At 48.6% G+C, this 44823-nt stretch carries 33 protein-coding genes, 2 tRNA genes, 2 rRNA genes and 2 pseudogenes (1 of these 39 cut by a window edge); 19 read left to right on the top strand and 20 right to left on the bottom strand.

Annotation, left to right across the window (positions count from 1 at the left end; all coding sequences use genetic code 11):
* A protein-coding gene (locus IY568_RS18165) for a PLP-dependent aminotransferase family protein (protein ID WP_171045096.1) crosses the window boundary here: on the bottom strand, positions 1–165 show its 5' portion. Its footprint begins 1284 nt before the window's first position; the window shows 165 of its 1449 coding nt (coding positions 1–165); its start codon is at positions 163–165; its stop codon lies beyond the left edge, outside the window.
* 96 nt (positions 166–261) lie between these two features.
* Here IY568_RS18165 and IY568_RS18170 point away from each other — a divergent pair, with 96 nt between their 5' ends.
* Positions 262–1182 carry a DMT family transporter gene (locus tag IY568_RS18170; protein ID WP_138538819.1) on the top strand — a complete coding sequence of 307 codons (921 nt, stop codon included), beginning with the start codon at positions 262–264 and terminating at the stop codon, positions 1180–1182.
* Here the strand turns inward: IY568_RS18170 and IY568_RS18175 are convergent.
* Positions 1148–2011: a diacylglycerol/lipid kinase family protein gene (locus tag IY568_RS18175; protein ID WP_228553438.1), complete on the bottom strand. Its 864-nt coding sequence runs from the start codon at positions 2009–2011 to the stop codon at positions 1148–1150. The genes IY568_RS18170 and IY568_RS18175 overlap by 35 nt on opposite strands.
* Before the next feature lie 296 nt (positions 2012–2307).
* Between IY568_RS18175 and IY568_RS18180 the strand changes: the two genes are divergently transcribed.
* The 7 genes from IY568_RS18180 (at position 2308) to IY568_RS18210 (ending at position 8604) form a co-directional block, all read left to right on the top strand.
* On the top strand, positions 2308–2457 hold the full coding sequence (locus tag IY568_RS18180) for a hypothetical protein (protein ID WP_155946211.1): 150 nt from the start codon (positions 2308–2310) through the stop codon (positions 2455–2457).
* A 199-nt stretch (positions 2458–2656) separates the two neighbouring features.
* A tRNA-Ser gene (locus IY568_RS18185) sits at positions 2657–2747 on the top strand.
* A gap of 18 nt (positions 2748–2765) precedes the next feature.
* A tRNA-Ser gene (locus tag IY568_RS18190) sits at positions 2766–2858 on the top strand.
* 475 nt (positions 2859–3333) lie between these two features.
* Positions 3334–3771 carry an adenosylmethionine decarboxylase gene (gene speD / locus IY568_RS18195; RefSeq protein ID WP_125564193.1) on the top strand — a complete coding sequence of 146 codons (438 nt, stop codon included), beginning with the start codon at positions 3334–3336 and terminating at the stop codon, positions 3769–3771.
* 19 nt (positions 3772–3790) lie between these two features.
* Positions 3791–4753 carry a polyamine aminopropyltransferase gene (gene speE, locus IY568_RS18200; protein WP_138538822.1) on the top strand — a complete coding sequence of 321 codons (963 nt, stop codon included), beginning with the start codon at positions 3791–3793 and terminating at the stop codon, positions 4751–4753.
* A 150-nt stretch (positions 4754–4903) separates the two neighbouring features.
* Complete coding sequence (locus IY568_RS18205) at positions 4904–6697, top strand: ABC transporter ATP-binding protein (protein WP_194868327.1); 1794 nt, start codon at positions 4904–4906, stop codon at positions 6695–6697.
* Between the two features lie 434 nt (positions 6698–7131).
* Positions 7132–8604, top strand: coding sequence for an FAD-binding protein (locus IY568_RS18210; RefSeq protein WP_194868328.1), 1473 nt, complete (start codon positions 7132–7134; stop codon positions 8602–8604).
* A 480-nt stretch (positions 8605–9084) separates the two neighbouring features.
* On the opposite strand, the gene IY568_RS18215 is transcribed toward IY568_RS18210, so the two are convergent.
* The 10 genes and pseudogenes from IY568_RS18215 to IY568_RS18260 all read right to left on the bottom strand — a co-directional run bounded on the left by IY568_RS18215 (position 9085) and on the right by IY568_RS18260 (position 16787).
* Complete coding sequence (locus IY568_RS18215) at positions 9085–9417, bottom strand: hypothetical protein (protein ID WP_138538825.1); 333 nt, start codon at positions 9415–9417, stop codon at positions 9085–9087.
* 168 nt (positions 9418–9585) lie between these two features.
* On the bottom strand, positions 9586–10236 hold the full coding sequence (locus IY568_RS18220) for a hypothetical protein (protein ID WP_194868329.1): 651 nt from the start codon (positions 10234–10236) through the stop codon (positions 9586–9588).
* Between the two features lie 221 nt (positions 10237–10457).
* Entirely contained in the window at positions 10458–10895 is a 438-nt protein-coding gene (locus IY568_RS18225; protein WP_138538827.1) for a hypothetical protein, read from the bottom strand.
* 232 nt (positions 10896–11127) lie between these two features.
* Positions 11128–11451 carry a hypothetical protein gene (locus IY568_RS18230; protein WP_194868330.1) on the bottom strand — a complete coding sequence of 108 codons (324 nt, stop codon included), beginning with the start codon at positions 11449–11451 and terminating at the stop codon, positions 11128–11130.
* Positions 11452–11595: 144 nt separating this feature from the next.
* Complete coding sequence (locus tag IY568_RS18235; RefSeq protein ID WP_194868331.1) at positions 11596–12063, bottom strand: hypothetical protein; 468 nt, start codon at positions 12061–12063, stop codon at positions 11596–11598.
* A 477-nt stretch (positions 12064–12540) separates the two neighbouring features.
* Entirely contained in the window at positions 12541–13512 is a 972-nt protein-coding gene (locus IY568_RS18240) for a transposase (protein WP_194868332.1), read from the bottom strand.
* Positions 13513–13798: 286 nt separating this feature from the next.
* A pseudogene (locus tag IY568_RS18245) lies at positions 13799–14101 on the bottom strand (transposase); the annotation flags it as partial.
* A 154-nt stretch (positions 14102–14255) separates the two neighbouring features.
* A complete protein-coding gene (locus tag IY568_RS18250) occupies positions 14256–14972 on the bottom strand; it encodes a hypothetical protein (protein ID WP_194868333.1) in 717 nt (238 codons plus the stop codon).
* Complete coding sequence (locus IY568_RS25340) at positions 14969–15613, bottom strand: putative toxin (protein ID WP_194868334.1); 645 nt, start codon at positions 15611–15613, stop codon at positions 14969–14971. The genes IY568_RS18250 and IY568_RS25340 overlap by 4 nt, the downstream gene beginning before the upstream one ends.
* Before the next feature lie 202 nt (positions 15614–15815).
* Positions 15816–16787, bottom strand: a complete 972-nt coding sequence (locus IY568_RS18260) for a transposase (RefSeq protein ID WP_194868335.1) — start codon at positions 16785–16787, stop codon at positions 15816–15818.
* 161 nt (positions 16788–16948) lie between these two features.
* Between IY568_RS18260 and IY568_RS18265 the strand changes: the two are divergent.
* A pseudogene (locus IY568_RS18265) lies at positions 16949–17767 on the top strand (IS110 family transposase); the annotation flags it as partial.
* A gap of 837 nt (positions 17768–18604) precedes the next feature.
* On the opposite strand, the gene IY568_RS18270 reads toward IY568_RS18265, so the two are convergent.
* Genes IY568_RS18270 through IY568_RS18275 form a run of 3 tightly spaced genes read right to left on the bottom strand, consistent with a single transcriptional unit; the run spans position 18605 to position 30997 of the window.
* Positions 18605–26224, bottom strand: a complete 7620-nt coding sequence (locus IY568_RS18270; RefSeq protein WP_323744761.1) for an RHS repeat-associated core domain-containing protein — start codon at positions 26222–26224, stop codon at positions 18605–18607.
* A 41-nt stretch (positions 26225–26265) separates the two neighbouring features.
* A complete protein-coding gene (locus IY568_RS24890) occupies positions 26266–29445 on the bottom strand; it encodes a hypothetical protein (protein WP_228553439.1) in 3180 nt (1059 codons plus the stop codon).
* Positions 29438–30997, bottom strand: coding sequence for a hypothetical protein (locus tag IY568_RS18275; protein ID WP_194868338.1), 1560 nt, complete (start codon positions 30995–30997; stop codon positions 29438–29440). Before IY568_RS18275 ends, IY568_RS24890 begins: the two co-directional genes overlap by 8 nt.
* A 286-nt stretch (positions 30998–31283) precedes the next feature.
* On the opposite strand from IY568_RS18275, the gene IY568_RS18280 reads away from it, so the two are divergent.
* Positions 31284–32048, top strand: a complete 765-nt coding sequence (locus tag IY568_RS18280) for an MBL fold metallo-hydrolase (RefSeq protein WP_194868339.1) — start codon at positions 31284–31286, stop codon at positions 32046–32048.
* Here the strand turns inward: IY568_RS18280 and IY568_RS18285 are convergent.
* Both IY568_RS18285 and IY568_RS18290 read right to left on the bottom strand, forming a co-directional pair.
* The gene (locus tag IY568_RS18285) at positions 32037–33152 is read right to left on the bottom strand and encodes an aminotransferase class V-fold PLP-dependent enzyme (protein ID WP_194868340.1); all 1116 of its coding nucleotides are present in this window, start codon (positions 33150–33152) and stop codon (positions 32037–32039) included. The genes IY568_RS18280 and IY568_RS18285 overlap by 12 nt on opposite strands.
* Positions 33152–34333: a PrnB family protein gene (locus IY568_RS18290; protein ID WP_194868341.1), complete on the bottom strand. Its 1182-nt coding sequence runs from the start codon at positions 34331–34333 to the stop codon at positions 33152–33154. Before IY568_RS18290 ends, IY568_RS18285 begins: the two co-directional genes overlap by 1 nt.
* A gap of 134 nt (positions 34334–34467) precedes the next feature.
* On the opposite strand from IY568_RS18290, the gene IY568_RS18295 reads away from it, so the two are divergent.
* Genes IY568_RS18295 through IY568_RS18310 form a run of 4 tightly spaced genes read left to right on the top strand, consistent with a single transcriptional unit; the run spans position 34468 to position 40091 of the window.
* Positions 34468–34929 (top strand): Lrp/AsnC family transcriptional regulator, encoded by a 462-nt coding sequence (locus tag IY568_RS18295; RefSeq protein ID WP_125564720.1) that lies wholly within the window; start codon positions 34468–34470, stop codon positions 34927–34929.
* A gap of 18 nt (positions 34930–34947) precedes the next feature.
* On the top strand, positions 34948–37668 hold the full coding sequence (locus tag IY568_RS18300) for an ATP-binding protein (protein ID WP_194868342.1): 2721 nt from the start codon (positions 34948–34950) through the stop codon (positions 37666–37668).
* On the top strand, positions 37641–38960 hold the full coding sequence (locus tag IY568_RS18305) for an alpha/beta hydrolase (protein WP_194868343.1): 1320 nt from the start codon (positions 37641–37643) through the stop codon (positions 38958–38960). Before IY568_RS18300 ends, IY568_RS18305 begins: the two co-directional genes overlap by 28 nt.
* 3 nt (positions 38961–38963) lie before the next feature.
* Positions 38964–40091: a GNAT family N-acetyltransferase gene (locus IY568_RS18310; protein WP_194868344.1), complete on the top strand. Its 1128-nt coding sequence runs from the start codon at positions 38964–38966 to the stop codon at positions 40089–40091.
* Here IY568_RS18310 and IY568_RS18315 read toward each other — a convergent pair.
* Complete coding sequence (locus IY568_RS18315; protein WP_194868345.1) at positions 40068–40661, bottom strand: DUF938 domain-containing protein; 594 nt, start codon at positions 40659–40661, stop codon at positions 40068–40070. The two genes, IY568_RS18310 and IY568_RS18315, sit on opposite strands and share 24 nt — an antisense overlap.
* Before the next feature lie 170 nt (positions 40662–40831).
* On the opposite strand from IY568_RS18315, the gene IY568_RS18320 reads away from it, so the two are divergent.
* The 5 genes from IY568_RS18320 to IY568_RS18340 all read left to right on the top strand — a co-directional run bounded on the left by IY568_RS18320 (position 40832) and on the right by IY568_RS18340 (position 43904).
* Positions 40832–41008, top strand: a complete 177-nt coding sequence (locus IY568_RS18320; RefSeq protein WP_194868346.1) for a hypothetical protein — start codon at positions 40832–40834, stop codon at positions 41006–41008.
* 92 nt (positions 41009–41100) lie between these two features.
* Complete coding sequence (locus IY568_RS18325) at positions 41101–41472, top strand: hypothetical protein (RefSeq protein ID WP_125564730.1); 372 nt, start codon at positions 41101–41103, stop codon at positions 41470–41472.
* An 8-nt stretch (positions 41473–41480) separates the two neighbouring features.
* The gene (locus IY568_RS18330) at positions 41481–42857 is read left to right on the top strand and encodes a class II fumarate hydratase (protein ID WP_194868347.1); all 1377 of its coding nucleotides are present in this window, start codon (positions 41481–41483) and stop codon (positions 42855–42857) included.
* A 90-nt stretch (positions 42858–42947) separates the two neighbouring features.
* Positions 42948–43517 (top strand): hypothetical protein, encoded by a 570-nt coding sequence (locus tag IY568_RS18335; RefSeq protein WP_194868348.1) that lies wholly within the window; start codon positions 42948–42950, stop codon positions 43515–43517.
* A gap of 9 nt (positions 43518–43526) precedes the next feature.
* Positions 43527–43904 (top strand): hypothetical protein, encoded by a 378-nt coding sequence (locus IY568_RS18340; RefSeq protein ID WP_125564736.1) that lies wholly within the window; start codon positions 43527–43529, stop codon positions 43902–43904.
* Positions 43905–44530: 626 nt separating this feature from the next.
* Here the strand turns inward: IY568_RS18340 and rrf are convergent.
* Both rrf and IY568_RS18350 read right to left on the bottom strand, forming a co-directional pair.
* Positions 44531–44645 (bottom strand): 5S ribosomal RNA (rrf, locus tag IY568_RS18345).
* A gap of 89 nt (positions 44646–44734) precedes the next feature.
* Positions 44735–44823 (bottom strand): 23S ribosomal RNA (locus IY568_RS18350); the annotation flags it as partial.

Consider the following 44823-nt stretch of genomic DNA (forward strand, 5'->3'; position numbering starts at 1 on the left):
GTAAGCCTGCTGAACGGTGGGAATACTGACCCGCAACCGGCTTGCCATGGCCCTTAGCGACGGTAATTTATCGCCCGGGTTGAGCAACCCCTGTTCGGCCATGTCACGTATTACGGTAATCACTTGCTGATATAAGTAACCAGGCTTTAAAGTCGTATGATTCATCTGTACAGGTATAAAAACACATTTTTTGTATCTAGCATATACAGAATATATCGCTAAACTGGCCACGCTGACTAGTCCTTCTTGTGAGTTAAAAGAATGAATAACGTTTTTCTGTATACGATTACCGTCCTGATCTGGGGCTCCACCTGGCTGGCGATCGAATTCCAGCTGGGTACGGTAGACGAAGTGGTCTCTTTGTTTTACCGCTTCGCAATCTCTGCTGCTTGCATGTGGTGTTATGTGCTGATCAAACGCCCGCCGATGCGATACTCACTCACGGATCATGGCTTCTTTATGCTGCTGGCACTGGGTAACTTTGGCTTAAATTACCTCTTCCTGTACTGGGCGCAAGGCAGCCTGACCTCCGCAATGGCTTCCATTGCCTTTTCACTATTACTGGTCGCTAATATCGTCAATACCCGATTGTTTTTTGCCAAGCCCATTGCGGGCCGCATCTACCTTGGTGCAGCACTGGGGCTCGGTGGCATCGTCAGCTTATTTTGGCAAGACTTGGTCAATGCCGATCTCAACAGCGACGCTTTCATCGGGTTGCTGCTGGCACTGGCTGGTATGTTTATCGCCTCGCTCGGTAACATGGTCAGTGTGCGTAATTCCAATCGCCAGATTGGGGTGTTGCAGGGGAATGCCTGGGGTATGCTGTATAGCGCGCTATTTTTAGGCGGCTATGTGGCGTTCAGCCCATTACAGTTTAGTATTGAGGCCGATGCGCAATATTGGGGCTCATTATTGTACCTGTCGGTGTTTGGCACAGTGATCGCGTTTGCCTGTTACTTCCACTTGCTAAAAAACATTGGTCCGGAAAAAGCCAGCTACCTGATTGTGCTATTTCCGCTGGTCGCAGTGACACTCAGTACCTGGTTTGAAGGGTTTGTCTGGCAACTCAACACCTTTATCGGATTCTCTTTGGTCCTGATTGGTAACGCCATCGTACTCACACCGTACCAGCGTATTCGCGCCTGGCTCAGCCCGACGACGCCGTCCCGGGCAAACTCCTGAGTTGTATGGCCCCAGGCAGGCTGCGGATCGTCACCGGCGTTGTTGCCACCAGGTCGCCGTCTGCCTCCACGGCCAGCCCCGGCGTCACAATATCCAGTTGGGTGCGCTTTTCCCGGTGCACCCAGGGTAAGCGCTGATGACATCCCACCAGCATCGCCGCAAACACAATCAGCCGCTGCCACCAGGTTTTGGCAGAAAACCACACACACTCCAACTGACCATCCTGCAACTGTGCTAAAGGTGCAGGTTGCAGCCCGGCAGCAAAAAAACGGCCATTGGCCAAAAGTAACATCATGCCCTGTGTTAAGCCCCTGCCCTGAGCCGTTTTGAGCTCAATGGTTGGCGCACAAAACAACTGTTTAAGGCCGCCCCAGACATAGCTCAGTGCCCCGCCATGCTTTTGTCCTCGCAGGCTTTGCACAACGTCGGCATTAAATCCCACTCCGGCAATATTTACAAAACAGCGCTCGCCTATTGCGCCCAGGTCTAATGCGATACTGTGCGATGAAAAGACCGTCTCACGCCATTGCTTTTCTGTGTAACCAAACTGACGGCAAAAATCATTGCCCGTGCCTGCTGGCAGACATGCCAGCTGAGCCGACTTTCCACACATCGCATTGACAACCAGGTTGATGGTCCCATCGCCCCCGACCACCACCACCGATGACTCAGTCTGGAGCAGCAAACGGATCGCCTCATTGTCCCGGCCATAAAATCCGGTTGTCTCATACCAGCTGAGGGTGATCTGGCGTTGCTCAGCCTGCGCGCGTAACCAACGTACATGGCGTTGCAATTTCCGCCCACTTCCCGGTTTATATACAACTAACAAACAACCCCCAAAATAACAAAATCAACTTATCTGAATAATTACCCACAACAACATCAACAAAAACAGAAATAAAACAACAAGACACTGTTTTAATGATAAAAAATACAAAACCAGCTATTCGAGCAAGTGAATAAAAAACCAATTTAAAGATTATCAAATGAATAGAAAACACATTTTACATTAGTTTTTCTAATCTCTCACCAGCAATTTTTATCGTTTTATTTTTAGCCACAATGCACGCAAAATAACCATGTCGATACAGACAAACATTACATTAAAATTTTGAGGAGTCAGACATGCTTAATTCAGCTGCAGCGTGCAGCAACACGCAAACCACCCTAAACACAGTCGAAGCGCCAGTTATCAAGCGTCGCTTTAAACTAACGGCTTGGTTAAATAACATGGGTAAACAACTGATGTTAAGTCAGGTGGTTATGTATAAGTAAGTCTGTCTCGAGCATGATCTCCCCAACCGATCATGCTCACTTCCCATCTCTGTACACCTATTTCAATATCATAAAACACACCGAATCGGCCACAAATCGGCCAAAGTCGTAAAAAACTGCACATATCCGCACAAAATTTAAGCAAACAATTCAAAAACTATTTACAGCGCTAAATTCGCTAAGTATTATCTTTGCCCATGGAGAGATGGCTGAGTGGTTGAAAGCACCGGTCTTGAAAACCGGCATACGTTAATAGCGTATCTAGGGTTCAAATCCCTATCTCTCCGCCATTTTTAAGTTTTTGCGCCGGAGAGGTGGCCGAGTGGCTGAAGGCGCTCCCCTGCTAAGGGAGTATAGGGTTTGTAGCCCTATCGAGGGTTCGAATCCCTCCTTCTCCGCCATTGCTTTTAAGAGAACCGTCCCATTGTGGACGGTTTTTTTATGCCCGAAAACGAATCCCTCACTCTTGTGCACACGCCATTAATAATGAAAAAACGCCTTTATTGGCGGTTTTTTTATGCCTGAAATAAAACGCTTCACGAATGAGAAGGTGGGTGAGAACCCTCGACCAGGGTTCGACAATTTTGTCTGGAACAAAATTGTCAGACTTATATTTAAACACCAAGTCAAAACAACGCGCCATTTTTCAGTGCTTGTCGCTTGTTTTTTGAAGTCTCAACCTGCTGAGCGCACTGTGTTTTTAATAAGAACTGTAATAACCACCTGCCGCATACTAACCCGTCTGCTTCAGCATGCATGCCTGACTCCACACTCGTTGCACATTTCAATGATGGAATGTCTGCATTCACAACATGCTTGTTTCACTGGCCAAAGCCTGGCCACTCAAGCGGCAATCACACAGCACTGAGGAAACATATGACTATCCCCTCACCAGAGTCACAGTCGGTTTACCCTTTGGGTCAGCACATTATTGTCGACCTGTTTGATGCTTCTAACCTGATAGGTGAAGCGCACATAGAAAAGATGATGATTGAGTGTGCGAACGCTGCAAACGCCACCATTTTGAAAACCCATTTACACCCATTTGAAACCAACGGCGGTGTGTCGGGCATGATCATTCTGGCCGAAAGCCATATTTCTATTCACACCTGGCCGGAGTACAACTTTGCTGCCATGGACATTTTTATGTGTGGTGAAGCGCAGCCTGAACTGTGTCTGCCAGTGATAGAGGCGTGTTTTCAGCCGGGCCGAATGGTCATTAATACCCTCACCCGGGGTGGCTCTGTGAGTCGCACCGGAGCATTTCAGCCCCTGTTAGATAACCAGTTACACGCAACCCTTAAAACCGCATAACAACGGAGTATTCACGCACATGACTAAGATTAATTGGCATTACGAGCAAATGACAAGTGGTGTTCACATTGCACTTCGTTCAGAGAAAGATTTGGTCGACGTAGAAACCGAGTTCCAGGATGTCAGCATCTTCGAAACCCGTCACCTGGGTAAAGTAATGCGCATAGACGACGGTATTCAGGTCACCACCAAGGGTGAGCACATTTATCATGAAATGATGGCGCATGTCCCAATCCTGTTTCACGGCAACATTAAAAACGTGCTAATTGTGGGTGGCGGAGACGGCGGCAGTGCTCGTGAAGTCTTAAAGCATAAGAGCGTCGAAAACGTTGTGATGGTAGACATTGATGAACAAATCATTCAGTTAAGCCGCGAGTTTTTACCCGAGATCAACAACGGCGCATTTGATGACCCCAGATTTGTATTGCGCATTGGGGATGGTGCAGAGATCATCTCTCAGTACAGTGATTGCTTTGATCTCATCATCCTGGATGCAGCAGATCCGGATGGCGGCGCATCAGAAACTCTGTTCACCCAATCTTTCTTTGGCAATTGCCTAACCGCACTTAAGGCGGACGGGATTTTGGTCGCACAAGGTGGCACACCGTACTTTGAACCCTACATGATGCAGTCTATGGTGTCGCGTTTGACCCAGGCGTTTAACAACCCTGCGGGCATTTATATGGGTGGCTGCTACGACTATTTTGGCGGCTCTCATGCATTTATCTGGGCAACACGCAATGGCACCATAGACACGCTATCACTTGAAGAGCTGGAATCACGCTTTACCCAGGCCGACATTCACACTAAATACTATTCACCTGAGGCCCACTTTGGTGCTTTCTTCCTGTCAAAAGACATGCGAAATTACGTTAATCAGGCTGTGAAATGTGAAAATGTAGATGAGCTGTCGATGCCAGAAGCCGGTGACTGGGATGACTACACCCCGGCAACGTCGAATCAGAGTGACGATGACGAGTAAGCCTTTCTCCTGCATGACATAAAGGTAAATTACCATCACACTCAGAGCCACTGTCACGACACCCTGTCATCGTGCCAGTGGCTTATTTGTGCCAGGTTCCGGCAACACAGCCAGAGCAAAACCCGATCCGCCCAGGTGCCACACAACACAATGAAGTCATTATTTAAGCTATTTGAAAAATTAGGTCACAAAGACACCTTTGACAGCCAGTTAACACCAGCAAAGCACAACCTGCCGTTTATTCGCCAGTGCGCCAAAGAGTTCTCTGGCTGGATAGCCATCGCCTTTGTTATTTCTTTGTTTGGCGGCCTGTTACAGATTGTGACGTTCGACTTTTTAGGCGACTTAGTCGACTGGCTGGATAGCGCAAGCGGCAGCGTACAGCTCAATGACAAAGGGCACACGCTGGCCCTCGTCGCGGTAGCCATCGCCGTGGTGATCCCCACCATCACCCTGATTAAAAACCTGGTGTTTCATCAGTTACTCGGACCAAACCTGCAAAAAAATACCATCATAAAACTGTATCGCACTCTGATTGCCTCACCCGCCAGTTACCACGAAGAAGATGACCCTGGCTCAACCGCCATTGTCATCGTGGATACCTCCGAGGCGATCATCGATGTGGTATTGCAGTTTTGTGGTTTTGCCGGGTTTTTACTGGCGTTTCTGGGGGCGCTGCTGTTTTACGTGGGCAACATTGACGGCTGGCTGGTACTGCCTTTCCTTGTCTGGACCGGTCTGTTTTTGGCGATGTTGCTGGGGCAATGGATCCCCAAAGCCAAAACCACCAACCGGCTCGAAGCAGAAAGTTGCGCGCAGATCACCGGAAAGTTCACCGAGCGTTTTGCACGTATCCGCACTGTAAAAATGCTCTCGAACGCCGACTATGAACAACAGTTTGCCGAGAAATGGGCCACTCGACACCGCAGAGTGGTGGCGAAGGAATTCCGTGTGTTCTCTAACTTTGCCTCTGTGGTTGGGCTCCTAAATGGCCTGTTAGTGGTCGGTACGGGTGCATTATGTTTGCAACTGTGGATGCAAGGCAGTATCTCAATTGGTGAGTTTTCCATGGTGCTTGCCCTGGTTTACCGGGTGATATCGCTGTCGGAATGGTGCCAGGACGAGTTTGATGCCTTCTTTGTCTCCTGGGGTCAGGTTACGGTGGGCAGAGAGGTCGTCAACGAATTTCTGGAAGATGTAGAACCCATAGAAGACGAAGGCAATTTTAATGTCCCGAACGGCAAAATCACCTTTAAACAGGTTGAGTTTGGCTATGAAAACAAAGCGCCGTTGTTCACCGATCTGTCTTTAAAAATCAAAGCCGGTGAAAAAGTCGGGATCATCGGCCCTTCCGGTGCGGGTAAATCGTCGCTCCTTAATATGCTTGCCGGCATTGACGAAATTGAAGAAGGCGCGATTTATATTGATGGTAAAAACATCGAAGACTACTCAACAGACAAAGTATGTAGTGAGATTAGCTTTTTGAACCAGGATATTGGCCTGTTTAATCAGAGCATTTATGAGAATGTGGCGTTTGGTTTGAATAACGTCAGCCGGGAAGCTGTAAAACAGGCACTGGCACAGGCCAATGCCCTGACATTTGTAGAAAACTACACTGACGCCCGGGGTCGCACAGGCTTATCGGCCTTTATTGGTGAAAATGGCGGGCAACTGTCTGGTGGCCAGCGACAGCGTCTGGCACTGGCCAGAGCAATACTCAGAAATAAAAAGATCCTCTTACTGGACGAAGCAACCAGCGCCCTGGACCCGGTGCTTAAAGCTGAGTTTATCACGTCTCTTAAAACACTAATGAAGGGTAAAACCGTGATTTCGGTTGCGCACTCTTATGACGTGCTCGCTATGATGGATCGCATTATTGAAATTAAAGACGGTAAAGTCACACAAGATGGCAGGCCAGAAGAAGTACTAGAGCCTGTGGTCTGATAAAGCTGTAACACCTATTCTACCTGCCTGGCGCCCTGATGCAATGCACAGGGCGTTAGCACAGACCGCTCCAGTCTCTCCCCATCCTTGCGCTATCAGCCCACCTTTTAGTTAAAAACTTGTAAACTTTATGTTTATATTGATATAGTGATATTGCGGCTGACGCGTTAAATAAACCCAGTCCGCTGCACATGGTCAGGTGAGTGCCGCTAATGCAGGACTTGCCTGATTTCAGACAGTTAATGGTACGGAACATATCCAATACACATATTTACCAAGCGCTGAGGCTCTGTGTCAGGAGTAAACACATGTAAGCAGCTGTCACTATACCAGGGTAGCAACCACTGAATGCGGGCCAGCATTAAGCGCGAGTTTCTCACTGCCAAATCGGATTTTAAGCATACCGTTTTGCGTCAGTAATATAAGGAGGATGTATGATTAAAGAGTCATCTCGCAGAGACTTTATTAAGAAAATAGGGGTAGGTAGCCTGGTTGTTGGGTTTAACTTGCAAAGTCAAAGCTGGGCAAATGAAACTGATTTACTCACCTTACCACCCGAGGTGTTTGCCAGTAACTTTCCGGTGTTCGAAGGGGAACTGATCACAGATGAAACCAGCCTCAGCGAAGCCGCCGACGATTTTGGCCACATTCATCACTATGTGTCTCGGGCGATTTTAAAACCAGCCAGCTATCAGGACATCATTGAGATGGTCCAATTTGCCAACCAGCATGATTTAACAGTAGCGGTAAAAGGGCAAGGCTATTCTACCAATGGAGAAACGCAAACCCAGGGCGGTGTTGTCATTGACATGGTGACATTATCGGATGTCTACGACGTTAATAATCAACAAATTACTGCCCAGGCTGGCGCTCGCTGGATTGATTTACTCAGCAAAACCGTACCGCTCAATTTGGGGTTACCGATAGTCACGGACTTTGTTGATTTGAGTGTTGGCGGAACCTTGGCCGTGGGCGGCCTGGGTGCGCAGTCTTTCAAACATGGCTGTATGGCCGATAATATCTGCCACCTCAAAGTCATTACCGGTGACGGGCGCTTACTCACCTGTTCGCCATACCAAAACAGCATGCTATTCCATTCAATGAAAGGTGGGCTGGGTCAGCTCGGTATCATTGTAGAGGCTGGCTTTGAGCTGGAGCCAGCCCCCAGCCAGGTCAGAGCCTACCAACTGGTTTATGATGATTTAGCGCATTACTTAAATGACAATCAACGCTTGCTGGACGAAGGGATTTTTGATGGTGTTCAGGGTGGCGCAGAGCCCGATCCAGCCGGTGGCTGGCGCTATGTCATGCAACTCGCTAAGTACTTTGAGCCGGATACCCCTCCCGTGGATGCCGAGCTACTCGATGGCTTAAACTTTGTGTATGGAGAAGAGGTGATCCAGGACCTCCCTTACTTTACGTTCCTGAACCGTTTGGCACCTGTGGTTGAACAGCTAAAAGCGGCCGGACTTTGGACATTGCCCCACCCCTGGTGCCCACTGCTGATCCCCGCATCAAAAGCCCAGGCATTTATCGAAGATACCCTGGCCAATACACCGCCTAATGACGTCGCAGGCCCGGTATTGATGTCGATGCAGCAAAGAGATGCGTTTGGCAGCTTGTTTTTCAGCGTCCCCGAAGAAGACAAGTTTGTTTACTTCTCCTTGATGCGCACCGCCATTCCACCCACACCCGAGCGGGTTGAACAACTCACCCAGGCCAACAGAAGCATTTATGAAGGCGCACGGGCGCTAGGCGGCTTCCAGTATCCGGTGGGTGCTATCCCCATGAGCTCAAAAGACTGGAAAAAGCATTACCACAGAAAGTGGTTTTTACTGAAAATACTGAAAAACTGGTTCGACCCGAATAACCTGTTAGGCCCGATGAGAGGGATTTTTAAGCGGTAGGTTAAGTTAGAACTAGCTGGGCGTTGTCTGACGCCCGGTTGTTTTTCCTGATGCTCATCTTTAAGGTTGTTGCAGCTGCCTTAGAGGTGGATGTTTGATACAAACTACTATTTAAACACAAGGGCTGCTATGCCTTGAACCTAATAGAATTAGGCTCAGTGCGCTTCAATTCAAAGTATTCCGAGTTACTAGTTATAACAATGAATATGAAAAATGCAGCGAAGAGTGAAACAATACCTTTTAACAGGAAGCCTCCTGTTAGCTCTTTCTTCCCCCAAAACCCGGTGAAAAAAAGCAACATACATTTTGCACCATACAAAAAAAATCCAACTGCAACAATTAAGAGAACAACTCCCAGAGGGTTCCCCATATTACCTCCTAGTAAACCGTTTATTTTCACAAACGCCCGTAAATTCACAGGCCAAATTGTGGGCAGTTTTAAGATCCATTTGGGCCGGGTGCTCCCAAAACTAACCTAAGTTACCTTAGATGCTCAATAAACTCTACGCCCTTTTCTTCCAAGCCTAATTTTACCTCTCCAGTTTTTGTATTTATGAAGAAATAACCCAATTCATCTTCATTTCTATCATTATGATCTGGATAGTCAGAAAAAATCCTTTTTCCAATAATAAAGTCACCCTTTATTTCTGTATAAACGACATCAGACCTTATCACTATGCTAGCCCCTTTTGTAATATAAGTATTACTCGAGTTAGTAGATGATAGATAATAATCATTCAGTAATTCTTGGGGAGCAGGATCTCCACACCCCAATAAGGTAAAAAAGACAAGTGAGCAAAGCGTTTTCTTCATTTATTTTTAACCTCTCGACTAAGGCAATGCCGTATTTTATGCCACACTCCAGCCGGACCAACAAGTCGATAGAGTTTTCAGGGACACCTACCCCTATTTTCTAGATTGAAGTACACCACTTTAGGGTAGATGGTCATGTAACTTTAATTTCTTATCTTTGTAACTCTTTTACTGCCAGTCAAAAAGTCTATTTTTTACAGCGACCTCTAAGGTTTTTTTCTTATATATCTCAATGAGCTCATCGGCCTTAGGCCAGTTCTCATTGGTCAATGCATTATAAAATTCACATATTTTTTCATGTGCAACATGCCTCTCATTTGAACTGCTGTATGCTGCTGAGATATATTTTTTAGCATTTTCTCTTTCGCCAATTGCATAACATAGAGTGGAAAAATTCGCTGCGTTAATTGGACTAGATAAATTTGACTCAAACTTATTCTCTAGCAAAAAGGCAAGCTCTCTTAAAGTAGATGTTTTATCCACGACTTCTCTATTTAAAAAAATAGTTTCCACAATTACATCTCTAATTTCTTCTTCGCTATATTTATCTTTGCTAATCAGAGATAGATCCCCTCTTTCAGGTCGTCCAGAATAAGGAATAAAGCCAAAGAACCCCATCAATTTATCACTATGCAACTGTATCATAGGGAAAAACCAGTACAATACGCTTACGCCTCGTGGGCTTTTATAAAGTTGAAACCCTTTCAACAAGTCCTCATTGGATTTTTCAAAGCCTAGAATAGGGCCTTTTTTTTCGTTCGCTATATATGCAACACCATTAACGCTTTTCTTTATGTAATTTAAAAAAGATTTCTTCACGTTTACTCCTCAGAGAGAGCTTTCAGGGACACCCAACCAGAAATCCGCACTGAATGTCAACGATATTGGGTGGATGTCCATTAAACCTACGGTGCGATATTGAGCACATTTCACTCCGTGTGTCACTAGAAACGGTCTAAGCTATCACAAAACCCACCGTAAAGTGACCTAGCTGAGTTAAACCGGCAGGGTCACTTTTGACTTTAATCTCTGTTGCTAACTTAGCTATTAATTATGTCGTGAAGGTTGTTTAACTTGGTCTGTAGTTCGATTTCTGCTTTACTTTTAGCGTCTTTTCTCTTGGCGACCTTTTCTTCTGCGTCTTTCACTGCCTTTACTAATGATGCCGATGGGATGTCTTCGCCAGACTCTAAATTATATTTGGCTAGCGACAACTCCAACTCTGCCAGTTTAAGATCTGAATTTGCACTTTCTAGTGCATTTCGGGCTTTGACAATAGCATCGGTTGCCTTTTGAACATCACTGTGTTTAGACACATCAGGGTTGCCCCTTTTCTGTGTAATCGGTGCAACTGATTCCTGAATAATGTCTAGTACTCGCGACAGGTCCTCTGGTGTGCCTGCCTGAGAGGCGTTTTCCTGGACATGAGGTTTTACTGTGTTATCGAATGAACGGAGGTTTCCCTTTTGGGAAGTCATACTAAATTCCTCTTGGTATTGCTGTTTGGTAATGGTGATTTTTGGCAATATACGGTGGTTTTCAGGAGACACCCACCCGTAAATTCACAAGGCGACTGTGTAGTGGTTGTAGTGGTGAGCTAACGCCGATTTAGGCGCGTCCACCTCACCCCCCATCCCAAAGCCCAGACTGAATGTCTAAGGTTTTGGGTGGGTGTCCATTCAATCCATTACTGTACCTCTAACCTTAATATCACTTGCCAAATATCGTATCTTTAACTTTTCTCGTTTTAACATCTACGATAAATTGAGCCCCCCCGCCACGTATGCCTTTTGCTCCGGGAGAAAGGTAGATAGAGTACGCATTTCTCACTTCCTTGCATTCCACATCTTTATATAATTTTGACGTTGGTACTGGAAGCCTCTCTAGGTTAATTTTTTCCAGCTCGTTTAAAGCGACCTGTACCGCAATCGCGCAATTAAGTGAAAGTTTATGAGCAACTCCCCCATCCTCTTCAGATTTTGAAGAAGCAGAAAACCCAACAAAAAGCCACAAAGACAATAACAAAACTTTCATTTTACTTCCTCCTAATCCCCCCGATATAATTTAGGGTTTTAGAATATTTACTTTACTATATTCGACATACTTGTAGCCCTATAAAAATACGCCTTACACGAAGGGGTCATCAAAGAATTGGGGCGCACTTGCACTCATCGAAAGTTAATTTTTAATGGGTATCGCTTTAATAGCCCTGGCTAAGAAACTGAACTTACAATAATTACTTTGCTCCATGACCTTTCCGGATGCCATAACTTTACTCAATGGTATCCAGCCTTTATTTTCAATAACTTGCTCTTTAGAATAAGGACCTGAAGTTTGATGTGTATCTGTATCGATTGCGTAATATTGACAATGATCTTTACCAGTCACTGTCCTTACACCATTAGAATAATCATAGATTAACGCTCTTCTTGATAAATACAAGACTTCTTCAACCATAAAAAACTGAGTGACCATAGAGTCAATAATTACACCTTCTTTTCTTTCATTTCCTTCATAATAAATAATATTCTGATCTGCTCCCATGAAAGCGAAGTAGTATCCATTTTTAATGTGAGTCATTCCGTCTTTCAAACCTGGACCACAACCAGATAGTATTAAAACAAAAATTAAAATTAATAGTTTCAAGCACCCTTCCCTAATCACTTTCAAAAACATCTACCTGTAAATTTACATATCAATGGTCGGCAGGTCCAAACCTGAGTTGCAGGTGTTGGTTATCAGCGTGGCCCACTAACGCCGATTTAAAAACTCCCATTAAACTTTCAGGAGACACCCACCCGTAAATTCACAAGGCGACTATGTAGTGGTCAACTAACGCCGACTTAGGCGCGTCCATCTCATTCCCCATCCAAAAGCCCAGACTGAATGTCTAAGATTTTGGGTAGTTTTTCAAGAGACACCCACCCGTAAATTCACAGACCAATTGTGGGCAGTTTCAAAGTCGAAATGCAAGACTATCAAATTCAGCGCTTCCTATAAGCTCTGAGCAGTGAAAGTCATATGTTTAAACACGAAATCTTGAAGAGTAATCAGATTCGGACAATACGAATGCGCATCCAGGCCTGAACTTAGATAAGTTGAAATGGTGAAAAAGAAAAAGTGTTAACCCAGTAATCGCTCGCACTGAGCCAGGTTAGTGCGTCGCCTTTTGTGAAGGTGTTCACAGTAATCTGTCATCGCTTGCTTTCGCCCTACCGCGCCATGAAACACCTTTGTGAACTGCGTAGTTAGTTTGAGCCAGCTATCCGGCTCTATTTGCAATCGTGTCAGCAGTGGCTGACTATCACAGATGTAACCCCGCTTATCTGCACGCATGCATCGGCCTGTTAGCTCAACCAGCTGTATGTAATAAGTCAGCTCAAAGGGCAATCCTTTGGGCATGTGTTTTCTTGGGTTACCAGCAAAGCGTAGTAAGCTCTTAGGCTGCTTTCCTTGTCGTGCATACTCAATACGCTTTTTAATGCTGGTGTAGTCTGACGTTTCCGGTGTCTCTGCCATTTTGGCTCTGACTGGGTTCAGGTCAACATACGCCAGGCACGCTGCCAGTGCCGCTTCATCCAGTAAGGCCTGTGACTTAAATCGCCCTTCCCAAAACCGGCCTGTACAACCATCTTCTTTATTGGCCTTGCGGGCAATGTCTTCATTCAACACCCGCATGAACCAGCTGATGCTCGCAAGGCGTATTCTGAACTCTCTGATGTCTCCATCAAGCATATTGCGCTCTGACTCGCTCAGCGCATCACCATTGATGAATTTGTGCGTCAACCAGTTGCCCTTAAACAACTTATGCCAGCGAAGAACGATTGCTTTATCTGTTAACCTCTGCGCTTTCTTATCATCTACATACAGCACGATATGCGTGTGATTGCTCATCACCGCGTAGCCACACACATCAATGCAAAACACCTTCGTAAGGGTCAGCAATTTTTCCTCAACCCAATCTCTACGATGTTCAAAAGACTTGCCCGTTACGCGGTCTACGCCGCACAGAAATGCCCGGCGAACACACCGGGATATACAGTGGTAATATTTTGTATCTGATAAGCTGACCTGTCTCTTCCTTGCCATTGGCATAATCCAGCATCCTCAATCCATTGAGCATTACCTAAAGGTAGACGGCGTACCTTACATACGCCACTTTAGGGTGGGTGTCTTTATAACTAGGTGCTGCACACCGCGCTGGCGTGGTTGCACAGAAAAAAGGCGCTCACTGAGCGCCGATTTTGAATGGGTGTCACCCTAAATTATTATTAATCAGGGGGGCGCATTAACGCCGATTTAGAAGCGTCCACCACATAACCCACCCAAAAATCCAGACTGAAATGCCTACCATTTTGGGTGGGTGTCCATGTAACTTTTAACCCTTAAATAACTTATGCCAGCGAATCACTATCGCTTTATCTGATAACCTTTCCGCTTTCTTATCATCCACATAAAGCACAATATGTGTGTGATTGCTCATAACAGCGTAGCCGCACACCTCAATGCAGAACACCTTGGCCAGAGCCAACAGTTTTTCCTCTACCCAGTCTCGACGATGCTCATATGACTGACCCGTTAAGCGATCTCGGCCGCACAAAAATGCCCGGCGGACACATCGGGATATGCAGTGATAGTATTTGGTATCCGATAGGCTAACCTGGCGCTTCCTTGCTGTTGGCATAGTCCATTATCCTCATCCATTGAGTATTATCTAAAGGTAGACGCGCACATTCTGTACGCCAGTTTTGGGGTGGGTGTCTTCCTTAAATTTTCATATATGTCCATGTAACTTTCCTACATATATGTCCATTCAACCTATCCATTTGTAACTCCCTTTACTTCCATTGAGTAAGAACAGCGTTGAGCTCTAGGAAGTTCATTTCCTTTGAAACCGATTTTTCTACATCCTTAATGGTAAACACTCCATCAGAGAATTCACAGTAATCATCCAGTAGTTCTGCGTAATTCTGCCAACTCCGTGGGTCATCAAAGAAACGCATTAAAGTACCATTACAATTACCAACAAACTCTGCTGACCTGCTAATTAATTCAATATCAATGCCATGCAGCTCAATAATCTCATTTGAAACAAAGGTCAACCAATAGAAACCGGGTAAGTATTTACAAAGATCGCGACCAACCCAAGTTTCAATATTGTTATCTCCCTGAGTAATAAAATGACGATTTCTATGAGCATATTCTCCACAATCAGCGGCAAAGCCAAAGTCAATACCTAGCTGAGCAAAACCTTCCAAATAGTCAGTAAGAAAAATAAAAAGGGAGTCATCCGCTAACTCAATAAATACTGATGCTTTACCTAACTGAGGAAAAGAAAGGTCAAATAGCGCTTTTTCTGAATGCAGAAAAAAGCCAACCGTATTCTCTCTCCTAAATAAATCAAATTTTTTTTCATTAGAAACTAAGTTCCCTTTAGGTCTCTTTTCTTCATCTGCACTGTATATAACAGGCTTAAGTGGCTCTGGAAGATTCTGTAGTGCAGCTACTACAACATCTTTTATTGAGCTATCAAAAAATATTCCTGCGATAATCATTTTGGCCCTAAGTCACTCCTACGAATAATTTGATCAAAAGCCCTCTGGCAAGTACCGCTAACACAGGTGTTTTTCCCCGTAACTAGAATAGATTGCCGACCTGATGCCCTAGCTGCCTCGGTCTGAATACGCAACTGTCGCGTCAAGCTCACGCTCTGTGCATCCTTTACTTCTACTGACAGCGTATCTGTCAAAGCATCTGGAATAGAGTTGCCTTCCGCAGTTGAAACCTTTTTGGTGTTTTTAGTTAGCCCTAGATCATTCAGAACCCGAGCTTCTGATGCCCTACCTCTAGCGCTGTTTTCAACTATTTTATAAGCTTTCCTTGCCTTCGCAATGCCGGCTAATGGCGTGAAGTCAGCCATAGCCATAGCCCATTCAGCCGCACTACAACTCGCCGAAGCTCCCATACACATTGCCAGGTCATAACCCGGTGCAAACTCTAAAGCTAGCTGCCCATATTCCTGCGCTTTATCCCAGAACGAATTTCCGTTAAACGCCTGAGCAAAAGCAGCTGTGGCAGCTCCATTGGCAAATTTTCCACCAACCAGCTTCGAAATTGTACCACCAATTATACCTGCAACTATAGTACGGGCCACATTCATAGTTGTGCCAACACCAAGGTTTTTTTCAGAAGACACCCACCCGTAAATTCACAGACCAATTGTGGGCAGTTTCAAAGTCGAAATGCAAGACTATCAAATTCAGCGCTTCCTATAAGCTCTGAGCAGTGAAAGTCATATGTTTAAGCACGAAATCTTGAAGAATAATCAGATTCGGACAATGCGAATGCGCATCCAGGCCTGAACTTAGATAAGTTGAAATGGTGAAAAAGAAAAAGTGTTAACCCAGTAATCGCTCGCACTGAGTCAGGTTAGTGCGTCGCCTTTTGTGAAGGTGCTCACAATAATCTGTCATCGCTTGTTTTCGCCCTACCGCGCCATGAAACACCTTTGTGAACTGCGTAGTTAGTTTGAGCCAGCTACCCGGCTCTATTTGCAATCGTGTCAGCAGTGGCTGACTATCACAGATGTAACCTCGCTTGTCTGCACGCATGCATCGGCCTGTTAGCTCAACCAGCTGTATGTAATAAGTCAGCTCAAAGGGCAATCCTTTGGACATGTGTTTTCTTGGGTTACCAGCAAAGCGCAGTAAGCTCTTAGGTTGCTTTCCTTGTCGTGCATACTCAATACGCTTTTTAATGCTGGTATAATCAGACGTTTCCGGTGTCGCTGCCATTTTGGCTCTGACTGGGTTCAGGTCAACATAAGCCAGACACGCTGCCAGTGCTGCTTCATCCAGTAATGCCTGTGACTTAAATCGCCCTTCCCAAAACCGGCCTGTACAACCATCTTCTTTATTGGCCTTGCGGGCAATGTCTTCATTCAACACCCGCATGAACCAGCTGATGCTCGCAAGGCGTATTCTGAACTCTCTGATGTCTCCATCAAGCATATTGCGCTCTGACTCGCTCAGCGCATCACCATTGATGAATTTGTGCGTCAACCAGTTGCCCTTAAACAACTTATGCCAGCGAAGAACGATTGCTTTATCTGTTAACCTCTGCGCTTTCTTATCATCTACATACAGCACGATATGCGTGTGATTGCTCATCACCGCGTAGCCACACACATCAATGCAAAACACCTTCGCAAGGGTCAGCAATTTTTCCTCAACCCAATCTCTACGATGTTCAAAAGACTTGCCCGTTACGCGGTCTATGCCGCACAGAAATGCCCGGCGAACACACCGGGATATGCAGTGGTAGTATTTAGTGTCTGATAGGCTGACCTGCCTCTTCCTTGCCATTGGCATAATCTAGCATCCTCAATCCATTGAGCATTACCTAAAGGTAGACGGCGTACCTTACATACGCCACTTTAGGGTGGGTGTCCATGTATCTTGTACTACTCACCCCAAAAATCCAGACTGGATGCCTACGATTTTGGGTGGGTGTCCATGTAACTTTCTTGCACCTGGTGCCAGCACAACACGTCACCCCTTTTGTCAGAGGGAATAAAAATGATAAGAATGATTGTCTTGCCATTTATGAAGCCAGTCAGCGGCCTTACATTCGCTTTGTGCCTGTGAAATCAGAATCACAGCAAGCCGTCTTATTACTGCACCGGATGAGGGAAAGGTTAATGAAGGCGCGTACCGCATGCCTGAATCAGACCCGCAGTTTTCTGCTTGAATTTGGCATTGAAACACCTAAAAGTTATCGCGCTTTTTACAATCACATTCAGACCTTACTCGACCAACAACTGCAACCGGTCATTTTGTTGCTGATACACGAAACTTGCGCCGAGTTGAGAGCCTTTGAACGCCAGTTAAGGCAGCTCGATTCTTTGTTTAGAGGTGCAAACCAACGCAGTCCGGCTGCTGAAATCATGCAATCCCTGCCAGGTGTAGGCCCAATCATCGCGTCTGCTTTTAGTGCCAGCATAGATAAAGGCCAGGCATTTAATAGTGCCAAAGAGTTCGGTGTCTGGTTAGGGCTCACGCCCAGACAATATGCTTCCGCCGATAAAAGCGTTCTGAGCCATATCACCAAGCGAGGGGACAGGTATCTGCGCAAGCAATTAATCCACGGTGCTCGTACTGTGGTCACACATGCACATAAAAAAGACGATGATTTAAATCGCTGGGTTACCGCTTTGCGAGAGCGTGTTGGTGTCAATAAAACCATTGTGGCAACTGCCCACCGGCTGGCCAGGTTGATGTGGATATTACTACAGAAGAATGAACCTTATCAGCCGCAATATACACAATCGGGGGCGACACAATACATCTAGGGTTAGGTTGTCAGTTAAGCTCAAGGAAGACAAGGGTCACTGAACCCGTGTGGGTGTAGTGAGCCACTGACAACCGCTTATCTGTTTGCCAAAGTACGATGAAAAAAGGTCCAACCCTGCCTGCGCAAAACCCGACAAAGGCACGGTCGTTACAGACCGAGTGGGTGTATTAATTTTAGGGTGTGCAGGCTCGGAACTCATTAGGGGCGCTGGATAACCAGTTAAGCCCGGATATATGTCAGAGCAACACATTTATAGCGGACTGGACCAAGCATCAGGCATGGCAACACAGGTAACATAACGAACGGGATAACGAAAACTCGCTACCCCGCAGGCCTACTCGGCTTGACATCGCTGGAGCGTCCATATATGTCTTTATAACTTTTATTAGGGTGGGTGTCCTTATAACTTTACATCGCTGGAGCGTCCATATATGTCCTTGTAACTTGCCCTTGTAACTCAAATCCTTATCCAATAACTCCACTTTCAACTAGATAAAATAACACGGCGGTACAAAATAAAAACATCAATAGTCGCTTATCTTTTCTCTTGTTTTTAATGCGATAGTCTTCTTTAGATATAAATATTAAAGGAGAAAACTTAACATCCATAAAAAAAGAAAAACAGCCTAAAAAAAGCACTCCCGAAACCATAAAAAAAGCGTCAACAATATAAATCACTAACAACAGTGGAGAGAATAGTAGCGAAAAAAAAGACACCCAACTTAAAGCTCTATACTTTCTGTAATAAATAAAACCACAATTCCTACACTTTAAGGGAAAGAATTCACATGCAAAAAAAGCATTAAACTTAAGTTTCGCATTACAATTCGTACAGTTATTCACCATATACTCCAATCCCATTTTGAATTAAATGCTCTACTGTCAAATTATTACCATATACTTGGGACGCCCTCAGCATCCCTCCAACCAAAGCCAAAGAGGCAACAGCTCCTCCTGCATGATATTTCACACCTATTGATGCTGAGATGCGTCCTGTTAAGTAAGCCTGTGATACATCACTCTGTGCGGTAACATCATATAAATCATATAACCCCTTATTGACCTCAGATTGAGTACTAGGGTCATGTAAATACTCATATATCGCACCGCCTATTCTAGCAGAGTCATTATATAGTATATCAAAATTTGCCGTACAGCTTTGTGCTCCTGTTGCCAATGAACATGCACCATAATAATAAAATTTACCTGCATGTTTTGTTACATGCCATGCATCTGATACAACTGATACAGCCCCATCAACCACTAACTCCGGTAGAGACTTTTCTTCATTAGTGGCTCGTTTAGTTATTTCTGTACGAAGCATTTCCCTACCCTCAGCATTCAACAAGTGCATCATAGCAGCTGTTCGTGCGCCATTTGAGAACTTACCACCGGTAATAGCACTCGCTGTACCACCAACAATAGCAGCCACAGCCGTTCTACCTGCAATTGCCGTCCATGCGCGGTTATTCATATTAAACCCGGCATTGCCCATGGCCATTTTAGTAAAGCCAGCCGCAATAAATCCATGTCCGAATTTGCCACCTGACAGGACACTAGTGACGCCACCCACAAGTGCATGACTTCCAGCCCATTGCAATTGTTGGCCAAGTTCCAAGTCTGCGAATGATAAGTTTGAACCTGGCTTGATACCGAACTTAGCTTTAAAGTGCTTACCTATCTGCTGAAAAGCATAAGCAGAGGCCGCCGATATGGCACCACTCTTTAAAGATGCACCAAAGTCCCCCGTCACAGCATAAGTTTGCGCCGCATTATAAGCCCCCAAACAAGCTGGGGCTCCGGGACCACAAACTATCCCAATCCCAATCTGAGCAGCCGCATTAAGGACCGGCACTTTAGAAATTGCACGTAGCGCATTTCCTATCGTCCCCTGCCAGTACTTTTTATACAAGCTGCCAAGCTTATTAAACAAATACCCACTAGGATCCGTATACGAAAGCGGATTATTCAGCACGTATGTATAGGCGTTATAATTCTGCAGATTACTCGGCGCCTGCACCACCGGATCCGCCTGCATAAACCGGCCGGTGTCTGCATCGTAGATCCGACCATTCATATGAATGATGCGGTTATCGCCGCCCAGCGTAATGGGCTCATGGCCCGTATAACTGCGGCTGTTCGCAGGCACCCGGGTAAAGATCCCCATTGTAGCTGCGGACCATTGAGTGTAGCTGGTATCACTGCTGGGCGGTCTGACTACCTCGCTTTGTTTACCAAATACGTCATAGCTAAAGCGTTTGAGGAACTTACCGGCATAATCGGTAATGGCCACCACTGAGCCCTGATGGTCCGTAAACAGCCATTGCAGGCTGGCCTGCCCATTCGGGTGATACGTCTGCACCGCATCGCCGTTAATGCTGCGACGCACATAATGCTGATTGGCAAATTCACCACTGGCGCCTTCATCCACAATCTCCAGCGCGCCAACATAGTAGATGGTTTTGCTGCCTTCTGTGCGCTTATAACGGCGGTTATTAGCGTCGTACTCAAAGTTTATCACCTCGCCATTTTGGCTGATTTGGGTGACCTTGTTACGGGCGCTGTAGGTCAGCGTACGTTCCTGCGACATCCCACTGAGCAAGACCGTTGCACCTGTCTGATTGCCATTGGCATCGTAACGGAAGGTTTCGGTCTGTGACCCTTTAACCCGCTCATAGATGGCATGTAAAGGTTCACCTGCCTTGCCATACTTTTGCGTCCAGCCATCTTTGCTGGTGAGGTCACCGTTTGCATCGTAGCCATAACGAACCTCACCGTTCACCGTCGTCACCCGATTCAGTGCATCGTAGCCAAAGGTGGTCGCTGTTTCTGCCGCAGTCAGGGCGCGACTGGTCAGATTCCCCAGCGCATCAAAGGTGTAACTGTGCTGCTGAATGTGACTGTAAGCACTGTGCTCATCTACGCCCAGCGTCTTCAGGTTGCCACGGCTGTCATAGCCCACCACCATGCTGAAGTGACCTTTTTTATAGCCAATCACACGTCCGGCACTGTCTTCAGATTCGGCAACATAGTAAAGTTGTCCGGCATCCCCCTCGCGCGCTTCCTGCTTCTGATACACCTGGCCTGCGCTGTAATACAAGCGCTGGCCCCGGGCCTCTACAAAGCGGCCGCGATCCCGGGTACGACGATAGTCATCAAACTGCTGGAACACCCGGCCATATTCATCAAAGGTGGTCAGCTGTACAACACATTTAGCATCATGCACTGAGGCCAGTGCGTCGGTTATCCGCACATCTTTGGTGGCAGGCTCATAGCTGACTTCATCTTTACAGCTCAGTGCGCTTTCCAGATCGGTGACCGATGCGACCTGACGCCCCAGCGGATCGTACAGGTATGACCGTGCCCAGCTGCCGCGTTGCTCGCTGTCCAGACGCCAGGGCTGGCTGGGGTGATAGTGCCACTGGCTATCAACCGCATCGTTAATGTTGAGCTGTGTTTTACGGCCAAGGTCGTCATACACAAAGCTCTGCTTATCGCCATTGGCATCAGTTTGTGTCAGCAGTTCGCCCAGTGCATTATAGGTGTACTGCCAGTTGCCCCGGTCAACATCTTCAGTGCCCTCTTTACGGCCTGTGATCAGATTGTAGGTGTTGGTGATAAGAGCAGTATTACCCTCGGCAGAGGACTTCACCGTTTCCAGCAAACCGAGCCGGTTGTAGCTGTAGGTCAGCACCTGACCGGTCTGATCCGTTACTGTGTGCTTCTCGCCATGCACATTGTGTGTGGTGATGGTCGTTTGGGCTCCTCCCGGAATATCACTGCCATTTGTGGCCGTCACTTGCGCGGTGAGTGTTCGATCTTCCACCCGCTGAGTAGTCGTTAAGTCCAGCTGATGGTCATCCACCTGGATCACGCGATCCAGCACATCATAATAGGTGTGCGTTGATGCATGGCCTGCCGGCGTGACAACCACAGCCCGACCAAACTTATCATAATGGGTGGTATCCTGGAGCCACTGCCCTTTAGGCGTCAGGCGCGCCTTAGCTAACACTCGGCCAAGGCGATCATAGTAAGTGCGTGCGACCAGTTCAGTATTCACATAAGTTGCACTGGCAAATGCACAGTAGGCTGGCGCACCAATCAGGCAGTCCGTCATCAGGGTGCGTTGCTGTGCCCCGCTGGGTGAATGGCTGCCAATCTCACCGCCAAACGCATCATAGTAAGTGTACTGCGACACCCCATCGGCATTGCGGGCCTCTGTCACCTGGCCATACTTATTCCGCGATATCACCTGCGCAGATGTGAATATTCCATTGTGCTGCGACACCACATAGCGCCCTTCACCGTCATAGGTCGTGGTGCTGGTTCGGTTGATAGAGTCTGAACAACCGTCTTTACTTTGCACCTGCTTGCTGATGAGGTTACCAAAGTCATCATAGCCATTCGTGGTTTTCAGGTAGGCATCGCAAGCTCCATTGGGCTCCACGATTTCGGTTTCCAGCAACCCTGCCAGCGCACCACTTTGTATGTAAGTGAAGTGACTGGTACGACTGATATAGCCCTGTCCTGCACGGGCATGTATCACAACCGCATCGCGCAAACGACCCAGCGCCTGCTCTTCTGGGGTGCCATAGTAATTGGATGTCGTCACACCAGATACCACAGTAACAGGCTCTTGCAGAACCAGATCTCCCAAAGTACTTTTATCATGCGGGTACTTAGCAACCACCATCTTGGTCACGTTGCCATAGTCATCCTGGATTGTGGTGGTCTGGCTGCAATCATACCCGTCTGCCCAATATTTGTCGGTATTTACTCGGGCACTACAAGTACGGCTTTTCTGATTGTAAACCTGATAAAAGGTCCCTGTTAAGCCGGGCTTAGCAACCTCAGCGTAGTCATCATAGGCATCACTCAGCACCTGTGCCCTGCCATCCACATACAATGTTTTAGTGGTACGCTTTGGCATACCCGTGAGCGGGAAGGCCTGTTCGTACTCTGTGCGAGTAGCAATGTGCAGACCGTCTTTGGTGGTGTTGGTGGTCAGCGCCGAAAAGCCCAGCCAGCCACGACCACCAAATTGCACCCGCGCGCCTTCATATTCATAGGTCACGCTCAGCGTTGTGTCGCCCGTTTGCGTATCCAGAGCACTGGTTTGCACCTCACGGACCAGACTGGCTCCGGCTGCCAAATCGGTGACTTTGAGGTCACTGTCGGCTTGCATTTGTGCGCTAACCGCTTCATCCCCTTTGCGATAAACAGCAGGGTCGGACATGTCACCATAGTAAATCCTGGTCTGATTGCCCATCCCCTGTGTGATGGTACTCAGGCGCCCGGCCCCAAATTGCTGATATGTACGGCCATACTGGGTGATCTGATGATGGTTTTGCGCCACCAGCTCAGGGGTGCCGTCACCGTCCATGTCTGCAAAAAACACCATCGCGCCAGACGTTGGTGTCTGGTCAAGCCGATAAGCCACCTCCGTTGGCGTGTTAAAGGTTCGGGTGCCCGGCTCAAACTCGTAACGATACAAGCCAAACTCTCGCGGGCCAGTGGTCGATTTACCCGTCACATAAAGCTCTGATTGACCGTCGCCATTGAGATCGGCCAGCAGGGGGGCCCAGATAGCGACTTCCCTTGTAATGTTGACATTATCAGGGGGCGTGAGGGTCGTGATCGCATCCCGGTCAAAGAACAACCCTTCTCCATGTGCCGGGCGACCCAGTACGACTTCCCAGTCGTCATCCTGATTCTGATACATCAGGTCCAGCGTCCCGTCACCGTTGATGTCCATCGGTGTCAGGCTGCTATGTACAACAGGCTGAGATGAGTAAGTGCCCACTTCGAACTTATGTTTAAGATTGGCTGGATCATAGCGATTATAAAAGACAAACACATAGTCATACTTGCCAGGTTCACGACATCCGTCCTTTGCGCAGGTAGATGTCACCAGATCAGCCTTGCCGTCAAAGTCCATATCCATAAAGTAAAAGGGAGCATCGTTCTCCAGGTTACGTTGGATATCCTGATGATAACCTAATGAAATATCGCCATTCAGCACCAGGCGCGGCTGCTGATAGGCTGTTGTGTCGGTATACATTAAGTCGTCAAAGCCATCACCATTGGCATCGCCAATGCGGAGCGCCTTCATACTGCCACTCCCCGTGATAGAGCTGCTCTGCCAGGGGGTTTTATCAAACACAAAATATGTCCACTGGATGCTCACGTCGGCGCCATGAAGCGGCTTTTTGGTCTGGATCAACAGCCCCTGAGTTCCATCTCCTTCACGATCAAAGGGCATCATGCTGACACTGTCTTCGCGGTTATACGTGTCTATCACCTGACACTGGGTGGTACCATCACGCTTTATCAGGCACAATTCATGCTGGTAGGTGTCCTGCAGCTGGATCAGCGCCGCCAGCTCCGGCTCGCCATTGCCATTGCTGTCCAGAATACTGGTCGCAACGATTTTCTCATGCATACCCACACCAAGCAGATCCTGGCTGGCTGACATCTCCGGATAGGTTTTGGTTTGCTCATAGTCAAATGTCACTGGCTGTTTGCACGTTGCATCACCGTCTGACACAGGTCGGTCGCAATGGCGTACCTGCTTGAGTTGACGCACCCCATTAGCCCCACGCTCCGTCTGTAACTCATAGTAATGCAGTGGCGTTTGACCTTTGCTGACCCGGATGTCCGTCAATTCTGCCTGTGCCTGCATGGGCTGCGATACCGCCTCCAGGCTGTAGGCCAGATTACGCACGGGACCCGCCTGATAGTTAAAGGTCACGGTATATCCGCTATAATTAATGCTCGATAACACGGTCTCCAGCTGCCCCAGCGCGGAGTCCGGACGACCAGCTAAGCCGCCATGACGATAACGATACTGGATGACGTTTGCGGCAGGCTCGGTTGCAGCGCCCGCGGCGGCAACACTGTCCATGCTCTGTCGTATCAACCAGCTGGACGGGTACTGCTCCCCCCCAGCCTGACTATTGTCTGTGCCGCCATAAATACGTTTGCTGCCATCTTTACCATACACAACAAACTGCACCTTGTAGCTTTCTTCTCCTGGCTCAATCTCAATGCGCTGCTGGGAATCTATTTCAGTGCGATACTCTGCACCCACCTTACCGTGTTCTGCGTTGTTGATCAGTATGAGCCGCTGACCATCCAGGCAATAGCGATCTTCATTATCCAGACCAATAGAAACCGGTTTAAATGCGCCGTCCTGCGCCAGCGTCTGACGACAGCGCGTAATGGCCGAGCCTGCCGACAGTTGCCACCCCTGAGCCACTGACGATGCCGGTTGCTGACTGTTGTAATTGAGGCTCACCTCAGGTGTTACCCCAGCTATTCCCTGTGGTAATGCAATGGGAATGCTATACGTTGCCGCCCCTTGCTCGTTGACCCGGAAGCTGCCCGCTGTGAAGCTATACTTATAGTGGGTGTCCAGTGCACTGCTACTCGCCGCTTCAAAACTGGCGGTTGCCAGCGGTGGAGAATGCGGGGTTATCTGACCCTGCGCTAAGCTATCCAGCACAGTGGTGGTTTGCTCTGCCGACGGCGTAGAGCAGAATTCAGTTGTATTGTTCGGGTTAGCTGCATTCACTGCCACATCAATACAAGCCTGGGCATAAAAGCGGTGGCTGCCGTTGGGATAGACCAGCACTGCCTCTGCCTGACGATTTTCCGCCGCATGGCTGGTTGGTGCAGTATTGCTGGCCACATCCACCAGCTTAAACCTGGCCAGATCGCGGCCGTAGCTAAATTCGGCTTTAATACGGCCTGCGCCTTCGGGCGTTAATGTCAGGTCAGGGGCACTTAGTAAGCCATCACGGGGGTCGAGTTTATTGGTTCCCAGCACTGTTTCTGCCACGTCACTGACGTTGTCGCCATCCGAGTCAACCCAGTCGTTACACAGGGCATCCTTATAACAATGGCCATAGTAGTAATACAGCGTACTGACTACTGCCTGATTATAGGTAACGGCATAGCCCGACGACCACTGAACTTCGAGCAAGAACTGCGACCGCGACAGATCAGTCTTTAACCTGTTGATCCAGTAAGCTCTGTCGTAACCCGCCAGGCCATTGGCCGACAAGTGATACGTCAGATTAATCAGCTGGTCGTAAAACTGCGTCTCATCCAATGACGGAGCAAAGCGCTGTTGACCCTCTGTTGATGCCAACATTGCATCCGCAACTTCCAACAGCGTGACATTATGATGTATCACTGCATAAGCCAGAAAAGACAATTCATGACGGGTCAGATCCCGGCCTAAAACCAGATAGCCAAGACGCAGCAATGAATACAGCGCCTCGACATCCTCTCCAGGGGTCCAGCCTGCGGGAAACGCCTGTGTAAATGCATCCAGCAAAGGCGAGTTGTCCATGTCGCCCCAGCGCAGCGGTTGCAGACCTGCGGCATGACGGTCGAGCTTATGTAACTGACCGTCTTCGGTTACTGCCCAGATCTGATTGCCAACCACCATGGGCTTCTGGCTCACCTTAGCGCCAAGCTGGTATAAATAATCTATGGCACCGGTTGTGGCATTGAGCACATATAAAGCACCGTCTGCTGAACCATAAAATAACTGGCCGCTGAGCTGGTCGTCACCGACCACCAGACCTTCGGCCTCAACAGCGCACGCGTGGCTGTTTTCCATAACTGGGTGCCTATCTGGCTCCAGGCATAAATATGATGGTCCTGCGATCCGGCAAACACCACATCGCTGCCAATGCCCGACTGCGTTACTATCGGGCGAGAGCTGAGCTGCCCGCCCGTTTCGCGAAACCACTGGGTTTGGAGATCTTTCTCGGCGTAAAGCGCGTTACCTTTACCCAAATACTGCTGTCCATTAAAGCCAACGGTGGGCGTATAGTTCAGAGGGTCTGCCACGTCACCAGACGTACCATCTACATTGTAAGTTGAGTAACTGGCATTGGTTAACGCATTTTTGATGCCCACCACAAAGCCACCCTGCGTATAGGCTTGCTCTATCGGCTCAGGGACCTTCACCCTGAGCCTGGTGCTGTCGATATACCTAACGTCAGCTGCACCCAGCTGATGGCTGACTCCGGTGGTATTTTGTTGCACCGACACGATATTGCCCTGTGGGGCAAACGCCACACCGGTTACCACATATTCCCGCTCGCCACTGCCGGGAACAACCGAGACAATTTTTGCGTTCACGTGCTGCACAGAAAAAGTACTTTGTGCACTTTGAACACTCTGCGCACCATTGCGGTTAAATGCCGTCACCCGATATGTAACCGTCTGGTTGGCGGCGGGCCGTGTGATCGCATATTGTGCTTCAGGCGCGCTGGCACTGTAAGGTCGGGCTTCCAGTTGCTGGTTCAATACTTCCCAGTCACTATTGCCTGCCAATTTGCGCTCAAGTTTAAAATACAGCGCTAAATCAGCCTGGCTGGCATAATTCGACGCGGATTCAATGTTGAGTGTATAAGGGCCAAAATAATAGTCGTCGTTATCAAAATAAGCCGGTGGGGGCGCATCGCCCTGATTATGAATGGTCGTCTGAGCGCAGTATGACGTACTATATGTTTTAGGCCCCGTGTGATCTTCATTGGTAGCAACAGCGCAGTACACCGCGCGTTTGTTATGATCCACAGGCGGTTTTGTCACGGACTGCTGTAACGGCAGGTTGTCTGCACTGAGCGATGGCCCAGCGCGATGCCAGTTTGTCAGGTCATGATCCCATGCTTGATCTGCGGTGCCAACAAACTCGTAAAGCTCATACTGGTTGGCATGATCTGCTCCACTTCTTACTAGCGTAATCTTGATCACACCCGGAGATGCAGTGCCATCATGCTCCAGCACCACTTGTGGGTTCGTGGGGACCTCAGAATTCAGTGTAAATGAATAAGACGCGACACTGTCAAAGGCCCGCTCAGTAGAGGCACTGCACACACTGCCCTGTCGCAAATAGGCTCTGGCCTTTACGTTCAAGTTTTTTGGCAGGTATGACGAAGGTGACCAGGTGAGTTTTGCGACCAGGCTGTTATTGTCATCTTCCAGGTTGGGTAATGCCTGCTCTACGACTGCGCTGGCAATCTCTCCACCAGCTTCTTCACTGAACAAGGCTACGCGGCACAGATAACCAGGTTCAGAACTTAATGCACCAACCAGGATCTCTTCTTCGAACGCTGTGCCCCGCATTCGCTGCAACCCTTCGGACGGGTTAAGGTCATCCGAGTTCGGGACATGCAGCGCAACGCCCGCACTTTGGATAGTGGAAAAGGTCAGCGAAGAGCGCGCCTGAGCATCCGTTAACCCGGAGTTGTCATTCACCAGGACTAACAGGTGGTAACGCCCGGGCTGTGGCACTGAGAACTCTGCGGTATAGGTGTTATTTTGCCCCTGTACTAAAGCGCTGCTCACCGAAGTGGCCCCTTCGCAGCTGGTCAGCGTGGCAGACGACGCTGCGCGCGGCATGTAGCACACTGAAATTCGGTCTTTACTTACAGCCTGACTGTCATCAACCACGGAAAACGCCAGCTTAAGCGAGGTACCCGGCAAAACGACGTCGTCCCGGAGGGATACGTTGGTCAGGTTAGGCCGGGTTGCCACATTAATCGCAATCTCGTTGGATTCCCCTCCTCCGGCTAATGCCTTAAACCGAGTCGAGCTTGAGATACGAACTTGCCGATAACAGTACGTATCGCTTCTATTTACCGTTTCGTTGCCAGACTTGAAGCACTGCGCATTCAGCGACCCTGTGCTTAAAGTGAGAGAATTCGTGCGATTGATCAGGGCAACATTATTGGCATTCACTTTCAGCGTGGCTGAGCTGGGCCAGTTGGCCGAAGTTTCATCCTGGTCCTGAACATGCGCAACGGCTATGATATCTTGCTCACCAGACAGCATTACGTCATTTTCAAGCGGCTGGCCGTCCATGTTATACAGTGTCAGGGAGACGCTTGAGCTGGTGTTGTCTTCAGTGATAACTTCTGTTTGATGCTCACTGCTGGATGACACACCATATTTATCTGTGGCCGTTGCCCTGAACGTGAGACGCTGTCCATACTGCTGCTCATAAGACAAGGTGGCAGTAACCTCGCCACGATCATTAAAGCCACTGCATCGTCCTTGAGCATCGCTGGTACATGAAATCACCGGGTCACAACGCTCCTGAGATTCAATCAAACAGATTTTCAAAGATTCGATATCACGACCATCATCAGTCGCAGTAGCCTTCAGCGTAACCGTTTTACCCTGAGCACTGGTCGACTCTAGTGTGACCTCTGGAGGGGTCTCTTCGACAACGCCAATCTGAGGTCGGCATACCGCAGTCTCTACGTAGAGACCACCACTGACTTCTCCACCCCTTTTTCCTTTTAACGATTTATTATTTTCGGTATATAAGTATTCAACACGAAGGGAGTAGTATCCCAATTCAGATATCGTCCCTGTATAAGATGCAACAGTGGGTAAAATAGAAAAGTTACTGACCTGCTTGGTTGTGTGATTGGTTAGCTCAACTCTCGCATAATCCGCACCCATTGATTTCTTGTAAATATTGAACGTAACTTCCGTGGGGAATTGCTGACCCTTAGGCATCACGAAAGTGTCACCGGCACCTAAGCAATATTCTGTTTGCCTTCGCATAAGTTCTTCCGGAACAGAGACAGCAGCAAATGCTGTCTCACAAAATAACAGCATCCAAACCACAATTATGAATCGTTTACTCATTGCCCGCTCCTGTGTCTTGTGTCCATTCCACGGTGATCATGTTGTCGTTATAGGCGGCATTTTGAATGCTACGTGCCAGCTCGCGCTCTGACGGCAGGTTTAAGGGCACAGAAAAGTGATCGATTGGGCCACCGGGGTCTATCGGATCGGGATTGATCGGATCAGCGGGGTCTGTGGGTCCATTGTCATTAAAGGCGCTCGGGTCATCAATTGAAATCGCCGCCACACTGCGGTGACCATCACTGGCACTGATAAAAGGAAGGTAAAGGGTGCGTGTCAGCGCGTCCACCGACGGAGTAACCAGGTAGTCGCTTTGGCGCATATGGGCAGGCAAGTAAGCACTTTGATATAAGCCGCTCAATGCCGCATCGTACTCCATGACCAATCCCTTGCGGTCAATAAAGACGATGCTGGAATCAAAACCCGGTTGCGTAAAGTTCGTCCCCGATAACCGGTGGCTGGCACCCGAAGCACCACTGATGGGCACACCCGTCAACCCCTGCCGCTTGACCATCACGGCACCGGCAATGACACCGTCTGACGTCGTCCTGCAATTCACCCGGGTAGAGTATTGCACAGCGAGCCGACATACTTCTCCGCTGCCATCTAACCTGCTTACCCCGAAGTACAGATAACCATTGAACGACAAGGGTTGGTTAAGCACTTTGCCGCTGAGCTGCTGTGTCCAGACCACTTTGGCTTGTGCCTGACTATGATCTATTTTGTGCAGTGCATTACGCTTATCAGTCAAAAACAGGTATTTGTCATCTACGGCAATAACGGTACGAGGCACAGGATCAAGCCCGATGGATTGTAAACGCACAGAATAGACCCCCTGATGAACGGTGTCGGCATCTGCTACGTCATGGTAAATAAGCTGGAGTTGTTTTTCGACTGTTCGCTGGTTGTGGCCTTCAGCACGGAGTGTAAAGCGGGCACTCTGCCCCAGTTTGACAGTTTCACTGCCATGACCCGGTAAGCCGGTGCGATAGGGCTGACCATCTTTCAGTAAGCTGACATTATGCGCACCCGCCACTTTCCAGCTCAGTTTAGTCTGCTCCCAGGGGAGCACCGTCAAACTGTCGGTCTGGAATGACTCTATACTCAGATAATAGTGCTGCGCATCATATTGCTGCGCAACAAAGCCCGCTCCGCAGCCGACCTGATTACAGGGAATGATCAAATAACGGGCATCACTGAATGGCGCAGCTAATGTATAACTGCGACCATAACTTTGATAACGAGGTATAAAAACCTCGCTTGTGTTTGGTAAAGGGGCACTACCGGCATTCGCCTGGCTCAGTGGGTCTCTCTCGTTGCCCATAATCCCTGCGTCAATCGCCCTCTTATCGCGTGCCTGGTAAACCTCATAGCCGCGATAGGCTTCGATGTAATAGTAAGTTGCACCCGAAACGGCGACCCAGCTGAGCTGATCGCTGCTGCCTTTCAAATGTAACCCACTGGCATGGGGGGGTAATTGAGGCGTGTATTGATTAGACCCGGACGTTTGCTGGGCGTTGGCGGCCTGCACACCGACAAAAAATACTAACAAGAAAAAACATAAATTAAACCAACCCAAAACAACACCACTTGAATGTTAAATTATTTGGGCGCAAATGTACCAGCATCAGCGATTCACGAAAACCCGAAACAGAAACATATGACCAAAAAGCGAACAAAGCACAATAATTTATGATTATATTCATGGGTCACGCTAGAAAATGTATTTATTGTTAAGGAAAAATGACAAGCTGACGCCCCTGCCGACAATTTCATTTTGCCTATCTGGTCAGATGTGTTACCTATATGACATGAAATCGTGCGAATAAAATACACTCATGAAGATCCATACCCTCGAAGGCTATATTCAGAATATTTACCTGGTGGAGTATCCGGACAAGCTGCTCTTGCTGGATGGCTGCAGCCGTGCAGACGTGTTGCTGATCTGCCGGTTTATTACCGATGAATTACGTCGCCCTGTCGATCAGCTCAAGCTCATTGTGGTCACTCACATGCACCCGGATCATGCCGGTGGGGCGCATGCATTAAGAAAGCTAAGCGGCGCGCACATTGCCACGGCAAATTGTCCAGGTCAATGGTATCAGGGGATAGATGGCGTGCTGATGCATTTGTCGGACATCGCACTGGCCTTATGGGTTGCCGGACGCAAACGCAAGGCGCGCAAAAATCTCTGGTACGCCCGCACCCTCAAACCAGATGTCTACTTGCCCGATGGGGCCTCATTACCAGGCTTTGAAGACTGGCAGGTACTGCATACCCCAGGCCACACCGATCGGGATATCAGTCTCTACCACGCACAGCGCAGTACCGTGTATATTGCCGATGTGATGGTGCAGGTGCGCGGTAAGCTGATCCCACCCTATCCGGTGTTTTACCCCCGACTGTACCGTGCTACTTTGTTAAAACTACAACAGCTTGAACCTGACACTGTGATGCTGGCACACCACAGTGAAATTGCCTTTACCGACATAGATTTTGAGCAGCTGTTACAACGCGCGCCCACACAACCGGTGACTCACTGGCGCTCAGTCAAAACTAAGACCAGAAAAGCGCTGGGGCTGAGCCACACCTCATCCCGATAGTGCGCTTTTGAATACCCGGATAAAGACGTCAATGTCATCCACAGTAGTATAAATATGCGGAGAGACACGGATCCCCAGCTTACGGGCATCGACCGCGATACCGGCCTCCCGTAACGCCGCCAGCACCTTATCTTGTTTATCTCCCACATTAAGGATAGCCGTGCCTGAGCAGCGCTTTGCATCCGTCGGGGCAATGTACCAGGGTGCCAGTTCAGCCTGCAAACGCGCCAGCAATGCCAGATTGTGTGCCCGCACCTGTTCAACCCCCAGTTCAGCAAAATACTGGATGCTGTGTGCGGCAAAAATATAGGCTGCCACGGACGGTGTGCCTCCCCAAAACCTCAACGCAGTTTGATGGGGTGTAAAATGATGAATATCAAATTCCAAAGGATTTTGATGTGAGAACCAGCCGACATCTTTAGGCTGACACACCTCAAGAATGCTGGGATTAACCCAGATAAACCCGGCACCAGGCCCGCCACACAGCCATTTAACACAAGAACCCAGCACGCAATCCGCAGCACTGGCTGACAGGTCAATTGGGATCACGCCTGCTGCCTGAGCCACATCGACGATCACCCGACAGCCCTGTGCTTTGGCCAGCAGGGTAATGTCTTCAACCGGTGCTTGTTGTCCTGTATTGGAGTACACCTGACTCACAAACACCCAGTCAATATCATCATCCAGATGCTGCTGCCAGACGCTTAAGTCTGACATATCCAGCGCCGCGGGAATAAAGCGGATCTCAACATCCGGTACGGCTTGCTGCAACACAAAGCCCATGCTGGGAAAGTCACTTTCACTCATCAGCACTCGCACGGTTTGCTTGCCTGTTTCCGGCAGGCTCATTACCCACTTCGTCAAGCCGCTGGAAAGGTTACTTTGTGGACAAAAATACTCCGCCTGGCTATTGAATAACCGTGCCAGGGCTGCGGTAAATTGTTGTATGCCGTCAATCCATTGATACCAGGGCTCATGATTATCACCTGACCAGGGGTCAAAATAGCGCGTCATAAAGTCCTGCCTGGCCGTCTTCAGTGGCCGGCCTACCGAGTGGCTGAGTAAATAATGGCCCTTTGGTAACGAGAAATCGGCCTGTTTCATTATGTGTCCTTTGCTATGCTGCGACGCAGCGTATTTAAATCATCAAAGCGGGTAAAGACATCTTCACGTTTTGCCGCCGCCCGTTTGTCTCGTAGTAATGCCAGTTGGTTCAGCAACACAGGTAAAGGCGGCCCACTGGCGGTGACTTTGTCCAGATGCTGCGTATTCATATCGCCCGAAGGCTGTGCAATGTATTTTTCTACCAGCTGATTATGATGCTGAATAGCGGTATCGCCATGTAGTTTGCACACTTGTACAAAAGCACTCACCGCCTCCTGATACCAGCCACTGGTGTGATGCTGCGACGCTGCTGCCACAAACGCATCCATCAGATTGGGCAAGCGCATACATTCGCGCAAAGTGGCCTGATCCTCGGGCATCATATACAGGAACTTATCCACCAGCATCTGAGCGTAATTTACATCATTGGCCTGACATAACCCCAGCAGCATATCGATGACATTGATCCCGGCGAAGTCCCCGGCATTGGCGCCGCGATACACCTCCTTACCCACCCGGTAAGGTTTGTAATAAGGCCGCACCACGTAAAAGAAAGCATCGGTATCCAGCTGCTCAAACAAACACTGATTAGAACGGATCACATCTAACAGGCCTTCTTTGACCTGGGCCAGCAGCACAGGCGTCATGGGGTGCGAAATACCCAGCGGCTGGATCTTTAACAAACACTCTGCGGCACGTTTATAAGCCAAAATAGCACGGGTATTGTAATCAATGAATAGCTGCTCAGCCGGATGACTGGTAAAGCGTTTATACACCCCATCAACTGCACGATTATGTGTGGTCAGGTGTGCTGTAGCAAAGCGAGGGGTCACGCCAATCGACGCACCAATGTGCATGGCCAGCGCAGAGGCTTCCTTGAGTGGTGAATAGTGCTCCCGGCTGGGCTCGGTCAGTTCATGACGACGACATGCCGCCATGTACAGGCCAACATTGCCAAGCAGATCGAACGCATTATCGAAGCCTTCATCGGTATTGCCCTCTGCCAGCAAGGCCTGGATGTGTTGCTGACCTTCGTTTAATAGTTGTTGTTTTATCTGGTCTTCTACACCCACAACATTCGCCTTATCCTGCTGCTGCCAGTATGCAGCCTCCAGCGTGTCGTTGAGCGTAACAAAATCACTGCGGATCCAGTGATCAAATGCCTGTGTCAGCGTAGTCATGACAAACTCCTTAACTTCCGAGCTCTCAGGCTATCAAAACTCTTGCGCTAAAATTTGCTAAAATTCATGTAAACGCTAGACTGGGTTAGTAATAATTATAAATAAATCAACATCAGTTAGCAGAATCCACTACTATGGCGCACCTTGATAATAAAGACCGTATCCTACTTAGGGCATTGCAGCACAACGCCCGGCTGAGCAATGCGCAACTTGCGGAACAAGCCAGTTTATCAGACACCCCTTGCTTAAGGCGTGTCAAAAAGTTACAACAAGATGGTGTTATTCTCGGTTATCACGCCACTTTGGCACCACAGCCACTAGGCTATACTGTATTGGTCTATGCCTTTATTCGCCTGAGCGAGAACTCTGCGCAAGCGGCCACTCAGTTTGAATCTGATGTGGAACAACTGCAGCAGGTACTCAGCTGCTCTGTGGTATCCGGTGCACATGATTATTTACTCGAGATCATTGCCGAAGATTTGCCCAGCTATGAGCACTTTGTCAAACACCGCCTTGGCGCCATCGGCTGTATTGCAGGGATTGAGTCGACCATAGTATTGAAACAAACGTTTACCAAACGCCCCCTGCCAGTTTAACGAAAGGACAGGATCAACATGCAGTTCCAATTTCGCACAGCGTACCACCAATGGGCTGCCTATTTGCTCATGACAGTGAGCTACTTTGTGCTGGGAAAAATACTCACCGCTTTTGCGTTTCAGGATCAGGTGCTGCCCATCTGGCTGCCCGCAGGCGTCGGCCTGGTAGGTGTGCTGATCTGGGGCTGGCGCTTTCTACCCGGCTTATTTATCGCCTCGGCGCTGTTTAACTGGACCACAGCCCACGGCTATACATTTTCCGAGGCGACCTTATCGCAACAGCTGCAAGTCTCAATTATTGCGCTGGGCGCCTGCCTGCAGGGACTGGTCGGTGGCTCTATTCTGCGTCATTGGTTGGGCGATCCGCTGCGAATGCGAACCCGCAAACACATTGCCTACTACATCTTTTTGGTTGGCATATTTTGTAACCTGATCTCGGCCAACATTGGCGTCTTCTCACTTAGCCTGTTTAACCCTGAGTATCAGTTTAGCCACCACTGGCAGAATGTGGTGGCCTGGTGGCTGGGCGATAGCCTGGGCATACTGATCTTTACCCCGTTACTGCTGCTGATGCTGGATGCATGGGCATTCAAACAACACAGTTATCACCGCAGTCGCAATGTGTTTGCCACCAGCTTTGTACTGTTTTTATCTGTGGTGCTGACCACCTACTTATACAATCAAGGTAATGTTCAGGCCGCCAAACGAGAAGCGCAAAGAGAGCTCAGGTTAATAGAAAACCTGCTGTTACAACAGGTCAATCTCAGCATGCTGGCCGTGCAGGGCGTAGCTGCTAAGTTGCAGTCTCTGAGCGAGGTAAACGCTGACGAGTTTCACCAAATCGCCGAGCAACAGCGCGCTCGTTATCCATTTTTGCGAGCGATTTCCTGGAATGTCAGGCTGGATCAAACACAGGGGAATGCCCTTCAGGAAAAGTTTGATACGCTATACGATGGCCGGGTGAAACTCAAAGGGCTGCCCCTAACCCCAGATGATCCTCTGGTAGTGGTCACCTACATTTCACCGCAAACAGAAAACTTCAGTGCACTGGGCTTTAATGTGTATTCGCGTGAAAATCGCAAACAAGCGCTAGAAAACTCGATTATTGCCGTGCAACCACAGGCCACAGACATCATAGAATTAATTCAAAGTAATACGCCGGTACCAGCTTATTTGTTGTTCTCCCCGGTGTACCGACGCGGCGCAACCGACCCTCAAGCGGATATTCTTGGCTATGCCACCGCGGTGGTACAAACCGATACGCTGCTGGGTTCGGCACTGAAGCAGTCACAGGCCGGCAGCTATAATATTGCGGTGTATGATGGCAATGAGGCCGAGCCTTTCTATAGTAACCATGCGCTCTCAGCCGCAGAGGTGGCAGCAGAAAATCTGTTTGAAACCCGTATTCAATTTGGTGGCCAAGTCTGGCGGATCAAGCTGGAGCTCAGGGCTGATTTTGTTGCCAGCCTCAACCACCGACAAACCGTGTTGTTGTTGCTATTACAGCTCAGTATCACCGCCTTGATCATCTTTATCGTGCTACTTAACAACTATCAGCACTACGAACTCAATCATCTGGTTGAGCAGCGCACTCAGTCCCTGCGCCAGGCCGTTGAAGATGCCGAGCGTGCCAACCAGGCTAAAAGCCGCTTTCTGGCTAATATGAGCCACGAACTGCGTACCCCACTAAATGCGGTGGTGGGGTTTGCCTCTTTAATGAAGACGACCGACTCATTTGACACCCTTCAGTCTTATGCCAACCGGATTGATATGGCAGCAAAAACCTTGCTCAACCTGGTGAATGATATTCTTGATATTGCCAAAATCGAGTCGAACCATCTGGTCATTGAACAACACGACTTTAACTTGCAGCAGTTACTCGGCCGCATAGATAGCCTGTTTGCCACCAGTGCTGCGGACAAAGGATTGCAGTGGCAGCTGAATACTAACATCAGCGGCGCCTGCTGGCTCAAAGCCGATGAGCTGCGGATGGAGCAGATCCTCTTAAACCTGTGCAGTAATGCCGTCAAGTTCACCGACAACGGTAAAGTAACCCTACACTGTGAAGTACTACATGGTGATAGTGATTACCTGCTTACCTTCTCTATCATCGACACCGGTATTGGCATTGATTACCACAAACAGCCATTGATTTTTGCCCCTTTCACACAGGCCGACGCCTCAACATCGAGGCGCTTTGGCGGCACCGGTCTGGGCCTGGCAATCAGCAAAGAGCTGGTAGAACTCATGGCAGGCGAGCTCACAGTTAAAAGCGCACCGGGACAAGGCAGTACCTTTACCTTTGCGCTGCGTTGCCCCTTTGGCGATGCGCAGTTGGCGCAAAATATCGAGGCTGACCCAACCTTACTCAAAGGCATGCAGGTACTGGTTGCCGAAGATAACCCGGTCAATCAGCTTGTCATCAAAGCCATGCTACAATCGATTGACGTGGAGTTCGTCTTGGTCAGTGATGGCCAACAAGCCGTAGACGCCTGCCAAGACCAAGCCTTTGATCTGGTGCTCATGGACTGTCAGATGCCACTCCTTGACGGTTATCAGGCAACCGCGCTGCTGCGTAAACGCTTCACTCAGCAGCAATTGCCTGTCATCGCCCTGACTGCGGATGTGATGCCCGAAGATAAAACTTACGCACTGGCAGTTGGATTTAACAGCCACCTTGCAAAACCGCTGGAGCGCGATAAGCTGGTGCAATGCTTAACACAATACCGAAAATCATGATGAAAAAAGGATTGTTAGTTTCCCTACTGGCTCCACTTATCCATCTGATGGCCATGCCAGTGCAGGCGCAAACATGCCAAAGTTTAGTGACCGATCTGCCTCGCTATCAGTCTGATGCTAACCAGGGCAGCTATCGCTTTGCTAACGGCACCGGTGATGCGATCCGGGACATACCCGAGGCGCAGTCATACTCAGCTTATATCCGCACAACTCAGGCACTGATCTTTGCTCGCAATCCCAAAGCAACGATCCCCTGTGAACTGGCGACCAAAGTCTCTGCATTGCTGCCCAGTAAACCAACCCAGATCGCTGATTACGTTGCTCCATTTGAGTTAACGCATCCGAACAACCAAAAAGCGGTGCTGCTGATCCATGGCTTGACCGATTCGCCTTTTACCTTTCACGCTCTGGCCGCAGATCTGTATGCACAGGGTTACGACGTGAGAACTATGCTCTTGCCCGGGCATGGCACAGCGGCCAGCGACCTCAAGGAAACAGACTACCGCGACTGGCAACAGCATGTGCGCTATGCCATTTCGCGTACAGCCAGTGATTACAGCGACTTTGCCGTGCTGGGCTATTCAACCGGCGCTGCGCTGGCAACCACAGAAATTGCTGCACGTCGGCCAGATAATTTAGCTGCCCTGGTACTGGTTGCGCCCGCAACACAGAGCCACAGTGAGAAAGCCTGGCTGGCAAAATGGCTGGACTGGCTCCCCTGGGTTGACTGGGTGGATAAGGGAGCCGATCTGGACCTGGCAAAGTATGAGTCATTTCCACTGCATGCAGTCACCCTGGTGGAGCAAGCGATGACAGATATGCGTGAGGCCAGTTTACCGGCTTCTTTGCCAACGCTGGTGATTGCCAGTGATGTCGATGCCACCATTAATAGCCAAGTCACTTATCAGCTCTTATCACGCTGGGCACAGGCACGCACAGCGCCACTGGCACTGCGAGTCTACGCATCTGATGCGCTCACCGCGTTGCCAGAGTCTATTGATGTCACTGAAATCAAAACGCTGGACGGCGTGATTGATATGTCGCACATTGGCTTTTTAAATCCACCCGACCACCCTTACTATGGCAAAACTGGTGTGTTTCGAAACTGCGATGCTTACCTTGACGACACCAGTGCCTTTGCCCACTGCAAAACCACGGACAAACCGTATTTTGGTGAGCGCAGCAAAGCAAATCTTGCTGAGTATACGCCGCTGATCAGGGTGTCTTTTAATCCGGATTATGACCCTATGACCACGCAGCTGGTCACGTTTTTAGACAAGGCAATGCAGTAAACTATGTATCAACACCGCTTTAGTACTGACCTGGCGACCCTCACAGAGACCGAACGAGCAGCACTGTCAGGCCATACCCCGTTTAGCAGTGTTCAGTGGCTGGAAGCGCTGGAATTAAGCGGCTGCGTAGGCGAAGACACGGGGTGGCTGCCGTACCACTTACTGGTATACCGTGACAGTCAACTGGTCGCGCTTCTGCCTGGCTATATCAAACTCCATTCTTATGGTGAATATGTTTTTGACTGGGCCTGGGCTGAAGCATACGAACGCCACCAGCTTGCCTACTATCCTAAATGGATCTGTGCCATTCCCTTCACGCCTGTGGTGGGCAGTCGTATGCTATCCGGTGAACCGATCTCTGATGCTTTGTATGACTATGTCACAACGGCCTTGCACCAGGAAGCACAACACCAGAACTGGTCAGGGTGGCATATCAACTTTCCGGCACAACGGGCTGGCTGGCAAAAACAACAGCTGATGGAACGTCATGGTGTCCAGTTTCACTGGAAAAACCAGGACTACAAGCACTTTGACGACTTTTTAAATGCCATGACCTCTCGCAAACGCAAATCTATCAAAAAAGAGCGCAAAGCGGTCACCAATCAGGCGTTAATCGTTCGCTGGTATCAGGGCGCCGAAATCACTGATGAAATACGACAAGCATTCTATCTGTGCTACGCCACCACCTATCTGAAACGCTCAGGGCACCAGGGTTACCTGAACGAAGCGTTTTTCCGGCAGATCTGTGACACCATGAGCGATCAGCTTGCGATTGTATGCGCATACCAACAGGGAGAAATCGTGGCCGCCAGCCTGTACTTGCATGACCAGCATACGCTGTATGGGCGATACTGGGGCGCACTTCAAAGCCACACGCATTTGCACTTCGAGTTATGCTATTATCAGGGCATCGAGTATGCCATTCGTCGCGGATTAACTCGCTTTGATGCAGGTGCACAAGGCGAGCATAAGCTGGCGCGTGGATTCGAGCCCGTCTTCACTTATTCTTATCACCATATTCGTCACCCTGACTTTGCTCTGGCAATTGACGACTACCTGACCCGTGAACGTGTCCATATGGCCCATTACCTGAATCAATGTGCTGAGTTACTGCCGTTTAAAGATCAGTAAACGATTGTTCGCAGGCATCGCATTGTCTTCTTGTAGCGTCAGTGCGGCACTGCTGGCCAGCGAGCAGATCCATTCGATATCACGGATCCCACTGTGCGAATTGCGACTCCGTAAAAACGCATCAAACTCCTGATTGCTCGCAGAAGTAAATTGGCCACGATAATTGAAAGGTCCATATATCATCAGTAACCCTCCTGGCGCCAGATGTTGCGTGACTCCGGCAAAGAAGGCTTCAACCAGGGCTTCAGACACAATATGTAAAGTATTGGCGGTATAAATCGCAGGCACTTGCGTGACCGGCCAGGGTACTGATGACAGATCAAGGGTCAACGGCGCCGGTAAGTTCGCTGCACCACTGTCTTCGCACCACATTTGGATACCGGCATGATTCACCGCCAGATCGCTGCACTGCCAGATTAAATGAGGCAGCGCGCTGGCAAAAAAAGCGGCATGCTGACCAGTGCCTGAACCAATTTCAAGCACAGACGCCACCTCAGTGAGGCAGGGTCGTATTTTTTCCAGTATCGGTCGCTTATTGTTTTCGCAGGCTTGTGAGAAAGGTTTGTCCATATTGCACCTCTGTGATCCAAGTTTGCGCTCTATTGAGGCAATCTTGCCATTAAAATGCAAGTCAATTTAGATTGCATAACCTTAAACACATAAAAAATATAAGCTTTTATCCTTGGTATAAAGCATGCATTGTCTATACTGAAAATTCCACTTAACGCTTGGAGCACATTATGACAACCTCAGATCTCTCTCAAACCCCGTTACAAAGCCGTGGTCTGATCGACACGGAAGCGGAACCTAATTTACTGGAAAGCGAGGACTACTGTCAGGAAGTTGCCAACATCCTGACCAGCCCGGAGCAAGAACGAGAAAAGACCTCACAGCAATTTCTACTTGGCTATAACTAGACAATTAAACGCCCTGACAACAATCCGGGCTTGCTTACCTTGCCCTTTAGTGTAATGATAATTATTATCGTTACACTAAAGGATATTCCACTATGCTGACCCCGCTTGCGCTTATTAACTTTAAGCCGCATCTCAACGCGCACTGCACACGCCCTCACCTTGATGCACCACAGCAAGTTGCAGAGTTCATACGCACTGGCTGCGAGTTAGCAAAATGGTATGAGCGACAATCCTGTGCGTTATTACAGGAGCTGTACCTCAGACGAGTATTCTTTGAACTACTTAACCACATTGCTGATCCACTGGTTCATACCTGCATCAGACAACAATGTCTGGAGCAGATTTACAAACCCCTGCTGGCCCTAAAACGCTATTACAAAGCTAAGCGCAGAGGGTTACACAAGTTTTACCTGCTTGAGCGGGAAGCCAGAATCATTAGCCATGAATTTAATCCGTACAGCTAGGAGTTGTTATGAGCGAATTTCGTCAAGTTTCAGATAGCATGGGCGTATTAGACGTACCACAAGATGCGCTTTACCAGGCGCAAACTCAGCGGGCCATTAATAATTTTCCCGTCAGTGGCCTGACATTACCCGGTAGCTTTATTCGTGCCCTGGCTTACATAAAACAAGCAGCCGCGGAGTCAAATCAGGAGCTGGGTCACCTGCCTTCGAGCCAGGCTCAGGCCATCGTCTCTGCTTGTCAGCAGATCATTGACGGGGAACACCTGTCTCAATTTCCTGTCGATGTATTCCAGACTGGTTCAGGCACCAGCTCCAACATGAATGCCAATGAAGTCATCGCTTCTTTGGCCACTCAGCTCAGCGGCGAAACGGTCCACCCCAATGACCATGTTAATATGGGGCAAAGCTCCAATGATGTTATCCCTACTGCGATTCACGTCAGCAGTGCCATACTGGCCGTATATGAATTACTGCCAGCACTCAAGCACCTGTCTCAGACCATTGAGCACAAAAGCAAAGAGGTCGGTCATTTGGTTAAAACAGGCCGCACCCATCTGATGGATGCTATGCCGGTTACCTTTGCACAAACACTCAGCGGCTGGCAGCATCAGATCGATTCTGCCTATGAGGGTATTGTCCAGGCACTGGAAAAGATTTATGAGCTTGGCCAGGGCGGCACCGCCGTTGGTACTGGTGTAAATGCCGATGCACGTTTCGCGGCTACGTTTAACAGCTACTTAAGCAGTAATGTTGGGATCCGCTTCACCCCGAGTAAAAACTTCTTCTATAACATCGGCTCACAAGATGCCATTGTGGCGTTATCGGGTCAGTTAAAAACGCTGGCCGTCGCCAATATGAAAATCGCCAACGATCTGCGCTGGATGAATTCAGGCCCCCTGGCGGGGTTAAGCGAGATAGAGCTACAAGCTTTACAACCAGGTTCGTCCATCATGCCAGGTAAGGTTAACCCGGTGATCCCGGAAGCCGCAGCAATGGTCAGTGCTCAGGTAATTGGCAATGATGCTACCATCACTGTGGCAGGCCAGTCAGGTAACTTTGAGCTTAACGTGATGCTGCCGGTCATTGCCTACAATATCCTGCAAAGTATCGAGTTACTGGCAAATATGTCCCGTTTGCTTGCAGACAAAGCTATCGCTACTTTCAAGGTCAACGAATCGAGTCTACAACAGGCACTCACCCGCAACCCTATCCTGGTCACGGCATTGAATCCGGTGATCGGGTATGAGAAGGCGGCATTTATTGCCAAGCAAGCCTATCAGCAAGGCCGCCCAATCATAGAAGTTGCCGCAGAGCACACTGACCTAAGCGAATCCCAGTTACGCGAATTACTAGACCCGCAAAAACTCACGCTCGGTGGCCTGTAAGCAAATCACGCGCCTGTTATTATGGCGCGTGACCTCTTGTATCTGGAGAAAAAGCGCGGCACACTGGATAAAAAATTAACAGGATCGAATATGAACGCGTTTAAACTCTCTCTTTGCAGTTTGTTATTCATTGCAGGCTGCAATGCCTCACACAGTGAACCCCAAAACAATGAGGAAACCGTCACCACGCAACAAGGCTCTGCGGAGCAGCGTGCGGTTGAACCTGCCAAGCTGCAAAAAAAAGCAGCGGTACGCCATGATGTTGGACACAGTAAACCTTCCCCAGCAGACAAAGTCATGGAAAAAGAACCTATCGCACACATAGATAAAGACGCGATCAACGAAGCCGGCCTGAAGAATCAACGTGCCTATCTGAAATTCATTACCAAAGACAAAGAATGTGATACCACAACTCAGTGCAAAGTCCTGCCTGTCGGTAGTCGTGCATGCGGTGGCCCATCTGATTATGTGATTTTTTCTACAAAAACAGCCGACCCCGACAAAGTAAAAGAACTGGCTGACAAGCTTACCCATGCCGAAGCCACCTATAATGCCAAAAATCGGATGATCAGTATTTGCGAACACCTGAGCGCGCCAGCAACTCAGTGCGTTAACAATAAATGTGTTAAACTCGGGCATTCAAATCAGGCAACCTACTAGGGAATTTCGATGAAGTATCAGTGTTTGACGCTGTTTTTACTGACAGGCTTGCTCAGCGGCTGTAGCGCCACACAGACCGCGCAGTCTGCAAGCAATGGTGATGACTTTGCGCTGGCAGAATTCGTTGCAGACAAAGGCTGTGATGCGAGCTTTCAGTGTAAAGTCATTGGAGTAGGAGAGCGGCAAACCTGCGGTGGCCCAAGCCAGTACGTCGTCTATTCGGTTCGCAACGTCGATGAAACTCAGGTAGAACAAATGGCCGTTGCAATAACCAAAAAAGAGCGCGCTATCAATCAGCAAACACCACCCAGTGAAGTGTGCAAGCAGGTGCTACCTATCCAGGCGCTCTGTATCAACAGCCAATGTCAGGCTATCACACTGAAATAACTTCTGCCTTAATGCTTTTACTGCCAGCAAGCTAAGCCTTTGCCTGGCAGTTAGCACTTATCCCACCCGACAACTAAACCAACCACTGACTCAGTAAAGAAATCGGTATAATGAGCAGAGCACACAAACATGCCCGCCATACATATCGGATCTCAATCTGCTTCTTCACCCAATAACAATAAATAAACTTCACCAGGTAAGTGGAAGCGCAGCCAAATAGGGCAAAAATAACAAACAAGACAAGTAAGTATAGGGACACAATCAACTCATAACCTCAACAACCAGCATTCATCATAACGGGTCATTGCATACAGAGCAATGCGAGCTCCTTAATGAAGGCAAAGCATGGAGCCGCTATATAGGTGTTACTTAACTATCGAGAAACTTCGATGCTGTGCACCAGAAGAGCGCTCAGGATACGTGGTTACATGAATGAACGCGAAGCATGGACGCTGAGCCGGGAGCCCTCCACAGGGAAGTGTCCCCAAAGGTTGTTCAGTACAAGTTTTACTATCCAACCCAGCTTCATGGATGAATAGGCGATGCTATTCTATCTACAGCTTCTTTAAACTACTCCAGACGCAAAAAAGCCCGACTCTTTCGAATCGGGCTTTCTTTTATTAGGAGCTTGGCAATGTCCTACTTTCACATGGGAAACCCCACACTATCATCGGCGCTATTTCGTTTCACTACTGAGTTCGGCATGGAGTCAGGTGGTTCCAAAATGCTATGGTTACCAAGCAAATTCTGTAAAATCTGGAAAAGCGTATTAAATTCTTTCGTCTACTTTATTTCTTAACTTCTAACAAACAAAACCACTTTGGCGTTGTATGGTTAAGCCTCACGGGTAATTAGTACGAGTTAGCTCAATGGCTCACACCACTTCCACATCTCGCCTATCAACGTTGTAGTCTTCAAC

The organism is Pseudoalteromonas sp. PPB1 (assembly GCF_015356275.1).
Classification (GTDB): Bacteria; Pseudomonadota; Gammaproteobacteria; order Enterobacterales; family Alteromonadaceae; genus Pseudoalteromonas; species Pseudoalteromonas rubra_D.

Coding starts and splice junctions, on each gene's coding strand:
- IY568_RS18170 (WP_138538819.1), top strand. CDS start 262: ATGAATAACGTTTTTCTGTATACGATTACCGTCCTGATCTGGGGCTCC.
- IY568_RS18180 (WP_155946211.1), top strand. CDS start 2,308: ATGCTTAATTCAGCTGCAGCGTGCAGCAACACGCAAACCACCCTAAAC.
- speD (WP_125564193.1), top strand. CDS start 3,334: ATGACTATCCCCTCACCAGAGTCACAGTCGGTTTACCCTTTGGGTCAG.
- speE (WP_138538822.1), top strand. CDS start 3,791: ATGACTAAGATTAATTGGCATTACGAGCAAATGACAAGTGGTGTTCAC.
- IY568_RS18205 (WP_194868327.1), top strand. CDS start 4,904: ATGAAGTCATTATTTAAGCTATTTGAAAAATTAGGTCACAAAGACACC.
- IY568_RS18210 (WP_194868328.1), top strand. CDS start 7,132: ATGATTAAAGAGTCATCTCGCAGAGACTTTATTAAGAAAATAGGGGTA.
- IY568_RS18215 (WP_138538825.1), bottom strand. CDS start 9,417: ATGAAGAAAACGCTTTGCTCACTTGTCTTTTTTACCTTATTGGGGTGT.
- IY568_RS18225 (WP_138538827.1), bottom strand. CDS start 10,895: ATGACTTCCCAAAAGGGAAACCTCCGTTCATTCGATAACACAGTAAAA.
- IY568_RS18230 (WP_194868330.1), bottom strand. CDS start 11,451: ATGAAAGTTTTGTTATTGTCTTTGTGGCTTTTTGTTGGGTTTTCTGCT.
- IY568_RS18240 (WP_194868332.1), bottom strand. CDS start 13,512: ATGCCAATGGCAAGGAAGAGACAGGTCAGCTTATCAGATACAAAATAT.
- IY568_RS18250 (WP_194868333.1), bottom strand. CDS start 14,972: ATGATTATCGCAGGAATATTTTTTGATAGCTCAATAAAAGATGTTGTA.
- IY568_RS18260 (WP_194868335.1), bottom strand. CDS start 16,787: ATGCCAATGGCAAGGAAGAGGCAGGTCAGCCTATCAGACACTAAATAC.
- IY568_RS18270 (WP_323744761.1), bottom strand. CDS start 26,224: ATGGTGGTTGGCAATCAGATCTGGGCAGTAACCGAAGACGGTCAGTTA.
- IY568_RS24890 (WP_228553439.1), bottom strand. CDS start 29,445: ATGAGTAAACGATTCATAATTGTGGTTTGGATGCTGTTATTTTGTGAG.
- IY568_RS18280 (WP_194868339.1), top strand. CDS start 31,284: ATGAAGATCCATACCCTCGAAGGCTATATTCAGAATATTTACCTGGTG.
- IY568_RS18285 (WP_194868340.1), bottom strand. CDS start 33,152: ATGAAACAGGCCGATTTCTCGTTACCAAAGGGCCATTATTTACTCAGC.
- IY568_RS18290 (WP_194868341.1), bottom strand. CDS start 34,333: ATGACTACGCTGACACAGGCATTTGATCACTGGATCCGCAGTGATTTT.
- IY568_RS18295 (WP_125564720.1), top strand. CDS start 34,468: ATGGCGCACCTTGATAATAAAGACCGTATCCTACTTAGGGCATTGCAG.
- IY568_RS18300 (WP_194868342.1), top strand. CDS start 34,948: ATGCAGTTCCAATTTCGCACAGCGTACCACCAATGGGCTGCCTATTTG.
- IY568_RS18305 (WP_194868343.1), top strand. CDS start 37,641: ATGCTTAACACAATACCGAAAATCATGATGAAAAAAGGATTGTTAGTT.
- IY568_RS18310 (WP_194868344.1), top strand. CDS start 38,964: ATGTATCAACACCGCTTTAGTACTGACCTGGCGACCCTCACAGAGACC.
- IY568_RS18315 (WP_194868345.1), bottom strand. CDS start 40,661: ATGGACAAACCTTTCTCACAAGCCTGCGAAAACAATAAGCGACCGATA.
- IY568_RS18320 (WP_194868346.1), top strand. CDS start 40,832: ATGACAACCTCAGATCTCTCTCAAACCCCGTTACAAAGCCGTGGTCTG.
- IY568_RS18325 (WP_125564730.1), top strand. CDS start 41,101: ATGCTGACCCCGCTTGCGCTTATTAACTTTAAGCCGCATCTCAACGCG.
- IY568_RS18330 (WP_194868347.1), top strand. CDS start 41,481: ATGAGCGAATTTCGTCAAGTTTCAGATAGCATGGGCGTATTAGACGTA.
- IY568_RS18335 (WP_194868348.1), top strand. CDS start 42,948: ATGAACGCGTTTAAACTCTCTCTTTGCAGTTTGTTATTCATTGCAGGC.
- IY568_RS18340 (WP_125564736.1), top strand. CDS start 43,527: ATGAAGTATCAGTGTTTGACGCTGTTTTTACTGACAGGCTTGCTCAGC.